The following is a 56121-nucleotide window of genomic DNA, read 5'->3' as shown; positions in this document are numbered from 1 at the left end:
GCGACATGATCGACATCGAGATTGAGCCCCATGCCGATGGCATCGGTCGCGACGAGATAATCGACGTCGCCGGACTGGTAGAGCGCCACCTGGGCGTTGCGGGTGCGGGGGGAAAGCGCGCCCATCACCACCGCCGCGCCGCCGCGCTGGCGGCGGATGAGTTCGGCGATGGCGTAGACCTCGTCGGTGGAGAAGGCGACGATGGCGGTGCGCCGCGGCAGGCGGGTGATCTTCTTCTCACCGGAGAAGGTGAGGTTCGACAGGCGCGGGCGCACCAGCACATTCACGCCCGGCAGCAGCTTTTCCACCAGCGGGCGCATGGTGGCGGCGCCAAGCAGCAGCGTCTCCTCCCGTCCGCGCCGGTTCAGCAGCCGGTCGGTGAAGACGTGGCCGCGGTCGAGATCGGCGGCGATCTGGATTTCGTCCAGCGCCACGAAGGCGACGTCGAGGTCGCGCGGCATCGCCTCGACCGTTGCCACCCAGTAGCGCGGATTCTTGGGCTTGATGCGTTCCTCGCCGGTGATGAGGGCGACCTGGTCGGCGCCTGCACGCTCGACCAGGCGCTGATAGACCTCGCGCGCCAGCAGGCGCAGCGGCAGGCCGATGAGACCGGAGGAATGGCCCAGCATCCGCTCGATGGCCAGATGCGTCTTGCCCGTATTGGTCGGGCCGAGAACGGCGGTGACGCCGCGGGCTCGTCCGGCGGGGGCGAGGATGCGGCCACCCGCCGGGGATGTGGCAATGTTCATGCGCCGGTCAGTCCATCGGGCCGGAGGGTCCGTCCTGCAAAGCGGGGCCGCCGGGAAGGGCGGTTCCTCACATATAGGACATTTGCCGGCATCCTGCAGCGTGCCTGCGGCAAAGGGGCCGCGAGACGTCTCGGTCGCCGTCTCAGTCGCCCGGCGTGCCGCTCGTGGTGAAGCTAACCGCTTCGAGCTGCGCGGTGCCGATGGCGGTGGCGACGGACGCGCGGAACGGGGCGAGCAGCCGCGTGCCGGGAATCGGCACCAGCCAGACCAGGATGTCCTTGTTCTTCATCATATACTTCACCGCCGCACGGTCGGGCCGGTGGCCGGAGATCGGGCGATAGGCGACGCGGCAGACGAGGCTGGGCCCGCTATAGCCGCCTTCCTCCGCCTTAACGTCCTCGGTGCGGGCATAGGTGAGGGCGAGATCGTAGCGCTGGCGCCCATCGAAGATCGGCACGGTGCGGTTGCAGCTCTCCGGGGTGACGAGGTTGCCTTTGCCGGGTACCAGCATCAACGCCGCGGTCATCGGGTCGAGCACGCCTTTCCGGTCGCCGTCGCTGACCGGAACGCGGTCGTCGCTGTCCTTGACCGGCGGGGTCACCTCCGCGCTCTTCACCGCATTGCCGGCGATGGAGAGGCGGATGGATTCGTCCTTCTTGTCGCTCACCGCCTGCATCGTGAAGGCTTCCGGCGAGAGCCCGTCGCGGGCGAGCGTGCCGCGCGCCCCGGCGGTTCCCTTGCCGGTGGAGATGGCCTGCAGCACCCCGGTGATCCGCGCGCTGCCGGAGGCGACGTAGCTTTTCTGCTTCACCTCGATGAGGAAGGTGGCGCGGCCGAGCTCCAGCCCGGCGATGGAGAGCTTGTAGCGCGCATCGACCCGGCCGTCGGCGCGCACCGGCGCGGCCTCGGCACTGAGGGTGGCGCCGGCCAGCACCGTCGCCAGGATTGCGTGAATGAGCGCGCCGCGCATGGGAGCCGAATATCTGCCTCGCCCGCGCCGGAATCGCGCGGCATGGGATGCCCTCCCACTCGGATCGCGCGGGAAGGCGGCGGAACTGTGACCCGTCCCGCCGCGACGGCGCCTTGTGGAGAGCGGGCGCAACCGCGCGCGCAGGGCCTCGCCGGATGACCGGAGAGCGACGGCCGGCTTGACGGGGCGGGGGCTCTTGCCTATAGGAGCGCACTCTTTTCGATCCATGCCTCGGCGTGATCGCGAGGTCCATGGCGGGCCTCCGGCGCTTCGGCCCATGCAAACTTAAGGAAGTCCACGATGTCCCGTCGGTGCGAACTTACCGGGAAGGCGGTTCTGACCGGCAATCTCGTGAGCCACTCCAACCGCAAGACCCGTCGGCGTTTTCTGCCGAACCTGGTGAATGTGACGCTCACGAGCGATGCCCTCCAGCGGTCGGTGAAGCTGCGCGTGAGCGCCAACGCCCTCAAGTCGGTCGACCATCGCGGTGGTCTCGACGCGTTCCTCATCAAGGCGAGCGTCGACGATCTGTCGCCGAAGGCTGCCGAGCTGAAGCGCGCCGTCCAGAAGGCGACCGCTTCGACCGCGGCTGCGGCCTGAGGCTGACCGCCCTTCGATGAACGTCGCCGGCACCCGCGTCTCGCTCGCAGAACTGGCCCTGCCCATCGCCGCCATGATGGCGGTGGTGGCGGCGTCCAACGTTCTCGTGCAGTACCCGGTGGAGCTGTTCGGCCTCCAGGAGATTCTCACCTGGGGGGCGTTCTCCTATCCGGCAGCGTTCCTCGTCAACGATCTGACCAACCGCCGTTTCGGCCCGGCCGTGACACGGCGGGTGGTCTATGTCGGTTTCGCCCTTGCGGTGGTGCTGTCGGTGTGGCTCGCCACCCCCCGCATCGCACTTGCCTCGGGCACGGCGTTCCTGGTCGGCCAGCTCCTCGACATCGGTGTGTTCAACCGTCTGCGCCGCATGGCGTGGTGGCGCGCGCCGCTGGCCGGCAGCCTGCTCGGCTCGGTGATCGACACCACCATCTTCTTCTCCATGGCCTTTGCCGGGGACGAAGCGATGTCGGGTGCGGTCACCTATGGCCTGTTCGGCTCGTCGGTGACGGTTCCGCTCTGGGTGGGCCTCGCTTTCTTCGACTTCCTCGTGAAGGTGAGCTGCGCCCTTCTCGCTTTGCTGCCCTATGGCGCGGTGATGGGCCGGATGCGGCCCTGGCAGGACGCTGCGCCTCGGGACGCTGTAGCTTAGGATCGGGCGCCCAGGCGCGCTGACGCTCAACCGTCTCGAGAGTCATGTGAAGGCCGCCCCCGGGGCGGCCTTTTTGCTAGATCCCTCCATCGTTTCCCGGAATCGATGAAGGGATCTGACTTATCGACGGATCGCATTTTCTTCACGCGAACCGGTATCCACTTCGCTCGAAAATGCTCTAGCGGGCCGCCTTCTCGTCCTCAGCCACCGCGAAGCGCAGCAGCAGCGTGCGCTGGAGGCCGCGGTTGAAATTGTCGTCGGAGACCAGCGTCAGGACGATCGCCCCGGCCGGGCTCCGGGTCACCGCGAGCCCCTCCATATTGTCGATCGCATTGGCGTTGGTCGCGGTCAGCAGCACCTCGCCCTCGATGCGGGCATCGGGCCGAACCTCGGCCAGCGGGAAGCGACGCAGCCGCATTGCGACGCCGCTCAGCCAGTTGAAGCGCCGCTCCAGCAGATAGACCATGCCGTCCGGCCCGAGCGCGGCGTCGGTGGCGTCGAACCCGTCGGAACGGGTGATGGCGAAGGTGCCGGCGGGCGTCAGGGCGCGGCTGTCGCGGGCGAAGAGGAAACCGGGCAGCCGTCCGGCATCCGCCGCGTCCTTTTCGCCGATGGCGACCAGTACCGGGGTCTTCAGCTCCGGCAGGTCGGCGGCGAAAAGCGCCTCGATCCCCTGATTGGAGCCGAGCTCCTTCAGCGCTTCTCCGGTCGGCCATTCGCGCCCGCGCGCCGTGGCGAGGTCCGGCCCCGGAAACCGCCAGATCTCCTGCACCCGCTCGATCCCGACGGCAAAGCCGTCGGGCAGGCGGGTCAGGGATTCGGTATCGCCGCGCCCGAAGCTGGCGAGCGTGCGCCCCGTCGCATCGCGCAGCCGGCCGGAGGCGACATCCGCCATCCCCACGGGCCGCTCGCCCTCGGTGCGGAGCGTACCGGCAAACCAGGTGCCGCGGTCGGACAGCGTGATGAAATGCTGGCCCTCGGCATCGAGCAGCAGCGAGGACAGCCCGCCGAAGGCCGGATCGGTGGAGGTGAGCGCAACTCCGCCCAGGAAGACCAGCCGCCCGTAGCGCCGGCCCGGCGCCTCGATGGCGGCGAAGCTTGCGATGGGCGTCGCGGTCACCGAAACCGCCGCAGCAGCCGGGCGTGACGCCGATGCCCGGGCGCTCGCCGGGGGCGCCGCGAGCACGGCGAGCAGGAGCACGGCAAGCAGGAGCGCGGCGCCGGCGGCGAGCGAGGGCAGATGTTCCGGCAGTGTGCGTGCCGGCAGTGTCTGTCCCGGCTCTCTCGCTCTCCGTCGTTTCGTGTGGGGCATCATATTCCTTTCGGCGGGGCATCCGTCGGGATCGCCTCATCGCGTCGCCTTATCGTGAAAGCGCGGCAGCCCGGCAAGCCCGGCCGCCGCATGGACAGTGCCGTGCCCGGCGTCTAGAGCATGTCTCGCGAGCCTGCGCCGACCGGGTCCTCCCCTTGTGCGAAGAGCCCGCGGCCGGAGACGGATGGAGAGGCACGATGGCGGCGAATGCAGCGACGGGTCGGGGGCTGGACTTTCATCCGGCGGCGACGCCGGGTTCCGGCCGGCTGACGACCGCGGCGCTGGTCGTGGCGCTGGGCGGGGCCGCGACGCTGGCGGGCGCCTGGTTCTTCCAGCTCGTCATTGGCCTTGCCCCCTGTCCGCTCTGCCTCGAGCAACGCATTCCCTATTACATCGCGGTGCCGGTCGCGCTGCTCGCCGCCCTGCTGGCGCGCCGCAGCCTCATGCCCGCGCGGCTGCTGCTGATCGTCGCCGGGCTGCTGCTGGCGGGCGGCGCGGCGCTGGCGCTCTATCATGCCGGCGTCGAGTGGAAGTGGTGGGCCGGCCCCACCGAGTGCTCGGGCACCGGCCCGGTGACCTCCACCAACATCCTGCAGGATCTCCAGACCGCGCATGTCGTGCGCTGCGACGAGGCGGCGTGGCGGCTCTTCGGCCTGTCGCTGGCAGGCTACAATGTGCTGATCGCTTCCGCGCTGGCGCTGGTCGCGCTGTGGGGCGGGCTGACCGCCCGCCGCTGAGGCGCGCCACGGGGCCAGCGCGTTACGGGTCCAGCTCGGTGTCCCAGTAGAGATAATCCATCCAGCTGTCGTGCAGGTAGTTCGGCGGGAAGTGCCGGCCGTTCTGGTGCAGATCGTGCACGCTGGGCTGGAACGGCGTCTGCCGCGGCCACATGCGGGCATCGTTCGGCATCGCCCCGCCCTTGCGCAGATTGCAGGGCGAGCAGGCTGCGACCACGTTCTCCCACGTCGTCTGCCCTCCCTGCGAGCGCGGGATGACGTGGTCGAAGGTCAGTTCCTCACGCGAATCGCAGTACTGGCAGGTGAAACGGTCGCGCAGGAACACGTTGAACCGGGTGAAGGCCGGATGCCGCGCCGGGCGGATGAAGGTCTTGAGCGAGACGACGCTCGGCAGCCGCATCTGGAAGGACGCGCTGGAGACCTGGCGTTCGTAATATTCGACGATGTTCACCCGATCGAGGAACACGGCCTTAATGGCGTCCTGCCACGACCAGACCGAGAGCGGGTAATAGCTCAACGGGCGGTAATCCGCATTGAGCACGAGGGCAGGCCAAGAACCTGGAGACAAAGGCGCCGACACGCAATGCTCCCCGACCAGAAGCGATCGTTGCGGCGACGGCGCCGAACGACGCACGGCGGATAGTCTACAGGGAGCGTGTCAGTCTTGTGAAGCGCCGCGAAGCCACACTGGCCCGGCTCACGCGCATGCCTGGGGCTTCAGCACCCGGGCGAGGAAGCGGCCGGCAAGGTCCAGCCCATCTGCGTCGATGCCATGGCCGAGGCCGCGGGCGATATGGGTTTCGGGGGTGATTCCCGCACCCGCCAGCGTCACCCTCGCGCGGGTGAGGGCACTCACAGGGATCACCGGGTCCTGATCGCCATGCACCAGCAGCACCGGCGGGCGGCTTGCGACACGGGCACGGGCGGTGTCGTCCTCGCGAGAGGAAGGCTGCACATGGATGCCGGAAAAGCCGACGATTCCCGCCAATGGCTGCGCACGCCGCAGCCCGGTGTGCAGCGCCATCATCGTGCCCTGGCTGAAGCCGACCAGCGCTAGGCGGGAGGCGGGCAGCCCGTACCGGGCGAGCTCGGCAGCGATGAAGGCGTCGAGCGCGGGATGGGCGGCCTCGACGCCGGCCCAGCGCTCGCGGTCGTTTCGCTCGACATAGCCGAACCACTGCCGGCCGACCGGGGCCATCGCACAGGGCTCGGGCGCGTGGGGTGAGACGAAGGCGGTGCCCGGCAGAAGCGGGGCCCAGATCTCGCCGAGCTCGATGAGGTCGCGCCCGTCAGCGCCATAGCCGTGCAGGAGGATCACCAGCGAATCAGGTGCGCCGCCGGAGCGGGGCGGCAGGCGCGGGCCGTCGAGCATGGGTGAGGTTCTCCGGTTGGTACGGGTCGCCTGCACCGCTACCGGCTGGCGCCGGCAATGTCCATGGCCGGCCGAATCACGCAGGCACCGCCTGCCGGCCGCGCGGCGCCGCATAGGCTGCCCATAGCATCTGCGCCGCGACCCCGCGCAGAGGGCGCCAGCCTTCGGCAAGCGCAGTGAGTTCAAGGGCGGAACAACGCCCGCGAAGGCCGAACGCCTCCGCGGCCGCGACCTGCAAAGCGAGGTCGCCGGCTGGAAAGGCATCGGCCCGGCCGAGCGCGAACAGCAGGTACACCTCCGCCGTCCAGGGCCCGACGCCGGGCAGGCGCATCAACTCGATCGCCGCGGCGGCGGAGGGCAGGACGTCGATCGCGGCGAGATCGGCCTCGCCGGCCGCGAGGCGCGCGGCGATGCCGAGGGTGGAGCGGATCTTCGGACGGGACAATCCGACCGCCGCCAGACCCTCCTCGCGCAGGGCCAGCACCGTTTCGGGCGTGATCGCACCCCCGCATGCGGACTCCAGCCGCGCGGTGATGGCGCGGGCGGAGGCTGTCGAGACCTGCTGGGCGAGGATGATGGCGGCGAGGCCGGGAAAGCCGCCAGGACGGCGGCGCAGGGCGGGCACGCCGCAGGCTTCGCGGATGGCGCCGAAGCGGGCATCGAGACCGACGAGCCGATCGACCGCGGCGAGGAAGGCCGGCTGGTCTGCAAGCGTCTCCTCCGTCTCCCGGGCGCCCATCTCAGCCTCAATCGTCGTCGAGGCGGACCGCATTTCCGGCTACCTTCGGCGCCGAGGTGTGGTTGAGCAGGCTGTCGATGCGGCCGCGATTGTCGCTGAAATCGGCCAGCAGCTTGCCGTCGAGCGCCCGACCGCGCGGCAGGCGGATGCGCATGGGATCGACGAATCGTCCGTTCACCAGCACCTCGTAATGCAGATGCGGCCCGGTGGAGAGGCCGGAAGTGCCGATATAGCCGATGAGCTGGCCCTGCCGGACCCGCACGCCCTCGCGGATGCCCTTGGCGAAGCTCGACTGGTGCGAATAGGTCGTCACATAGCCGTTGGCGTGCTCGATCTCGGTATGGCGGCCATAGCCGGAGCTCCACGCCGCCTTGCGCACGATGCCATTGCCGGCGGCATAAATCGGCGTGCCGACCGGGCCGGCCCAGTCGACGCCGGTATGCATGCGGGTGAAGCCGAGAATCGGGTGGCGGCGCATGCCGAAGCCGGAGCGCAAAGTGCCGTTCGTCACCGGCTTGCGTACGAGGAACTTCTTCGCGCTCTTGCCCGATTCGTCATAGAAATCGACCACCCCGTCATCGGGGGTCTGGTAGCGGTAATAGCGCCGTTCGTCGCCGCCCACAGTGAGGCCGGCATACAGCACCCCGCCCGCGCCGCCCGCCTCGTCCGGCTCGAACAGCAGTTCCATCGAATCGCCTGCACGCACGGTACGCTGCAGGTCGACGTCGAAGGAGTAGACGCGAATGAGGCTCTGGATCACGTCGCGCGGCACTTCATAGCGCAGGCATGTTTCCCAGAGGCTGTCATAGAGAGTGATCCCACCCCCGCGCCCGCTCCCGCCGTCATCGTCGGAATCGTCCGGCGCAAGGTCGGCCACCTGCGTCTCCGGCGCGTCCTGCACCGGCAGATAGCGCCCGGCATCGGAGAGCGCCACCGTGCCGAGATGGCCGGAATCATTGAACAACGAAACGCGAAGCGGGATCGGCGCATTGCCGCTCTGGTCGAGCAGCACCTTCAGGCGCACGCCCTCATCCAGTTTCTGGTCTGCCGAGCGGCCGGGGAAGGCGGCGGCGGCGGCACGGGCCGAGACCTCGGGCACCGACAGCCCCTTGAGCAGGCTGACGACGGTGTCGGTCTTCTTCGCCACGACGGCGCGCTCGCTCCAGTCATTGCCGCCGTTCGCATCGTCGTCGGTCTTGAGCATGGAGGAGACGTTGTCCGGTGCGGACAGGGCGTTGACCGGATCGTTGGCCCCCGAGGGCGCATAGGCCAGCACGCCGCCGATGGAGGCCAGCGTCGGTGCCCGGCTGTCGGCAGCGGGCTCGCTGAACTCGGCGACCTCGCGCACCTTCATCAGCACCTCTTCCATCGGCAGCTCGGCGGCGAGCTTGGTGCTGGGAGGCATCTGGACGAGATCGCGCACCACGATGGTGACCTCGCCGGTCGGCTCGGTCTGCGGGGAACTGTCGTCGCTGTTGTCGGTGGAATCGGTGATCAGCTTCGCCGGGTTGAATTTCGGCACGTCGACCGAGGCGGAGGTGACGGAGAGCGCGAGATTGGCCGCAACCTTGGTGACGGCGCGGACCTTGATGATCTCGCGGTCGCCCGACTTGCTGGTCGAGGTGAGCCTCAGGGTCTGCTTGGCGCTGAAGCTTTCCGTCAGCATCGACATGCGGTCGCCCTTGCGGGCGGCGTTAGAAGGCCGCTCGCCGGCCGCGAGCGCGCCGCGCAGCGCGGAGCGCACCGTCTCCGGCAATTGAGCGAAGCGATATTCGCCGTCGAGCGCGGCATAGACCGCCCCGCCCATCAGCGCCGCCCCGCAAATTCCGGTGAGCAGGGTCGCCATGAGCCAGCGTATCGAGATGCGGCGGCGATCGATCGGCTCCTCGGCGTCGCCGTCGACACCGAGCGGGGGCTCGTCACCGAGATCGATGGCTGTGGCGCCGTGACGCCGCATGCCGTTCGCTCCGCGCCGATTCTCCAACGAGCTAACCCCATATTCGCGGTGCCGGAGCTCTCTCGCCCGGGCGACACCGTACTCCGACCCGTGCCGTGGCGCGGCACCTGAAATCCTATCCCACCCGAAAAGGCGGCAGACGATGCCGTCGTCCCGTGGCGGCGTCAACCCGCGCACAGCGCCCCGGGGGCATCCTCTCCGGCGCCGGGATACCGGCGGCCGGAAAGCCGCGCCGATTCGAGGGAGCCGGGAGAATGGCGAGCCGGATGTAAACGCTGCCGAGGCGGCGAAACCAAGGCAACGGGACGGGCCGGGCTTCCTCTAATTGCCGGGCGCCGCCGCCCTCAGGGGGGAAGGCGGCGGCAGCGGCACGGCGCCCGCCCGCAGCGGCGGCAGCGCAGCGGCCGGCAGGCCACCCGCCTGCGGAAGGCCCGATGGATCGAAGGGAGCGGGCTGGGCGGCCGGGGGCAGGGTGAACGCCCTGAAGAACGACCAGATCTCGTCCGGCGCATCGAGCCCGGAGCGCCGCGGTCCCAATACCAGCGATGCCAGCGCATCCATCGGCCCGACCGACCCGGCCGGGGGCTGGTGGCCGCCCTGGATCTCGTAGAACGCCACTTCGCTGCCCTGTGCGCAGGGCGACCAGCGGGTGATGCGGGCGCCGCCGCGCTGGCTGCCCTGCGGCGGCTCGCAGCCATTGAGGCGTGCGAAGAGCTGGGCGGTGTCGCGGGCCGACAGCAGCTCGGCACCGGGCGTCGGCCGGCCGAAGGTGGGTACGATGGGGTCGTAGGTCCCGTTCATCAGCAGGATCGGCACCGGACGGGAAGGCCGGCAGCTCTGCGCATAACCCTCGGGCACCGTCATCATCATGGTGGCGAAGGCGGCGAAGCGGTCGGCATAGCGGCACGCCATGTAGGCGGTGAGGAACCCGCCATTGGAAAAGCCCATCAGATAGGCGCGCGACGGATCGGCGATGCCCTGGCCGACAAGCGCGTCGAGCACGTCGAGCACGAAGGCGCCGTCGTCGCGCTTCTGCACGATCGGCATGATGCCGGCGACCGAGCCGCGGCCGTCGTTCCACAGCAGGTTGATCCCCTTGGGATAGGCGACGACGAAACCCTCGCGATCGGCGATGGTGTCGAGGTCGAGATAGGACTGGAACACGCCTGCCGGCTGCCACGCCCCATGCAGCGCGATGACGAGTGGCCGCGGCCCCGCGGCTGGAGAGCCTGCCGGCACCCGCAGGATGAACTCGCGCCGGCGTCCGCCCGAGAGGATGGTGAAGGTCTGGCCCGAACCCCCGGGCCGAAAATCGCGGTCGCCGAACGGCGAGACCGGGGTCGGCAGATTGGCGGGACCCTGAAGGGGAATCGGGGAGGAGAGCTCCACATCGCCCGCGCCCCCTCCCGCACCGCCGGGCGAAACGGGAAGCGGTTGCGCGGTGGCGCCGAGGCCCGTCAGCAGCAGCGCGATCAATGCAAAGAGGGTGGAACTGGGCTTCGTGCCTTGCATAAGTCGGCGGCCTTCCGGCAGGACGTGATATTTGGAATAAGACCAGTGCGAAGCGGTGCCGGTCCGCGCGGCGCCACGTTTAGCGCCCCCTTCCGCGAAGCGCGAGGGGGTGCGGGGGGTGCAACGCCGCGCCGCTTTGTGCGATACGAGGTCCGCTGCGCCGCAGCGAAGAGTGATAGATACCGCCTTTGGAATGATTGCGAACAGCGATCGTTTACTTTAGGCACTCTCAAGTGATTGAAGGGCAACACAATGTCCCAGACGCCCGGCTCGGCTCAGCGGCCCCTTTCGCCGCATCTCCAGATCTACCGCCCGATGCTCACGATGACGATGTCCATCGTGCACCGCATCACGGGGTGCGCTCTGTATTTCGGCACGTTCCTGCTGGTGGCCTTCCTCGTCGCCACCGCGATCTCGCCGCGGGCCTATGAGACGGCGAGCTGGCTCGCCGGCAGCATCGTCGGCAAGCTGGTGATGTTCGGTTACACCTGGGCACTGATCCACCACATGCTCGGCGGCATCCGGCACTTCATCTGGGACACCGGTGCCGGATTCGGGGCGGTCGCCCGGGAGCGGCTGGCGCAATTCACCATCGGCGGCTCGGTGGTGCTGACCATCGTGCTCTGGGCCGCCATCCTGCTGGTGAAGTGAGGAGCTTTCGATGAGCAACCACTCCGGCACCTCCATGCGCACCACCCGCAGCCGCGTCCAGGGCCTCGGCTCGGCGCGCTCGGGCACCGGCCATTTCTGGTGGCAGCGCGTCACCGCGCTGGCCAACATCCCACTGGTGCTGGCAGCGCTTGCCATCCTCATTTGCGTGGCGGGCAAGCCGCACGCGGAGGCGGTCGCGGTCCTCGGCCATCCGCTGGCGGCGATCGTGCTCATCCTGGCGCTGTTCTCGGTCACCACCCACATGCGCATCGGCATGCAGGTCGTCATCGAGGACTATGTCCACGCCGAAGGAGCCAAGGTGCTGGCGCTGGTGGGCAACATCTTCTTCTGCACGGCGGTCGCGCTCGCCGGCATCTTCGCGATCCTCAAGATCAGCTTCGGAGTCTGAGCGTCATGGCCGAACTCAACACGGGCAACGGCGCCGCCAAGCCGGCAGCTTCGAAGGCTGGCCTTTCCGGGACGACCTACCCCATCACCGACCACACCTATGACGTCGTGGTCGTCGGCGCCGGCGGTGCCGGGCTTCGCGCGGTGGTCGGCTGTTCCGAGGCGGGACTGCGCACCGCCTGCATCTCGAAAGTGTTCCCCACCCGCTCGCACACCGTGGCGGCGCAGGGTGGCATCGCCGCCTCGCTCGGCAATATGGGCGTCGATGACTGGCGCTTCCACATGTACGACACCGTGAAGGGGTCGGACTGGCTGGGCGATCAGGACGCCATCGAATATCTGGTCCGCCATGCGCCTGACGCGGTCTATGAGCTGGAGCACTGGGGCGTGCCGTTCTCGCGCACCGAGGCCGGCCAGATCTACCAGCGCCCCTTCGGCGGCATGACCGTCGACTACGGCAAGAGCCCGGCCCAGCGCACCTGCGCCGCCGCCGACCGCACCGGCCACGCCATCCTGCACACGCTCTATGGCGCGGCGCTGAAGCACAATGCCGAGTTCTACATCGAGTATTTCGCCCTCGACCTGATCATGGACGAGGATGGCCGCTGCCGCGGCATCGTCGCGCTCAAGATGGACGACGGCACCCTGCACCGCTTCCGCGCGCAGACCACCATCCTCGCCACCGGCGGCTATGGCCGGGCCTATTTCTCCGCCACCTCCGCCCATACCTGCACCGGCGACGGCAACGCCATGGTGCTGCGCGCCGGCCTGCCGCTGCAGGACATGGAGTTCGTGCAGTTCCACCCGACCGGCATCTACGGCTCGGGCTGCCTCATCACCGAAGGCGCGCGCGGCGAGGGCGGCTACCTCACCAATTCCGAGGGCGAGCGCTTCATGGAGCGCTATGCGCCCTCCGCGAAGGACCTTGCCTCGCGCGACGTGGTCTCCCGCTCCATGACCATGGAGATCCGCGAGGGCCGCGGCGTCGGCAAGAACAAGGATCACATCTACCTGCACCTCGACCACCTCGACCCGGCGATCCTGCATGAGCGCCTGCCCGGCATCTCGGAGAGCGCGCGCATCTTCTCGGGCGTCGACGTGACCAAGGAGCCCATCCCGGTGCTACCGACGGTGCACTACAACATGGGCGGCATCCCGACCAACTTCCACGGCGAGGTCGTCACCAAGAAGGACGGCAACCCGGACCATGTGGTGCCCGGCCTGATGGCGGTGGGCGAATGCGCCTGCGTGTCGATCCACGGCGCCAACCGGCTGGGCTCCAACTCGCTCACCGATCTCGTGGTGTTCGGCCGCGCCGCCGCTTTGCGCTGCGCCGAGATCCTGACCCCCGGCGAGAAGCAGCGCGACCTGCCGGCCGATTCGGCCGAGCCCGCGCTGGCCCGGCTCGACCGCTTCCGCAACGCCGCGGGCGGCACCGCGACCGCCGAGCTGCGCCTCTCCATGCAGAAGGTGATGCAGAACAACTGCGCCGTCTACCGCACCGGCGAGGTGCTGGAGGAGGGCCGCAAGCTGATCGCCGATGTGTTCGCCGGCACCGACGACATCCGCGTCTCCGACCGCTCGCTGGTGTGGAACTCGGATCTCATCGAAACGCTGGAATACGACAACCTCATCTGCCTCGCAGCGGTGACCATGGAAGGCGCGGCGAGCCGCACCGAGAGCCGCGGCGCCCATGCGCGCGAGGACTACCCCGACCGCAATGACGTGGACTGGATGAAGCACACCCTTGCCTTCGTCGATTTCGACCGCCGCAAGGTCACGCTCGATGACCGCCCGGTGCACACCTACACCATGACCAACGACATCCAGTATATCGAGCCGCGCAAGCGCGTGTACTGAGCCGGTTTTTGAGCGGCGCGCGCCCGGCGCGCGAGAGGACGACAGATGGTCCAGCTAACCCTGCCGAAGAACTCCCAGATCAGCGACGGCGTCCAGTGGCCGAAGCCGCCGGGGGCCAACCGCCTGACCGAGTACCGCATCTATCGCTGGAACCCGGACGACGGCAGGAATCCGCGCATCGACACCTATTACGTCGACCGCGACGATTGCGGGCCGATGGTTCTCGACGGCCTCATCTACATCAAGAACACCATCGACCCGACGCTGACCTTCCGCCGCTCCTGCCGCGAGGGCATCTGCGGCTCCTGCGCCATGAACATCGACGGCACCAACACGCTGGCCTGCCTCAAGAGCATGGACGACGTGCGCGGCGGCTGCGTGAAGATCTACCCGCTGCCCCATATGCCGGTGGTGAAGGACCTCATCCCGGACCTTACCCAGTTCTACGCCCAGCACGCCTCGATCGAGCCCTGGCTGCACACCGAGACGCCGGCGCCCGAGAAGGAATGGCCGCAGTCGCGCAACGATCGCGAGAAGCTGGACGGGCTGTATGAGTGCATCCTGTGCGCCTGCTGCTCGACCTCCTGCCCGAGCTACTGGTGGAACGGCGATCGCTATCTCGGCCCCGCGGCGCTGCTCGGCGCCTATCGCTGGCTGATCGACAGCCGCGACGAGGCGACCGGCGAACGGCTGGACAATCTGGAAGACCCGTTCCGGCTCTATCGCTGCCATACCATCATGAACTGCGCCAAGGCCTGCCCGAAGGGACTGAACCCGGCCAAGGCGATCGCCGAAATCAAGAAGATGATGGTGACCCGCCAGTTCTGAGCGGGCGTCACGCTGGGAGCTGGCTCGTCGGGCGCCGCCCGCCGCCTCTCGACAGTGCAGGCCGGCCCATGTCTTCTGCAGCGATGCCTGCCGCGTCATCCCTCCGCCCCGTCTTCCGCTTCGCGCCCTCGCCGAATGGCCGGCTTCATCTCGGCCATGTGCGCTCCGCCCTGCTGAATGCCGAGGCAGCGCGCGCAGCCGGTGGCCGGTTCCTGCTACGGATCGAGGACATCGACCCGGCCCGCTGCCGGCCCGACTATGAGGTGATGATCTTCGACGATCTCGCCTGGCTCGGCCTCGACTGGGAACGGCCGGTGCGTCGCCAGTCCGAGCATATGGCCGATTATGGCGAAGCCCTTGCCCGGCTCGAGGCGATGGGGCTCGTCTATCCCAGCTTCGAGACCCGCGCCGAGATCGCCCGCGCGGGCGCCGATCGCCCGGATCATCCGAAAGACCCCGACGGCGCACCGGTCTTTCCCTTCGCTCGCGCTGATATGAGCGCGGCCGAGCGCTACCGTCGTCGCGCGGCCGGCGAGCCCTTCGCATTGCGGTTGGATATGGCGGCGGCGCTCGCTCAGATCGGCCGTCCGCTCTTCTGGCAGGAGGAGGGGGAAGGCAGGCTCGCCGTCGATGCCTCGCTTTGGGGCGACGTGGTGCTGGCCCGCAAGGAGGCGCCGACCAGCTATCACCTCTCGGTCGTGGTGGACGATGCCCTGCAGGGCGTCACCCATGTCATCCGCGGAACCGATCTCAAGGCTGCGACCGCCATCCACCGCGTGTTGCAGCAGCTTCTCGGCCTGCCGGCGCCGGTGTACCGACACCACCCGCTCATCCTCGATGCTGACGGTCGAAAGCTCGCCAAGAGCCGCGGCTCCCCGACGATTGCCGATCTGCGGGCAGCGGGCGTGGCGCCTGAAGAGGTGCGGCGACGGGCTCTGGAAGGGTTGCCGCTGGCCCCTAACGCACGCCGAGAATCAGGAACCACACCGTGACTGTGATGAGACTGAGGCCGGTGGAGAGCGAGACCGCGCTGGCGCTGGCGGCGACGCCGGCCTTGTAGCGCTGGGCCAGCAGATAGGCGTTCACCCCGCACGGCATGGCGGCGAAGGCGACCGCGACATCGGCCCAGACCGGCGGCATCGGCAGCAGGTGGACGAGAATGTAGACGATCAGCGGATGCAGGATCAGCTTCAACGCGGTGATGACGACCGCAGGCTTGAAGTCGCCCTGGATCGGGTAACGGTGCAGCGCGAGGCCGAGAGAGATCAGCGCGCAGGGCACCGCCGAGGCGGCCAGCATGTCCAGCGTCTGCTTCAGCACGCCGCCGGGCACGTAGCCGGCAAGCTTGGCGATGCCGCCGGCATAGATGCCGAGCAGGATCGGGTTCAACGCCAGCGTGCGCGCCAGCTTGGCGAGGCCGGGACCGGAGAGCCCGGTCTTCGCCCCTTCGGTCGCAATGGTGGCGACCACCATCATGATCGGCAGATGCACCGCAATCAGCAGGAACAGGGGCACCGCGCCTTCCGGCCCGAAGGCCTGCAGGATCAGCGGCACGCCGACGAAGACGGTGTTGGCCTGGCCGGAGGCGAAGCCGTGCACCACCGCCTCGGTATGGCTGCGGCCGAACAGCCGTCGCGCGGCCATCATGCCGAGGCCGAAGGCGATGAAGGCGCCGGTGAAATAGGCGATCCAGTAGCCCCAGGGCTGGCCCGCCTCGGGCAGGCGGGCCTCGGCCAGCGTCTTAAAGATGAGCACCGGCACGGCGAGGCCGAACACATATTCCGATAGTCCGTCGGCGGCGCGCTCGGTCAGGTGGCCGGTGCGGCTCGTCACATAACCGAGGCCGACAAGGCCGAAGACCGGGGCGACGATGGTGGCGATGGCCGCGAGCTGGGACAGCATCGAAAGGAACTCAGGCCGCCTCGCTCACGGGCACATCCATCGCTGCCGAGAGCAGCCGCGCCTCCCGCACCGCGGGCATCACGCCGATCCGCGCGCACAGCCGCTCGGCGACTGCCATGGAGGCGTGGAAGGCGATTTCGGCATGGAAGGTGGGGCAGTCGGTCAGCACCGGCGGGCCCTCCGGCGCATCAAGGCGCATGCGCAACGGCATCACCTCGTGGATGGCGAAAGGCTCCAGCACGCGCAGCAGCGCGTTCGGATGTGCATCCGCCTCGACGACGAGGCGATGGCAGGAACGATCGGCGGACATGGCATGAATCCGGAAAAATCGAGACAGGCAGGCGAGATCAGCACTCCCGGCCGAACGTATCGGCCGGGCGGAGAATTCGCCGGATCGCGCAAAGGCGCGACATCCTGTGAAACCGGAGCGTCATGGTGCGTGCACGCTAGCCTCGCCGCCCCTTCGCGTCAATCGCGCGCAGCCGCGCAGCGGGCCTGCATGCGGCGCGGTTCTCACACGAAGCTCTGCGGGTCGATGTCGATCTCGACCTTGATGGTGCTGCCGGCCCGCGGCGCCCCCTCCATCCAGGCCCGGACATAGGCCGACAGGTCGAAGCCGCGGGCAGAGCGGGCGAGGAGGCGGAAGCGGTGCCGGCCGCGCACCATGGCGAGCGGCGCCTCGGCCGGGCCCAGCACCCGCACATCCGGCGTGAACGGCGAGCACGCCGCGAGCGCGCGGGCATAGGCCTGTGCCGCATGGGGATCGGGACCGGATACGATCAGCGCGCAGAACCGGGCGAAGGGCGGGAGCCGGGCTTCCTCGCGCTCGGCGATCTCGCGGTCGTAGAAGGCGTCGCGGTCGCCGGCGACCAGGGCCTGCATCACCGGATGCTCGGGCATGTAGGTCTGCAGATAGGCGCGCCCGGCGATGTGGGCGCGCCCGGCACGGCCGGCCACCTGATGCAGCAGCTGGAAGGTGCGTTCCGCCGCGCGGGGGTCGCCATAGCCGAGCCCGACATCGGCATCCACCACGCCGACCATGGCAAGGCCGGGAAAATTGTGCCCCTTGGCGACGAGCTGGGTGCCGATCACGACATCCACCTCGCCCTGCGTCACTGCGTCGAGCTCGGCGCGCAGCCGTTCCACCCCGCCGGCGAGGTCGCTGGAGAGCACCTGCGTGCGGGCGGTAGGCAGCAGCGCCTGCACCTCCTCCTGCAGCCGCTCGACGCCCGGCCCGCAGGGAATGAGGCTATTCGGCTCGTGGCAGCTCGGGCATTCGGATGGCACCGGCATGGCATAGCCGCACTGGTGGCATTCGAGACGGCGGCGGAAACGGTGCTCCACCAGCCAGGACGAGCAGGACGGGCAGCGGATGCGATGGCCGCAGGCCCGGCAAAGAGTGAGCGGGGCATAGCCGCGGCGGTTGAGGAAAAGCAGCGCCTGCCCGCCGGATTCGAGCGTCTTTCCCATCTCTTCCGCGAGGCGCGGGGCGATCCAGCGGCCCTTGGCCGGCCCTTCGCGGCGCAGGTCGATCGGCTCCAGCCGCGGAACCAGGGCGCCGGAAAAGCGGGTGGGCAGCGAGAGCCGCTGATAGCGCCCGCGCCGTGCGTTCACCTCGGTTTCCAGCGAGGGTGTCGCAGAGGCCAGCACCACCGGAGCGTTGCAGAACCGCCCGCGCACCACCGCCATGTCGCGGGCGTGGTAGTGCACGCCATCCTCCTGCTTGTAGGCGGTGTCGTGCTCCTCGTCGACGATGACGAGGCCGAGGTCGCGGAAGGGAAGGAACAGCGCCGAGCGAGCCCCGGCGACCACGCGAACCTCGCCGTCGGCGACGGCGCGGAACAGCCGGGCGCGGCGGCGGCTCGATACTGCCGAGTGCCATTCCGCCGGCCGCACGCCGAAGCGCGAGGCGAAACGGTCGAGGAAGGCCTGCGTCAGCGCGATTTCCGGCATCAGGATCAGCGTCTGTCGGCCTTGCCGGATCGCCTCCGCCACCGCCTCGAAATAGGTCTCCGTCTTGCCGGAGCCGGTCACGCCGTCGAGCAGGTGGACGCGGAAGGTCCGGGCCGACACGGCTGCGCGCAACACGTGCGCCGCCTCCGCCTGCGCCGGGGCGAGGTCGGGCGCGGCATGAGCCGGGTCCGGCACGCCGGCGGCGGGTTCGGGTGGAATCACAAGGGTTTCCAGCACGCCCTCGTCGACCAGCCCGTCGACCACCGACGCCGACACCCCGGCATCCTTCGCCGCCTCCGCCTTGGCCCGCAGCAGGCCGTCCGACAGCGCCGTGATGACCCGCTGCCGGGCGGCAGTGGCCCGGGCCGGGCGTTTCTCGGTCAGGCGCACGCCGGTGCGCTCCCGCCCGAGATGGGCCGTCTCGTCGTGGCGCAAGGCGAGGCGCAGCACCATGCCGGGCGGGGTGACGGTGTAATCCGCAATCCACTGGATCAGCGCCATCAGGTCGGGCTGGAGCGGCCGCACATCGTAGCGGCGGATGATGGCCTTGAGCCGCGCCTCATCGATCGTCTTGCGCTCCCCCGGCGCACCCGGATCCGGCCACACGCAGCCCAGCATGTTGCGCGGTCCGAGCGGCACCACCACGATGTCGCCTGGCGCCACCTCAAGCCCTTCCGGCACACGGTAGGAATAGGCGGTGCCGACGGCGAGCGGCAGCAGCACGTCGACCACGCGGGACGCGGGCGGCGTCATCTCCGGGAAAAACGTCGAGATGTCAGTGGTTTCGCTCATTAAGGTCCGGGGAAGGGGTTTGCGGGCAAGATAGGCCGGCGTTGGGGGCCGCGGCCGGCGGGACGCGCGCTTCATGCGCGCCATCCGGGCCCTTCTGTCAAGGCGGCTGAGGAATTCGGGACGTTCCGGGCATGGCGAGCACCGATGTCGAGAAGGCGGCGCGGGCCGAGATCGCGCTGATGGCGGCCGCCGGCGAGGCTCTGGCCCCGCTGCTGCGCGGCTGGCTCGACCGGCTCGCCCATGAGCGCCGGCTGTCGCCGAAGACCCGCGAGGCCTATGCCCGCGACATGGCCGCTTTCCTTCACCTGCTTGGCCGCCATCTCGGCGGGCCGGTAGGCCTCGAAGCGTTGGCAACACTGGCTCCGCGCGATGTGCGAGCCGTCATTGCCGCGCGCCGTGCCGATGGCGCGGAGCCGCGCACGCTCGTGCGTTTCCTCGCCGCCGCCCGCTCCTTCGCGCGCCATCTGGAACGCGAGGGGATCGGCAAGGTGGGGGCGCTGGCGGCCGTGAAGGCGCCGAAACTGGTCAGGAGCCTGCCGCGCCCGGTCACGGTGGAGGCGGCGCGGGCGCTGGCCGATCCGGCAACCCGCGCCGGGGAGGACCGGGACAACTGGGTGCTGGCCCGCGATGCCGCCGTCATCGCCCTGCTCTACGGTTCTGGCCTGCGAATCTCCGAGGCCCTGAGCCTCACCGCCGGCGAAGTGCCGCTGCCGGGACAGGGTGACCAAGTGACGGTGACCGGCAAGGGCGGGCGCATGCGGATGGTGCCGGTTCTTCAGCAAGTTCTTGAAGCCGTTTCAGAATATCGAACGCTCTGCCCCTATCAGCTCGACCCGGATGCCCCGCTGTTCCGCGGCGCGAAGGGCGGGCCGCTCTCGCCCCGCGTGGTGCAGCAGGCGGTGGAGCGGATGCGCGGAGCGCTCGGCCTGCCGGACAGCGCGACGCCTCATGCGCTGCGCCATTCTTTCGCGACCCATCTTCTGGCGGGGGGAGGGGATCTGCGCTCGATCCAGGAACTGCTCGGCCATGCCTCGCTCTCGACCACGCAGGTCTATACCGCTGTCGACGCGGCGGCGCTGATGGCGAGCTGGCGTTCCGCCCATCCCCGCGCGAGGCTGCCGGAAAAGACAGGCCAGTGAGTCCGATGAGGTGGACAGTGAGTCCCATCCGTCCGGTGCGTCCGGTCATCGAGCATATGTCGTTGGGCTGCCGCGACCTCGCTCGATCGGCGGGGTTCTATGATGCCGTGCTCGCCCCTCTCGGGCTGGTACGCGTCGCCGCTTTCCCCGAACCGGGCGGCCCGTCCGCCTGCTGGGGGCCGCCGGGGGAGATCCCCGCGCCGGAGGGGGTGGCGGGGGCCGCGCCGTTCTGGCTGGAGCAGCGCGCGGGCGAGGACATCGCCTGCCCGCCCGGCTTCCATCTGGCCTTCCTCGCCCCGGATGTCGCGGTGGTTCACGCGTTCCACGCCGCCGGCCTCGCCGTGGGTGGACATGACAATGGCCCGCCGGGGCCGCGGCCGCATTATGGCGCCGGCTATTACGCCGCCTTCCTCATCGACCCCGATGGTTGGAGGATCGAGGCGGTGACCTATACCGGCGCGTCCGATCCGGCCTGATCGCGTGGCTGTGACCGGGTGTGGGCATTTTCCGCTTTCCTTTGCGGAAGCATGCCGTAGCCTTGGACCGGTACACCGACAGCGAAGGAGAGAGCCTATGACGCGTCTCGCCACTGCCCTGTGCGCCTTGACCTTTACCGTGGCCCTCGCGGGCGCGGCTCTGGCGGATTGCCCTGGTCATGCCTCGGCGCAGCCGCATCCCACCAGCACGGACAGCAAGGGGACCTGACCCCGCTTCCTGCCCTGTTCGGGCCGGGCGTCGTTCCCCCACACCCCGGCCTGTTTCCGGCCTGCGAAGCGACGGCCCGGCGGAGCGATCCGTCCGGGTCGTTTTGCATTTCCATCTGGTCAAATGCCGGGCACTGGTTACTCTCGTGGCATGCCTGATCGGCAGGCCCGGGAGTGTGCCATGGCCAGATCTTCGAAAGCGGCGGTTTCCGCAGCGGGTGCGCGCGTCATCGCGATGCGTGGGGCCGGCTATTACAGCTCCAATACGGCAGGGGCGAAGCAGGTTATCGATTCGGCCGCCGAACTGGCGCTCTCCGCCATCGCCGGCATGGCGCTTCCCGCCGACGGACGGCCGTTCGCGATCGCCGATTACGGCGCGGCCGATGGCGGTACTTCCCTCGACATGATGCGTCGGCTGGTCGGTGCGGTGCGGGCTCGCGATGGCGGGCTGCCGGTCTCGCTCACCTATACCGACCTGCCGAGCAATGATTTCTCCGCTTTGTTCAGCCTGCTCCAGGCCGAGGGCGGGGAGGGGCGCGAAGGCGGGTTGGGGCGCGAGCCGGGCGTGTTCGTGTTCGGCAGCGGCACCAGCTTCTACCGGCAGATCCTGCCCGACGCGACGCTCCATCTCGGCTTCTCGGCCACCGCCATGCACTGGCTCAGCCGTTCGCCGGGCCCGATCGCCGGCCACACCCACGCGGTGGGCGCAGCGCCGGAGGAACGGGCGGCCTATCGCGCGCAGTCGCTGGCCGACTGGGACACCATCCTGCTCGCCCGGGCCCGCGAACTGGTGCCGGGCGGCGTGCTGGTGATGGCGAATTTCTGTGTCGACGAGAACGGCCACTATCTCGGCTGGACCGGCGGGGTGAACATGCATGACCGCTTCGCCGCCCATTGGCGCGCCCTGCAGGACGAAGGCACGATCACCGAGGCCGAACACCGTGCCGCCGCCCTGCAGCAATATTACAAGACGGCGGAGGAGTTCGCCGCGCCGTTCCGCGACCCCGCTTCGGCGGTGAGCCTGGCCGGGCTGCGGCTGGAGCGCGTGTTCACGCGCGTGACGCCCTGCCCCTACCGCGCCGCGTTCGAGCAGCATGGCGATGCGGCGTCCTTCGCCCGTTCCTACATTCCGACCCTGCGGTCCTGGACCGAAAGCACCTTCCTGAGCGCCCTCGATCCGGCGCGCGGCCCGGAGCGCCGCCGCGCCATCGTCGATCGCTTCTACGACCTTTATGAAGCCGAGGTGGCGGCCAGTCCCGCGGGGCATGCGATGGACTATGTGCACTGCTTCATGGTGATCCGGAAGGTATGAGGGCGCGGCGGCAGGCTCTCCGGCTGCCCCTTCGCCGTCCCGGACACGTCCTCGCTCCACGCAGGATGTAGCGGTCTTCCCGACCCGGAGAGGTGGATGCCGGGCCTTCCGCCGGGCAGGACGGCGTGCGGGACCGCGTGGGCGCCGACCCTGCACCGCGAATGCAAAGAGCGGCCTTCCGGCCGCCCTCGCATCGTTCCGCAAACCTGCACCCGGCGGTCGCCTCACATGTGGATGGCGCGGCCTTCCACGGCCATGGCGGCTTCCTTCACCGCCTCGGAGCGGGTGGGGTGGGCGTGGCAGGTGCGGGCGAGGTCTTCGGAGGAGCCGCCGAATTCCATCAGCACAGCGCATTCGTGGATCAGCTCGCCGGCCTCGACGCCGATGATGTGAACGCCCAGCACCCGGTCGGTCGCGGCGTCGGCCAGCACCTTCACGAAGCCCTCGGTCTGGTTGTTCGCCTTGGCCCGGCCATTGGCGAGGAAGGGGAACTTGCCGACCTTGTAGGCGACGCCGGCGGCCTTCAGCTCCTCTTCGGTGCGACCCACCGCGGCGACCTCCGGCGAGGTGTAGACCACGCCGGGGATGACCTCGTAATTCACATGGCCGGCCTGCCCGGCGAGCTGCTCGGCCAGCGCCACGCCTTCATCTTCGGCCTTATGGGCGAGCATCGGGCCGACAATGGCGTCGCCGATGGCGAAGATGCCGGGCACGCTGGTCTGGTAATGGCCGTTGGTGACCACGCGGCCGCGCCGGTCGAGCTCAACGCCCAGCGCCTCCAGTCCGAGGCCGGCGGTGTAGGGCACGCGGCCGATGGCGACCAGCACCACGTCGGCCTCCAGCGTCTCGGTCTCGCCGCCGGCTGCGGGTTCGATCGACACCTTGAGAAGCGGGCCGGAGGCATCCACGCCGGTGACCTTGGCGCCGAGCTTGAAGCCGAACTTCTGCTTTTCGAGGATGCGCTGGAACGACTTGGCGACCTCGCCATCCATGCCCGGCAGGATGCGGTCGAGATATTCCACCACGGTCACCTGCGCGCCGAGGCGGCGCCACACGCTGCCGAGTTCCAGCCCGATAACGCCGGCACCCACCACGATGAGCCGGCCCGGCACCCGGTCCAGCGTCAGCGCGCCGGTGGAGGAGACGATGCGCTGCTCGTCGATCTCGATGCCCGGCAGGCGGGCGACGTCCGAGCCGGTGGCGATGACGATGGCCTTGGCTTCGGGCGTCTCGATGCCGCCATTGGCCAGCTCGACGGTGACGTGGCCCGGCGCGGTGATGGTCGCGGTGCCGTGGAACACCTCGATCTTGTTCTTCTTCATCAGGAAGGCGACGCCCTTGGTGTTGCCGTCCACCGCCTTGTCCTTGAAGCCCATCAGGCCCGGCAGGTCGAGCTCGGGGGCCGGCACGCGGATGCCCATCTCGGCGAAGGAATGGCCGGCTTCCTCGAACAGCTCGGAGGCGTGCAGCAGCGCCTTGGAAGGGATGCAGCCGACATTCAGGCAGGTGCCGCCGAGCGTCGCCCGCTTTTCCACGATCGCGACCTTCAGCCCGAGCTGGGCGGCGCGGATGGCGCAGACATAACCGCCGGGGCCGGCGCCGATGACGATCAGGTCGTAGGACATGGAGGAGAGCCTTCCTGGGAAATGAGCGGAACGGTCAGCCGGCCCTCTGGGCGGCGAGGCGCAGGCCGAGCAGCACGAAGGCCGCCCCGGTGATGCGGTTGAACCAGCGCCCGCAGGCGGTGAAGCGGGCCCGCACGCGCGGATGGGTGAAGAACAGCGTGACGCCGACGAACCACGCGAACAGCGCGCCGGCCATGCCGATTCCATAGAGGAAGGTGATGGCGACGGGCGTCGCCGGGCTCACCAGCGTCGAGAACAGCGAGAGGAAGAACAGCACCGGCTTCGGGTTCAGGGCATTGGTGAGGAAGCCCATGGCGAAGCACCGCGCCGCCGAAAGCGGCGCGGTGCGGGTCGGCGGCCGATCCGCGTCGGGCTCCTCGAACCGCATGGCGGGCTCGAAGAACGCCCGCACGCCGAGATAGATCAGATAGGCGACGCCGCACCACTTGATGAAGGCGAACAGCGCCAGCGACTTCGACACGATGAGGCCGAGGCCGAGGATGGTGTAGGTGATGTGGAACAGCAGCGAGGCGGAAATGCCGAGGCTGGTGACCAGCGCGGCGCGGCGGCCATGCACCACGCATTGCCGGGTGACGAGGGCGAAATCCGCCCCCGGCGCCACGATCACCACGGAGAAGACGGCCATCAACGCCAGAAATTCGCTCAGATACGTCATGGCCGTCTCGCTCTCAGGGCTGCGTCACAGGTCCAGCACGAGCCGGGTCGGGTCTTCGAGGGCTTCCTTCACGCGGACCAGGAAGGTGACCGCGCCTTTGCCGTCGACGATGCGGTGGTCGTAGGAGAGCGCCAGATACATCATCGGGCGAGCGACGATCTGGCCCTTCACCACGACCGGCCGCTCCTCGATGCGGTGCATGCCCAGAATGCCGGACTGCGGCGCGTTGAGGATGGGGGTCGACATCAGCGAGCCGTAGATGCCGCCATTGGTGATGGTGAAGGTGCCACCCTGCATGTCCTCGATGCCGAGCTTGCCGTCGCGCGCCTTGCGGCCATAGCCCGAGATCGCCTTTTCGATGCCGGCGATGGAGAGCTGGTCGGCGTCGCGCACCACCGGGACCACGAGGCCCTTGTCGGTGCCCACCGCGATGCCGATGTTGTAGTAGTTCTTGTAGATGAGGTCCTGTCCGTCGATCTCGGCATTGACCTCGGGCACGTCCTTCAGGGCCTGGATCACCGCCTTGGTGAAGAAGCCCATGAAGCCCAGCTTCACGCCGTGCTTCTTCTCGAACACGTCCTTGTACTGGGAGCGCAGGCTCATCACCGCGCTCATGTCGACGTCGTTGAACGTCGTGAGCATGGCGGCGCTGTTCTGCGCGTCCTTCAGGCGCCGCGCGATGGTCTGGCGCAGCTTGGTCATCTTCACCCGCTCCTCGCGGGCGGCATCGTCCGGTACCGAGGGCGCGCGGACGGCGACCGGGGCAGCGGGAGCCGGAGACGCAGGCGCGGCGGGCGCCGTGGCGATGGCGGCGAGCATGTCGCCCTTGGTCACCCGGCCGTCCTTGCCGGAGCCGGCGAGGCTCGCGGGATCGACGCCGCTCTCGGCGGCGAGCTTGGCAACCGCGGGCCCGTTGGTGCCGGCGGACCCTGCCTTGGCGGGAGCCGGAGCCGGGGCGGCAGCCTTGGGCGCTTCGGCCTTCGGGGCTTCGGCCTTCGGGGCTTCTGCCTTGGGCGCGGCAGCTGCGGCTGCCCCGCCTGCGCCGATCGAGCCGAGCAGGGCGCCGACGCCCACGGTCTCGCCATCCTTGGCGATGATCTCGGAGAGCACGCCCGCGGCCGGGGCCGGCACCTCGATCGTCACCTTGTCGGTTTCGAGCTCCACGATCGGCTCGTCGGCGGCGACCGCGTCGCCCGCCTTCTTGAACCACTTGCCGATGGTCGCTTCCGTGACCGATTCGCCCAGCGTCGGAACGCGGATCTCGGTGGCCATACTCTCTCGTCCCTCACCTTTGCCGACCCGCCGCCCGGGGGCGAGCCGGAGTCCTCTTCCATGTCAGCCGAGCGCGTCCTGAAGGAACGCCTTGAGCTGCGCGAGATGCTTCGACATCAGGCCGGTGGCGGTGGCGGCCGACGCCGGCCGGCCGGCATAGCGCGGCCGCGCCGAGGCGGAGCCGACCTGCTCCAGCACCCATTCCAGATAAGGCTGCACGAAGGCCCAGGCGCCCTGGTTCTTCGGCTCTTCCTGGCACCACACGATCTCGGCCTGCTTGAAGCGCGAGAGCTCCTGCACCATCGACTTGAGCGGGAACGGGAAGAGCTGTTCCACGCGCAGCAGGTAGATGTCGTCGATGCCGCGGCGCTCGCGCTCCTCATAGAGGTCGTAATAGACCTTGCCCGAGCAGAGCACGACGCGGCGGATCTCGGCGTCCGGCTTCAGGGCGATGGCCTCGCCCCCGGCGTTCTTCTGCGCGTCGTCCCACAGCAGGCGGTGGAACGAGGTGCCGGCGCCGAACTCCTCCAGCGTCGAGACGGCGCGCTTGTGGCGCAGCAGGCTCTTCGGCGTCATCAGGATCAGCGGCTTGCGGAAGTCGCGCTTCAGCTGGCGGCGCAGGGCGTGGAACAGGTTCGCCGGCGTCGTCAGGTTGGCGACCTGCATGTTGTCCTCGGCGCACATCTGCAGATAGCGCTCCAGACGGGCGGAGGAGTGTTCGGGCCCCTGGCCCTCATAGCCGTGCGGCAGCAGGCAGACGAGGCCGGACATGCGCAGCCACTTGCGTTCGCCGGAGGAGAGGAACTGGTCGAACACCACCTGCGCGCCATTGGCGAAGTCGCCGAACTGCGCTTCCCACAGGGTCAGCGCGTTGGGCTCGGCGAGCGAGTAGCCATATTCGAAGCCGAGCACGGCCTCTTCCGAGAGCATCGAGTTGATGACCTCGTAGCGGGCCTGGCCCTCGCGCATATGGTTGAACGGGGTGTAGCGCTCCTCGTTCTCCTGGTCGATCAGCACCGAATGGCGCTGGGAGAAGGTGCCGCGCTCGCAATCCTGCCCGGAAAGACGGACCGGGTGGCCCTCCTCCAGCAGCGAGCAGAAGGCGAGTGCCTCGCCGGTCGACCAGTCGATCCCGGCGCCGTCCTCCACCACGCTCTTGGCGCGGGCGTCGAGGAAGCGCTGGATGGTGCGGTGGACGTGGAAGTCCGCCGGCACGGTGGTGATCTTCCTGGCGATGTCCTGGAGCGTGGCGACCGGAATGCCGGTGTCGCCGCGGCGGCGGGCGTCCTCGTCGTCCTCGGCGGTGCGCAGGCCGGCCCAGCGGCCGTCCAGCCAGTCCGCCTTGTTCGGCTTGTAGGCTTGTCCGGCCTCGTACTCGGTATCGAGCCGGGCGCGCCAGTCGGCCTTCATCTTGTCGAACTCGGCGGCATCCACCACGCCTTCCGCCTCGAGCTTGCGGAAATAGATCTCCAGCGTCGAGGGGTGCTGCTTGATGAGCTTGTACATCAAGGGCTGGGTGAAGGCCGGCTCGTCGCCCTCATTGTGGCCGAAGCGCCGGTAGCAGAACATGTCGATGACGACCGGCTTGCGGAAGCGCTGGCGGAACTCGGTCGCGATCTTGGCGGCGAACACCACGGCTTCCGGGTCGTCGCCATTCACGTGGAAGATCGGCGCCTCGATGGTCTTGGCGACGTCCGACGGATAGGGCGATGAGCGCGAGAAGCGCGGATAGGTGGTGAAGCCGATCTGGTTGTTGATGATGAAATGCACCGAGCCGCCGGTGCGGTGGCCCTTCAGGCCCGACAGGCCGAAGCACTCCGCCACCACGCCCTGGCCGGCGAAGGCGGCGTCGCCGTGGATCAGCAGCGGCATGATGCTGGTGCGCTCGGCGTCCTGACGCTGATCCTGCTTGGCGCGCGCCTTGCCGAGCACCACCGGGTCGACGATCTCAAGATGCGAGGGGTTGGCGGTGAGCGAGAGATGCACCTGGTTGCCGTCGAACTCGCGGTCCGAGGAGGCGCCGAGGTGGTACTTCACGTCGCCGGAGCCCTCCACCTCGTCGGGGGCCCAGGAGCCGCCCTTGAACTCGTGGAACAGCGCGCGGTGCGGCTTGCCCATCACCTGGGTGAGCACGTTCAGGCGGCCGCGATGGGCCATGCCGAACACGATCTCCTGCACCCCAAGATTGCCGCCGCGCTTGATGATCTGCTCGAGGGCGGGGATCAGGCTCTCGCTGCCGTCGAGGCCGAAGCGCTTGGTGCCGGTGTAGCGGATGTCGATGAACTTCTCGAAGCCTTCGGCCTCGACCAGCTTGTTGAGGATCGCCTTCTTGCCCTCGCGGGTGAAGGTGATCTCCTTGTCCGGGCCTTCGATGCGCTCCTGGATCCAGGCCTTCTCCTCGGGCGAGGAGATGTGCATGAACTCGACGCCCAGCGTGGCGCAATAGGTGCGCTGCAGGATGCTCACCATCTGCCGGACGGTGGCGAATTCCATGCCGAGAACGTGGTCGATGAAGATCGGGCGGTCGAGATCGGCCTCGCGGAAGCCGTAGGAGATCGGGTCGAGCTCCGGGGCGGAGCGCTGCGGCTCGATGCCCAGCGGGTCGAGATTGGCGTGGAGATGGCCGCGCATCCGGTAGGCGCGGATCATCATCAGCGCCTTGACGGAATCGCGGGTGGCCTGCTGCACGTCGGCGGAGGTCAGCTCGACGCCGGTCTTCTGCGCCTTCTCGGCGGCCTTGGCCTCGACCTTCCGGCCGACCGCCTTCTCGACCTCGATCCAGTTGCCGTCCATGGCCGAGACCAGCTCGCCATTGGCGTGGATCGGCCAGTTGTCCTTCTTCCAGGAGGCGCCGCGGGCGCTCTTCTCGACATCGGCGGCGTTGTCCTTCAGCGCGCCGAAGAAGTCCTGCCATTGCGCGTCGACCGAGGCCGGGTCGGCCTCGTAGCGGGCATAGAGGTCTTCGATCCAGGCGGCGTTGGCGCCGTAGAGGAAGGAGGTGTTGAGGAGGGTTTCGTTCGCAGCAGCGCGTGACATCCAAGACTCCCGAAGGGTCGTCGCCGGCCCGGTGGAGGCGCTTTCTCATCCGGAAAGGAGGCGCCGACGCGACGGCAGAGCCTCGGTCATTCCTTGCCGGACCCCCAGGAGCGGGGGAAAGCGTAACCTACCTCTATCTAGATCGTTCATTCATGACAGGTAGAGTCGTTTGTGCGCCCCTGACCTGCAGATTTGCTTAACGCGGCGGTGCGGGCGGGAGCGGCCGGCGCCATTCCCGCCCGTAACGTCAGGCTGCCAGCGACGGCAGGATCTTCTTGCACTCGCCGACCAGCTCCTGGACGGAGGCGATCGACTTGTCGAGCATGGCCTTCTCGTCGGCGTTCAGCTCGATCTCGACCACGCGCTCCACCCCGCCGGCGCCGATGATGACCGGCACGCCGAGATAGAGGTCGCTCTGGCCGTATTCGCCCGAGAGATAGGCCGCGCAGGGCAGCAGGCGCTTCTTGTCGCGCAGATAGGAGGTCGCCATCTCGATGGCCGAAGCCGCCGGGGCGTAGAAGGCCGAGCCGGTCTTGAGCAGGTTGACGATCTCGCCGCCGCCCTTGCGGGTGCGATCCACGATGGCGTCCACCTTCTCCTGCGTGGCCCAGCCCATCTTGACGAGGTCCGGCAGCGGGATGCCGGCGACGCCCGAATAGCGCACCAGCGGCACCATGTCGTCGCCATGGCCGCCGAGCACGAAGGCGGTGACGTCCTCGACCGAGACGTTGAACGCATCGGCCAGGAAATAGCGGAAGCGCGCCGAATCCAGCACGCCGGCCATGCCCACCACCTTGTTGGCCGGCAGGCCGGAGGCCTTCTGCAGCGCCCACACCATGGCGTCGAGCGGGTTGGTGATGCAGATCACGAAGGCGTCGGGCGCATGGGCCTTGATGCCCGCGCCGACCTGCTCCATGACCTTGAGGTTGATGCCGATCAGGTCGGAGCGGCTCATGCCGGGCTTGCGCGGCACGCCGGCGGTGACGATCACCACATCGGCGCCGGCGATCGCCTCATAGCTGTTGGTGCCGGCATATTTGGCGTCGAAGCCCAGCACCGGGGTCGCTTCGGCGATGTCCAGGCTCTTGCCCTGGGGAACGCCCTCGACCACGTCGAACAGGACGACGTCGCCGAGCTCCCTGAGGCCAGCCAGAAGAGCGAGCGTGCCGCCGATCTGGCCGGCGCCAACGAGTGCAATCTTTGCTCGAGCCATGAGAATATCCGTATCAATCCGAGGTGCGGCGGGGCGCCGCGCCGGCTTCCGATAGCCCGTCTCGGCGGAGCGTTCAAGAAAAGACCAGCCATGCAGTAAGGTCTTGGCTCTACGACTTTTCGTGAATGCTCTGGTATACTGAATACTCTCACCCGGATTCTTGACGGAATCCGGGTGACGTCGCGCCTTGCGATCAGCTGCGGCGACGGGCGAGATCCTCCATCAGTTCGAGCTGGATCGCCTGGATCTCGGCCAGCCGCTCCCACTGCCGGTTGAGCATGTGGTCGATCTTCTCGTGCAGATGGCGGATTTCCAGCTCCGCCTTGAGATTGACCCGGTAGTCGTTCTCCGAGCGGCTGCGGTCCTTCGTCTCCTGCCGCCTCTGGCTCATCATGATGATGGGCGCCTGCAGCGCGGCGATGCAGGACAGCACGAGGTTCAGCAGGATGTAGGGGTAGGGGTCGAACGCGGCGATCCGCAGGCTCACCGCGTTCAGCGCCATCCACACCACGAGGAAGCCGCCGAAGCACAGGATGAAGGTCCAGCTCCCGCCGAAGCGCGCGATCAGGTCGGCGGCCCGCTCGCCGAAGCTGCGGTTCTGTTCGAACTCGGCCTCGACATTCTGCGTCAGCAGGTCGTTCTGGGCGAGGCTGGTGATGACGTCGCGCTCCAGAGCGCCGAGATCGCCGCGCTCGGCCTGCAACGTCTCGGCGACGTAGCGCGCCCGCTCGCGCGCCAACGCCTCGTGGGAGAGGAACGCATCCGGGGCGATGCCGGGATGGGCGGCACGGATGCTGTCCTGCAGAGCCGGTCGCAGCAGGTCGAGATGGGTGCCGTCGCGCTCGGGCAGCCGGCGCCCCGTCAGCGCGCACAGATGGGTCGGCTCGGCGATGTGCGGGGAATGCGGCGGGCGGGTGCGGGCCATGGATCGTTTCCGGCACAGGGCGCGCGGGCAGGCCCGCCGCGCCGGGAGGGGGTTACGGGGAAGTGAGGCGGAAACGGTGGCGCCGTCATGGCCGCAGCCGTCCCGTGTGCCGGATTGGCGGTGATCGCGGCGGCAGGCGCGGGGTCGTCCGACGTCGCTCAGGCCGCCGGCCGGCCTCCGCGCCGGAAGGCCATGCGGTTTACGGGCGCGCCGACAGCGGCCGCCCCTCAGGTCTCGACCAGCCCCGTGGTCGCGCCGCTCGCCTGCGAGTCGCCACGGCCGTGGGGGCGGGCGAGGTAGTCGCTGGAGCGCATCTCGCGCAGGCGCGAGACGGTGCGCGCCCATTCGAAGGCCTCCGCGCCCTCGGTGCCGACATAGGTGTCCTCCGGGTCGGCGGCGGCGGAGGCGACCAGCTTGACGCCATTGTCGTAGAGTTCGTCGATCAGGGTGATGAAGCGCTTGGCCTCGTTGCGCCGGTCCTGCTCCAGCACCGGAATATGCTCGATGACGAGGGTGTGGAAGGCGCGGGCGAGGCGCAGATAGTCGCTCGCGCCGAGCGGGGCCTCGCACAGATCGGCAAAGCTGAAGCGCGCCGCGCCGCCGCCGGCCGCGGGAACCTTCAGCCGGCGCCCCTGCATCTCGATCACCTGCGGCCCGCCGCCGTCCCGCCCGGCGATGCGGCGCCAGATCTTGTCGATCTCGCGGTCGATGTCGGACAGGCTCTCGCCGGGGCCGGGCACGTACCAGCTCCGCACGCCGTCCAGCTTCTCCATGCGGTAGTCGGTCGGCGAATCGATGTGCACGACCTCCATGTGCTTCTGGATCATGTCGATGAAGGGCAGGAACAGCGCGCGGTTGAGGCCGCCCTCATAGAGATCCTTCGGCGCGACGTTGGAGGTCGCGACCACCACCACGCCCTCCGCGAACAGCTTCTCGAACAGCCGGCCGAGGATCATGGCATCGGCGATGTCGGTGACGTGGAACTCGTCGAAGCACAGCAGCCACGCTTCCTGCGCCAGCGCGTGGGCGACGATCGCGATGGGATCGCCATCCTTTAATTTGCCGGCCTTCATCTCGTTGCGCACCTGGAAGATGCGGGCGTGCACGTCGGCCATGAATTCGTGGAAATGGGCGCGCCGCTTGCGTTTGCGCACCGCCACGCATTCGTAGAACAGGTCGACCAGCATGGTCTTGCCGCGGCCGACCGAGCCGTAGATGTAGAGCCCGCGCAAGGGCGGGGCCTCGGTTTCGCGGCGGGCGAACAGCCAGCCAAGCGCCGAGGTCTTGCGGGCCAGCCGGCGCGAGGCGATGCGCTGCTCGAGCTTGGCCAGCGCCGAGACGATGCGCGCCTGGCCGGGATCGGGGAGAATGTCGCCGGCGGCCATGCGCGCCACATAACGCGCCGCCAGAACCGAGCCGCCCGCTTCCGCTGCAAGCTCCATATCGGCCACTCCTCAATATCTTGCGCTGCACGCTTCGAGGACACGCTCCGAACGGGCGCGGACGTCCGACCGGCGGGAAAGCGCTCTCGATTCAACAGGCTGGAGCATTTTCAAACGGGAAGACCGAGCGGCCTTCGCGGCAATCCTCTAGCCGCGCCATCCGCTGGCAGCAAGACGGCTGATGGTAGGAGGTGCGCGATCTTGTTGCAGCAAACATTGCCAAGTTGCAATGTTAATAACGATACGTAATGCTGTCATTGCGTAACTGCACGTCTTCGTGAGCCCACGAACCGTCGTGACGGCACCGCGTTGTGGGAATGCGCAATGGGACGCAAGGCCGTGACGCCAGCACCCCGGAGCGCGCCCAGGGGGGCACTTTCCGGTTCGCTTCAGGAGACGTGTCATGAAACACCTCGTTGCCACGGCGCTCACCGCCGGCCTTCTCGCCGTTACCGCCATCACCGCCGCGGAAGCCAAGCGCGATGACCACGAGCGCAATGCGTGGAACCAGACCATGCAGAACGAGACAGCGATGCCCAACGTCGTCGCCCCGGCCCATCCGGCCCTGGTCGAAGGCCGCAACGCGACCCTCGTCGTGACGCCCTATGCCGATCCGCAGGCCGCGGCCAATGGCGATGCCGCCATCCGGCAGGCCGAGCAGCAATATCGGTGAGCGGGCGCATTTCGGGCAAGGATTGCTTAACCCGGCACCGCTAGACCCGATTGCCACGCAAAAGCCCGCGGTGGATCGCCGATCCGCCGCGGTCTTGTCTTGACGTCGTCACGCCGGGCCCGCAACGTTCAGCCTTCCTTCTCTCCGGGGAGCGCAAGCGACATGGCGCGTGGCGGTGTTTCGAAGTTCGGTCGTCTCGTCCGTCCCGCCTGCGCGGTGATTGCCGTGATGGGGCTCTCAGCCGGCCCGGCACTGGCCTATGATCCCGCTCCAAGGAAGCCGACAAAGGGGGGCGATCTCGCCCCGTCCGCCATCATCATCGGGCAGGACGGCCGGCTTTCCATGGACGACTATGCCCGGACCTACCAGATGTCCCCCGCCACGGTGAAGAGCCGCTTCGGCGCCACCGGCATCGTGCGCTGCGGCACTGCGGTCGGCACCGGGCAGCTCGTGGGGTCGAGCGGCGTGCTGGTGACGGCCGCCCATGTCATCTTCGAGCCGGGCGGTCGGCCGCGCGGCACGGGCGCCAATTGCACGTTCCAGATTGATGCCGGCGGCCGCCGGCAGGTGGTGCCGATCAATGTCGCCGGCGTCGTCTGCGGGTCCACCGAACCCTACGCCACCCCCGCGGTGCGCGACTGGGCGGTGCTGCCGCTGGAACATGCGGTGATCGGCGCCCAGCCCTATCGTCTCGCCGGCTCCATGCCGGTGCCGGGCAAGCTCGTGCTGGCCGCCGCCGCCCGTTCCGGCGGGGTGGAGAACCATTCGCTGGAACAGTGCAACGCCCGCACGGTGACCGAGCGCAGCCCGAGCGGCACGCGCGAGGTGGCGATCGACTGCAATGCCGAGGGCGGAACATCCGGCGCGGCGCTGCTGACGCCCGCGGGCGGATTTCTCGGCGTCTATGTCGGCTTCCGCTCCGCCCATCCCGGCGAGCCGGGACCGTTCTCGACGAGCCATTATAATTTCGGCGTGACTGCGGATGGTGCGATGCAGCGCGCCATCGCGGAGGTCAGCGGCGGCGCACAGGCGGTCGCGACCGCGCATTGATGAGTGCCGGCGGCTGCCGACCGGCGCCGGCCATTGGCAATATTCGTCGGCAACGCGTGCGGCGTTGCCGCTTTCTTTCGTCTCTTCTGCTGTTCTCCGCATGAGAGCCATGCAGGAGCGAGGCTTGTTCCGCGCGGTCATCGGCGTATCTGTGCTGCGACGCAAAAGATGCGGGTGCATCGCAATGCGTCGATGTCGAGAGAGATAGTCCGCTCCATGCCCAGCGTCGCCCTCGCAAGAAATGCCCGCCCGGCGACCCGCCAGCCCCTGCCGCGCGTGTCGCTGCTGCCGGGGCAGGTCCGCCCGGTGCTTTCCGGCGAGTTCCACCAATATGTCGAGCACATGCTGCGGCTTGATGCGCAGAGCCGGCTGACGCGCTTCGGCGGCCCGACATCCGACGAGGTGGTGCGCCGCCATGGCGAGCGGATGCGTGCAGGCGGCGTCGAGCTGATCGGATACTTCGTCGAGGGCGTGCTGCGCGGCGTTGGCGAGCTGCACATGCTCGATGTGCCCGCCGGCCAGCCGGTCTCCGCCGAGGCGGCCTTCAGCGTCGAGCGCGAATGGCAGGGCAAGGGCATCGGTTCCCTGCTGATGGACCGCATCGTCTCTCTGGCGCAGGATCGCGGCGTCGAGGATCTCGCGATCATTTTCCTCGCCACCAATGGCCGGATGCAGCGCATCGTGGTGAACCACTACGGTGAACTGACCCGCGCCGAGGACGAGATGATCGGCCATGTCCATCTGCCCCGCCGGCAGAGCGCGATGTCCTTCATCCGCCACCTCGTCACCGCGTCGCTCGCGGTGGTAGACAGCGCCATCGACCTGCAGTCCCGCATGCTGCCGCCCGCCGAACGCGGCAACTGAACCCCCGGCTGTTTTCGGCGAAGCCGCCGCCGGCCCGGCATGCCGTAGCGGCCGGATGGCTGTTCTGCCATGAGTCTGCCGTGTTCGGGCGGGAGACAGGGCGACCCGCCCCTGGAATCCGTGGACGATGCCGGCACGACTGACGACCGATGCGCGCGGCGACGCCGCGCCTGCGACTTCGCTTCCGTCCACCGCCCCGCTTTCCCGCCGGCCGGTCGCCCTGTTCTGGCGCCGGCTGCTGCCGGTGCTCGCGATGCTGGTCATGGTGCTGGGTGCCGGCCTGTCGGCAGGCTTCGCCCAGGATGCCGACCTCGCGACCTTCAAGGACAAGCTGGAAGGTCAGCGCGCCATCGTCGATGGGGTGGAGGCCGGGCTCGGCCGGGAGAGCCTGCGGCCCATTGATCTCGACGAATTGCGCAACCGGCTCGACCCCGCGCGCGAGATGCTGGCGGCGGGCATCGCGCAGTTCGATCCGCGCGCCGCCGACATGAGGAAGCGCATCGACGAGATCGGGCCCAAACCCGCCGCCGATGCGCCCCCCGAAGACGCCTCGATCACCCAGGAGCGCGACCAGCTCAACGCCCGCGCCGCCGAACTCGACGGCGTGCTGAAGCAGGCGAAGCTGCTGAAGGTGCGGGCCGACCAGCTTTCCGACCGCATAACCGGCAAGCGGCGCTCCCTCTTCACCGACACGTTGTTCGCGCGCTCCTATTCCGTGCTCGACCCCCAGCTCTGGATCGCCGCGGCGCAGGGAATTCCGGTCGAGTTCCGCGGCATCGGCTATCTGATGAGCGACTGGGCCGCCTATGCCGGCACGCGGATGCCGGTGCTGGGCCAGGTCGCGGTGCTGGCCGGCGTGGCGCTCATCATCCTCGTGACGGTGCTGCTGACGCGAATGTTCGCCCGCCCGCTGCGCCGGTTCAATCGCGAGACGGCCGAACAGCCGGTGTCGCGGCTGCGCGCTTCGCTGCTGTCGGTGCTGGCGGCGGCAATCTATGCGATACCGGCCCCGGTGGCCTTGCTGGCCGTTCTCGCGCTCGGAAATGCCTTCGATCTGCTGCCCCCCCGGGTGAGCGAGCTGTCCGCCTCGCTGATGCTGGCGGTGGTGGTATTCTCGGTCGGGCGCGGGCTGATGCAGGCCGCGCTCGCCCCCGATGCGCCGCGCCGGCGCGTATTGTCCGCCTCCGGCCTGATGACCGACGCCTCCGGCCAGCCGGCACCCACGATGTCGGACGAGACGGCGCGCCTGCTCTATCGCAGCGGCATCGTCGCGGTGACGGTGCTGGCGGCCACCGCCTTCCTCGGCGGGCTCCACCGCACTCTCGTCGTGCCGCTTCAACTCACGGTCGCGACGTCGGCGCTGATGTCGCTGCTGCTCAGCATCATCGCCGCCCGCACGCTGAACGCGCTGGGCGGCGGCGAGGATGACGACGACGCGCCATCGGCCAAGCCTGACGACGCGCCGGGCGGCATGGTCGCGGCGGCGATGCGCTGGGTGCGCCTGCCGTTCTGGATCCTCACCCTGGGCGTCGCCATCGCGCTGGTGACCGGCTATGTCGCCTTCGCCGCCTTCCTCACCTCCCGCGCGCTGACCGCCGCGATCCTCGCCGGCGCGCTCTATGTCGTCATCGGCCTGATCAACGCCTTCTTCATCGAGAACCTGCAATCGGGCCATCGCACCCGCGCCGTGGCCAAGACGCTGGGCGTGCGGCCGGCCAGCGTCGAACTGCTCGGGGTGCTGACCGCCGGCGTGCTGAAGGTGATCGCGCTGGTCGCCGTCGTCGTGATCGTGGTCGGTACCTGGGGCACCTCGACCGCGGATCTGCGCGACCTCGTCAGCCGCGTCAGCTTCGGCTTCACCATCGGGGCTTCGACCATCACCATCGGCGACGTGGCCGGTGCCGTCATCTTCCTCGTCATCGGCATCATCGTCGCCCGCGCCATCCAGCGCTGGTTCGCCGCCGCCATCCTGCCGCGCACCGGGCTGGAGCCGGGGCTCCAGAACTCGATCGCCACCATCATCGGCTATGTCGGCTCGATCACGGTGGTGGCGATCTCGATGGGCCAGCTCGGGCTGAACCTGCAGAACATCGCCCTCGTCGCCGGTGCGCTGTCGGTCGGTATCGGTTTCGGCCTGCAGTCCATCGTGTCGAACTTCGTGTCCGGCCTCATCCTGCTGGCGGAGCGGCCGATCCGGGTCGGGGACATGATCCAGGTGAAGGGCGAGGAAGGCTATGTGCGCCGGATCAGCGTGCGCGCCACCGAGATCGAGACCTTCGACCGGGCCATGGTGCTGATCCCCAATTCCGACCTCATCACCGGCATGGTGAAGAACTTCACCCACGCCAACACCACCGGCCGGGTGATCGTGCAGGTGAACGTCGCCTATGACGCCGATGTCGACCAGGTCCGCGACTTGCTGATCGACTGCGCCTGCGATCATCCGCAGGTGCTGCGCTCGCCGCCGCCGCGGGTGTTCCTGATGAACTTCGCCGACAGCTATCTCCAGTTCGAGCTGCGCTGCGTGGTGGCGAATGTCGATTACGCGCTCACCGTGAAAAGCGACCTGCACTTCTCGGTCTTCGACCGGCTGAAGAAGAACAGGATCGGCATTCCCTTCACCACCTGGAGCATCTATCGCGGCGAGCCGATCAAGGGCGCGTGAGCGGGCGGGCTTCGCCTGCGCTTCGTTCGCCCGCGCCTCGTGCGCCCGCCACATGACTAACGCTTGCCTAACGATTGCCGGGCTAGACACGGCGATCCGGTTTCAGCCCCAAGAGGCCTTCCGCATGCGCATCTCCCGTTTCGTCCGTGCCGGCGGCCTCGCCTCGGTCGTCCTCGCCGGCGCCCTGGCGCTGGCCGGCTGCGCCGGTGCGCCGCCCGCCCCGGACATTCCGCAGAACCCGGCCTTCTACCAGAACCTCGCCAAGGGCGGGCAGGTGGATGGCGAGGCAGCGGCCTTGCTGCTCTCCGACTATCGCAAGGGCCGCGGCCTCAGCGCCGTGACCGTCGATCCCGTGCTCACCGACATGGCTCGCAAGCAGGCCCAGCTCATGGCGTCGAAGGACGAGCTGTCCCACGCCGTGGGCGGGCGCACCTTCAACATGCGCCTGAAGGCGGCCGGCTTCGACGGGCTCAAGGCGGTGGAGAATGTCGGGGCCGGCTACCATACTCTGGCCGAGGCGTTCTCCGGCTGGCGGGATTCGCCCGCGCACAACAAGAACATGCTGCTGCCCGGCGCGACCCGCATCGGCATCGCCACCGCGCTGGCGCCGAAAAGCAAGTACAAGGTCTATTGGGCGCTGGTGCTCGCGGTGCCGGATCCCCGCGCCGGCCAGCCGACACAGGGCGCCGCGCTGCCGCCGGGCGGCGGCCCGAACTTCGTCGACGCCGGCCCGCCGGGCAGCACGTCGGTGACGCTCAATGGCGCGCCGCTGCCGCAGGGCCAATAGGTCCGGCCGCGCGACGGGCGGCGCCCTCAGCGCCGCAGCGTCGCCGGGGCCAGCGGGTTGTCGTGCACCACCAGCGGATCGGGCGTGTCCGGCCGCGGCAGGCCCATGAAGGCGTCGAACAGCCGGCGGATCACCGCCGGCTCGACATCGCGCACGATCATCACGAGCCGGGTGCGCCGGTCCTCGTCCGGCCAGGCGGGAAGCTGGCTCGGCGGGTGCAGCACATGCTGCACGCCATGCAGCACCAGCGGCCGCTCCGGGTCTTCCATCAGCTTCACGATGCCCTTGAGCCGAAGCAGCTTGGAGCCATGGGTGCCGCGCACGAGTTCCAGGAACAGGTCGAGCGCCACCGCTCCAACCGGCGCGTCGGTCGCCAGCGTGAAGGCGCGGATGCGGTCGTCATGCCGGTTCGGATCGTGCCCGATCCCGGTTTCGGCGGCGGCGACCTTCTCTTCCGCCAGCCAGCGCGCGACATCGGCAATCTTGCTCGCCGGATCATAAAGGCCGGCATCGAGCAGCGCCTGCGCCGTTGCCTCGCCCTTTGCAACGTCGAGCACCGGCGCGGCCGGCGCCAGCGCGGCGAGACGGGCACGCAGGGCGGCGAGGGCGGCGCGCCGCGGCTCGCTGTCCACGAGGTCGGTCTTCGAAAGCGCGATGCGGTCGGAAATCGCCACCTGCCGCACGCTTTCGGAATGGGCGTCCAGCGTCTCCATGCCGTTCACCGCGTCGACGAGCGTCACCACCCCGTCGAGCCGCAGCCGCAGCAGCAGATAGGGGTGCATCATCAGCACATGGAGGATGGGCGCTGGGTCGGCGAGGCCGGTGGTCTCGATCACGATGCGGCGGAAGGGCGGGATCTCGCCATTGTCCATGCGCCGCAGCAGCGCTTCCAGTCCCTCCACCAGATCGCCGCGCACCGTGCAGCACAGGCAGCCGGAGGAGAGCAGCACGGTGGCGTCGTCGAAATGCTGCACGAGAAGGTGGTCGAGCCCGATCTCGCCGAACTCGTTGATCAGCACCGCGGTGTCGACAAGGCCGGGGTCTGACAGCAGCCGGTTCAGCAGCGTGGTCTTGCCGGCGCCGAGGAAGCCGGTGAGCAGTGTCACGGGAATCGGCGCAGGCGGGCCGGAGCGGGCGGATGTCGGGGTGGAGGTGTCGGCAGGCGTGTCGGCGGTCATCGGGCTCGCTCGGCTGATCCACGCCGGCAGCGGTGCCGCCGGGGAAGGCCAGAGATAGGCCCCGCGCCGGCCGTGCGCCAGAGGGGGTGGTGGTTCGCTGGTGCGGGGCCGGACCGTTTCGGCCGAGGCGAAGCGCCCTCAGTTCGCGTCGCTGGTCGCTGTCGCCGCGGCCGCCGGGGCCTGCGTGGTCACGGGCTTCGGCGCCGGCTTGGGCTTCGCCGCCGTCGCGGCGGGCTTCGGCGCGGGTTTCTTCGCCACGGGTTTGGCGGCCGGCTTCTTCGTCGCTTCGCCGTCGACCGAAGCGGTCGTCTCCGGCTTGGCCGGCGGCTTCACCGCGGTCTTGGTCGGCTTCACCGGCTTCTTGGCGGCGGGTGCCGGCGGGGTGTCATAGGCCGCGGCCAGGGCTGCGGCGTCCGGCACCGGGCCGACCCACACCGGCTCCGGCGGGCGGGAGGGCGGCAGGTCCTGCAGCAGGCTGGCGCCGGTGACCCCTGCGCCGAGGCTGCCCATGCCGGCGGCCATATAGGCGTTCGGGGCCGGGCTGTCGTCGTCCTCGGAGGCGACGGTCTTGCGCTTGGCTCCGCAGACCAGAGCCTTCATGTCGGTGGGGGGGCCGCCCTCGTTGCGCAGCGAGGTCAGGCTGGGCGCCATCTTCTCGAAGATCGAGGCCTGCTGCTGGAAACCGCGCTCCATCAGCAGGGCCGCAGCCTCTGTGCGGGCCTTGCCGGAGGGCGTGCCCAGCACCACCGCGAGCACATGGCGGTCGCCGCGCTTGGCGCTGGCCACGAGGTTGAAGCCCGACGCGCAGATGAAGCCGGTCTTCATGCCGTCGGCGCCGGGATACCGGTCGATCAGCTTGTTGTAGTTGCGGATCACCCGGGTGCCGATCTGGATGCCCGGCAGCCGGAACAGCTCCGCATGCTCGGGATACTGGGTCAGCAGCGCGCGGGCCAGGATGGCGAGATCGCGCGCGGTGGTCACATTGTCCGGGTCGGGCAGGCCGTTGGGATTGGCGAAATGGGTGCCGTCCATGCCCAGGTCGCGGGCGGCGGCGTTCATGCGGTCGACGAAGGCCGGCACGCTGCCGCCGACGCCTTCCGCCAGAACCACGGCCATGTCGTTGGCCGACTTCACCAGCATCATCTTCAGCGTGTTGTCGACGGTGAGCTGGGTGCCGGGCTTGAAGCCCATCTTGGACGGCGCCTGCGACGCGGCGACGGGCGAGACGGTGATCAGCGTCTGCGGCGTGAGCTGGCCGGCCCTCAGCGCCTCGAAGGTGACATAGGCGGTCATCAGCTTGGTGACGGAGGCGGGATACCACGGCTTGGTGGCGTCCTCGGCCATCAGCACCTTGCCGGTGTCGACGTCGATCAGCAGAGAGGGCGTCGCCGCCGCCGATCCGGCATGCAGGGGGGCGGTGAGCACCGATCCGGCCCCTCCGAGCACGAAGGCGGCAAGGGCAAGCCAGAGGGTGCGGCGAAAGGAGTTCTTGCTGCTCGACACGCGATATCCGTTCTCGGCGGGATGCGGGCGGAGGGCCTGCGGGGCACCTTTTGGATAGTGCTACACCCTTCGGCGTCCGGGATCAAAAACCAATGCCGCCGCAGATGGGCGGAAGTGTGGAACGGGCCGCGCGCGTCGTCAGGTTTCCACCGGCGGCGCCTCGCCGCTCGCCGGGCCGCCGACCATGAACTGGGCGCGGGCCAGCGCCGCGAAGCGCCCGCCGAGGCGCACCAGCTCGTCGAAGGTGCCGGCCTCGACGATGCGCCCGCCCTCGAACAGCAGGATGCGGTCGGCGTTGCGGATGGTGGCGAGCCGGTGGGCGATGACGAAGGTTGTGCGCCCCTTCATCACCTCGTCGAGCGCCTCCTGCACCTTCGCTTCCGTGCCGGCGTCGAGCGCGCTGGTCGCCTCGTCGAGAATGAGGATCGGCGGATCCTTGAGCAGCGCGCGGGCGATGGCGAGACGCTGGCGCTCGCCGCCTGAAAGCGAGCGGCCGCGCTCGCCGACGATGGTGGCGAGGCCCTCGCTTTGCCGGGCGACGAACTCGGCCGCCTGCGCCCGCTCCAGCGCGACGCGGACCTCTTCCGCGGTCGCCTCCGGGCGGCCGACGCGCAGGTTTTCCTCGATCGAGCGGTTGAACAGCATCGCCTCCTGGAACACTACGCCGATCGCCCGGCGCAGCGAGGCGAGCGTCACCGCGCGGATGTCGTGCCCGTCTATGGTGATGCGTCCCGATTGCGGGTCGAAGGCGCGATGCAGCAGCGCGAGCGCGGTGGACTTGCCCGCTCCGGTCGGTCCCACCAGCGCGATGGTCTCGCCCGGAGCGGCGCGGAAGGAGACGTCCGCCAGCGCGGTCCGCTTGCCGTCATAGGAGAAGGACACGTCCTCGAACGCCACCGCCCCGGTCACCGGGCCGAGCGGTACCGCATCCGGCCGGTCGCGGACATTGGCGACGGTGTCCAGCACGGTGAAGAATTCGGACAGGCGCGGGGCATCCATCACCAGCGTGTTGCAGAAGGCGACGAGCTGGTCGAGCCGGCCCACCAGCATGGTGGCGAAGCCAACGAAGGTGACGATCTCGCCGATGCTCGCCACCCCGCTGAGATGCAGCGCGGTGCCGACCAGGAAGATGGCCAGGATGGTGAGCGTGGTCGCCGCCCGTGTCGCGATGGAGACCATCGCCCACCAGGACAGCACCGGGATCTGCACCGCCAGCACCTCCTCCATGGTGCGGCGCAGCCCGCGCACCTCGGCCTCGATGCGGGTGAAGCTCTGGATCACCGCGACATTGCCCAGCGCGTCAGCGCTCCGCTCGGCGAGATCGGACTGAAGGCGCTCGACATTCTGCTGGAGATGCTGGGTGCGGTTCAGCACGTAGAAGGTGAAGCCGGCGAAGATGGCGAGCAGGACGACCAGCAGAAGGCCGAGCCGCCAGTTCACCCACACCGCCACCGGCAGCAGCACGACGAGCGCGACCATGCCCGCGCAATGCTCGCGAAAGAAGGCGAGCCACAATCCCCACAGCCCGTCCGCGCCCTGCAGCATGATCTTGAGCAGCCGGCCGGAATGGACCTCGCTGTGGAAGCCGAGCGGCAATTGCAGCACATGCTCGAAATATAGGCTCATGATGCCGAGCCGCCGGCGATGGGCGAGGCGGTCGGCGTGGAGCGAGATCAGCACCCCGGCGAGGATGGTGAACAGCCCGAACCCCGCCCAGGCGCCGAGCTGGGGAATGAGCTCGCCCCATCCCGGGGTGCGGTCCGCCGCCTGCGCGCGCACCAGCGTGTCGACGATGCGGCCGAACAGGATCGGCTCGGCGAACAAGGCGAGGGCGAGCGCGGTGTTGAGCAGCGCCAGCAGCCAGCCGAGCCGGCGTTCCGGGCCGAGCGCGGCGAGCACGCGGCCATAAAGGCGCAGGAACGACATGCGAGAGCCCCCCGGCGGTGACGCGAACCGGCCAAGCATGGCGCGATGCACGCGCCAAGGCCAGCGCCCGCCGATGCACCCGCCAGGGTTATCCGGCAGCCGGCTCGCATGTTCCGCTCGGCTGGCCGCCAGCTTGCATAAGGGAAGGCGCCGGCCCGCCGGCAGCAGCTTGCCATAGCACCTTCACGTTGGTGGTCTTAATCTCGTCGCATGGTCGATTCGGTCTCTCGTCTCTATCAAGCCGTGCTCGCGACGCGCGAGGGTCGCAACCCTTCGCCGCGGACCGGGCGTCTGTTCGACAAGGGGCGGGCCTTCATCGCCAAGAAGCTGGCCGAGGAAGCGGTCGAGGTCGCCCTCGAGGCCGCGCTCGACGACCGCCGCGCCGCCGTGCGGGAAAGCGCCGACCTCATCTACAATCTTGCCGTTCTCTGGGTGGATATGGACATCCGGCCCGAGGATGTGTGGGCGGAGATGCGACGGCGCGAACAGTTGCTCGGCATGGCCGAGAAGCTGCCGAAGCGCGGCGAGAAGCCGGATGCCGCGAAAGCCGGCAGCAGCGGGTTGCGCCATGAGCGCGACGGGCTCGACGTGGCGCTCGCCGATGCGGGGCCCGAGATCGTCGGCGAGCCGCGCGAGCTGCCGCCGGCCCGGCCGCGTCGCTGACCCGCATCCTTCTGTTTTGCCCGGTCTTTGCCCGGCCGCCCCTTTCGACCCGCCGCGAGCGCCAGCGCCCGGCGGAGCTGCCACGGAGTTTTCATGCTGCGCCGACTCTATGACTGGGTGATCGACCTCTCCGAGCGCCCTTCCGCGACCTGGGCGCTGGCCGGCGTCTCCTTCGCCGAAAGCTCGTTCTTTCCGGTGCCGCCCGACATCATGCTCGTTCCGATGTGCGTCGCCCGGCCGGAGCGGGCGTGGTGGTATGCCTTCGTGTGCACCATCGCCTCGGTGCTGGGCGGCCTGCTCGGCTATGCTATCGGCGCGCTGCTCTATGACAGCGTCGGCCTGTTCCTGATCCAGCTCTATGGCTATGGCGAGAAGGTCGACGCCTTCACCGCGGCCTACAACCAATACGGCCATTGGATCATCCTGCTGAAAGGGCTGACGCCGATCCCCTTCAAGGTGGTGACGATCACCTCGGGCTTCGCCCATTACAGCCTGTTCTGGTTCATCGTGCTGTCGATCATCACCCGCGGCCTGCGCTTCTTTCTCGTCGCCGGCCTGCTCTACTGGATCGGGCCGAGCGCGCGCGACTTCATCGAGAAGCGGCTCGGCCTCGTCACCGCGATCTTCGCGGCGCTGGTGATCGGTGGTTTCGTCGCCGCGCTCTATCTGGCCTGACGCGGGAGAGGGCAGCCGGCCCTCTCAATGCCCATGGCGGCGGCCGATCCGGGCTTCCAGCGCCGTCTTGGCCAGCAGCGTCACCACGGCGAGCAGGGCCAGCAGGGAGGCGACCGCGAAGGACGCCTGGAACTGATACTCGTTGTAGAGGATTTCGATGTGCAGCGGCATGGTGTTGGTTTCGCCGCGCACATGGCCGGAGACCACCGAGACCGCGCCGAATTCGCCCATGGAGCGGGCATTGCAGAGCAGAACGCCGTAGAGCAGCGCCCATTTCACATTTGGCAGCGTCACCCGCAGGAAGGTGCGCAGCCCGGAGGCGCCGAGCGTCACCGCCGCTTCCTCTTCCTGCGTGCCCTGCTCCTGCATCAGCGGGATCAGTTCGCGCGCGACGAAGGGGAAGGTGACGAAGATGGTGGCGAGCGCGATGCCGGGCCAGGCGAACACGATCTTCCAGCCATGGTCGATGAGCCAGGGGCCGAAAGTGCCCTGCGCCCCGAACAGCAGCACGAAGACCAGACCCGCGATCACCGGCGAGACCGAGAACGGCAGGTCCACCAGCGTGATCAGCAGGCTCTTGCCGCGGAATTCGAACTTGGTGAGCGTCCACGCCATGACGAGGCCCATCACCGTGTTCGCGCCCACCGAGATCGCGGCGACGATGAGGGTCAGCTCGATCGCCGCCAGCGCGTCGGCGTCAACCAGCGCCGCGCCATAGGCCGCCCATCCCTTGGAGAAGGCCTGTGTGAACACGTTGACCAGCGGCAGCATGATGAACAGGCCGAGGAACAACGTGGCGAGGCCGATGACCACCCAGCGCACCGCCCGCGGCTCGGAGCGGATGTCCTCGGGCAGGGCCGGCGTTTCGATGCCGGCCGGCATCGCCGCGACCTCGGCGGGAACGCTCATGCTCATCAAAGCCTCCCGGTGCGGTTCTGCGACCAGCGCTGCAGCGCGTTGATGACGAAGAGCAGCGCGAACGACGCCACAAGCATGGCGCAGGCGATGGTGGTGGCGTCGGCGTAGCGAAACTCCTCCAGCCGGATCACGATGAGCAGCGGTGCGATCTCGGAGACGTTCGGCAGGTTGCCGGCGATGAAGATGACCGAGCCATATTCTCCGACCCCACGGGCGAAGGCGAGGGCGAAGCCGGTGAGGAAGGCCGGCAGCACGGCCGGCAGCACCACGCGGCGAATGGTGGTCCAGCGCCCGGCGCCCAGGGTGGCGGCGGCCTCCTCCAGATCGGCGTCGAGATCCTCCAGCACCGGCTGCACCGTGCGCACCACGAAGGGCAGGCCGATGAACACCATGGCGATGAAGATGCCGAGCGGGGTGAACGCCACCGTGATCCCGAGCGGGGCGAGCAGCCGGCCGATCCAGCCATTGGCGGCGTAAAGGTCGGTCAGCGCGATGCCGGCGACCGCGGTGGGCAGGGCGAAGGGAATGTCGACGAGCGCGTCCAGCACGCGCCGGCCGGGAAATTCATAGCGCACCAGCGCCCACACGATCACCGCGCCGAAGACGAGATTGGTCGCGGCGGCGGCGAGCGAGAGGCCGAAGGAGATCTTCAGCGCGTGCAGCGTGCGCGGCGCGGTGAGGATGGCGAGGATGCGGTCCGGCGTCAGCTCGGCCGTCTTGAGGAACAGCGCGGCGAGCGGGATCAGCACGATCAGCGACACCCACAGCACTGTCAGGCCGAAGGTGATGCCGAAGCCCGGCACGGCGCTGCGCTGCCGGGGCGCGGCGGCGGTGAGGATGGCGGAGGCCATGTCGTGCGTCTCCGGGCGGGAGGGGGCGATCTTGGCAGGGCGATGTTGCGAAAAGAGCGCCGGACCCGAAAGGGACCGGCGCCGAGTGTGCCGCATGCGGCCGTCCTGCCAGGGGACCGTTGCAGCTCGGGAGGAAACGTCGGAAGGCGGGCAGGAAACTCAGTTCGTGTAGATGCTGTCGAACACGCCGCCGTCGGAGAAGTGCGTCTTCTGGGCGTTGCGCCAGCCGCCGAAGGCCGGGTCGTCGATAGTCACGAGATCGACCTTCGGGAACACGTTCTCGTATTTCTTCGCCACCTCGGGGTCGCGCGGGCGGTAGAAGTTCTGCGCCGCGATATCCTGGCCCTCCTTGGTGTAGAGGAACTTCAGGTATTCCTCGGCGACGGCGCGCGTGCCCTTGCGGTCCACCACCTTGTCGACCACCGCGACCGGGGGCTCGGCGAGGATGGAAATGCTGGGCACCACGATGTCGAACTTGTCGTCGCCGAATTCCTTCTTGGACAGGAAGGCTTCGTTCTCCCAGGCCAGCAGCACGTCGCCGACGCCGCGCTCGGTGAAGGTGACGGTGGAGCCGCGGGCGCCGGTATCGAGCACGGGCACGTTCTTGTAGAGGTTGCCGACGAAGGCCTTGGCCGTCTCCGGCGAGCCGCCCGGCTGCTTCAGGGCCCATGCCCAGGCCGCGAGGTAGTTCCAGCGCGCACCGCCCGAGGTTTTGGGGTTGGGGGTGATGACCTGGACGCCCGGCTTCACCAGATCGCCCCAGTCCTTGATGCCCTTGGGGTTGCCCTTGCGCACCAGGAACACGATGGTCGAGGTGTAGGGCGAAGCATTCTGCGGCAGGCGCTTCTGCCAGTCGGCTGCGATCAGGCCCTTGTCGGCGATCGCGTCGATGTCATAGGCGAGCGCCAGCGTCACCACGTCGGCGTCGAGCCCGTCGATCACCGAGCGGGCCTGCTTGCCCGAGCCGCCATGCGACTGCTTGAAGGCGACGGTCTTGCCGGTCTCGGCCTTGTACTTTTCCGCGAAGGCCTTGTTGATCGCGACATAGAGCTCGCGGGTCGGATCATACGACACGTTGAGGATGTCGACATCCGCCGCCCGGCTCGGCTGCGGCGCGGCGACGGGGGCGGCGAGGGCCGCGATGAGGGCGGCAAAGGCCAGCCGGCGGAAACTGAAGGACATCGTGCTCTCCCTGCGCCGCATGCGGCGGCGGTCTGTCAGGAGGAGTTTTCACGGCGCCAAGTCGGGTGTCAATCTAAAAAACATAAAATCACTAGACAATATGATTTAACCGATCAATCTATGTGAAATGCTGGAATGCGCCCATGCGCACGCTCCTGCCGGCCCGCGCATGGCGTTCCCGCACCCTCGATCCGTCAGGGATGGCGTCAGGGGATTCAGGCCTTCAGCGACAGGGTGTGGATGCCGCATTCGGTCTTGGCGCGACCGCGCCAGCGCCCGTCGCGCACCCCTTCGCCCGCGGCGGCGCGGCTGGTGCAGGGCATGCAGCCGACCGAGGCGAAGCCCTTCGCCACCAGCGGGTGACGCGGCAGGCCGAGGCGCTCATACACCCCCTCGACCTCGTCCTGCGGGGCATTGGCCAGCGGGTTGAACTTCAGCCGCTCGCCATCCGGCTCCACCACCGGGATCGCGGCGCGGGTGCCGCCGTGATAGCGCTTGCGGCCGTTCAGCCAGGCATCGAAGCCGGTCAGCGCGCGCGCCAGCGGCTCCACCTTGCGGACGCGGCAGCAGGCATCGGGATCGGTGAACCAGAGGTCGCGTTCGGGATCCTGCGCGGCGAGCGAGGGTGCGTCCGGCAGGATGGAGCGGACATCGGTGAGGCCGAGCCGGGCCGCCAGCTCGTCGCGATAGGCCAGCGTCTCCTCGAACAGCCAGCCGGTGTCGAGGAACACCACCGGGATCGCGGGATCGACCTCTGCCACATAGGCCAGCAGCGCCGCCGATTCCGTACCGAAGGACGAGACCACGCAAAGCCGCCCGGCCGGCACCGTGGCGGCCGCGGCACGGATGATCGCCTGAGGGGAGGCGTGCTCCAGCTCGGCGGCCAGCCGGTCCAGCGGTGAGGCGGCGGGGCGGGTGATCTCGGGCGTCTCGATCATGTCAGTTGGTGGTCCCATGCGCGGCGACGCGGCCGAGCCGGGCACGCAGGATGCTCGGCCGCCCGTCGCCGGTCGGCTGGTAGAACACGGAATGGCTGCCCACTTCCTCGGCGAAATGGGCGGCATCGTCCTCCTTTGCGGCGTCGAGCTGGTCGAAGCCGGCGCGCAGCATGAAGATGAACTGGTCGCGCAGCACATTCCCCGTGGCTCGCAGTGGACCGCGCCAGCCGAGCCGCTCGCGCAGCAGCCGCGCCTGGCTATAGGCGCGCCCGTCGCGGAAGCTGGGGAACTGCAGGGCGATGAGCGAAAGCTGGCCGAGATAGGGCTCGATCTCCTCGATCCGGCGATTGTTCGGCCACAGCACGGCGACCGGCGCCTGCCGCCCCTTCAGCGCTTCGGCCTCCTTCAGGAACCGTTCGGCCGGGATGAGCAGCGGCACGCCGTCCGGCAGCGCATCCTCGTCGGCCGGCACGACGTAGCGGTCCTCGATCAGGCGACCATTCTCAATGAGCGGCATAGACGCGCTCCTTGAAGGGCTCGACGCCGAGGCGCGCCACGGTGTCGACGAAGAGTTCGCGCGGGCTGGCACGCAGTTCCATATAGGCATCCACGATGTCTTCGATCAGGCCCGGGACCTGATCATAGGGCACGGCCGGTCCGAGCAGGGTGCCGAGCTGGGCATGCTCGTCGGCGCGGCCGCCAATGGTGATCTGGTAGAATTCCTCGCCGGCCTTATCGACGCCGAGAATGCCGATATGCCCCACATGGTGGTGGCCGCAGGCATTGATGCAGCCGGAAATGTTGATGTGCAGCCGACCGACGCCGCGGGCACGGTCGAGGTCGGCGAAGCGCTTGGCGATCTCCTGCGCCACCGGAATGGCGCGGGCATTGGCCAGCGCGCAGTAGTCGAGCCCCGGGCAGGCGATGATGTCGTTGACGAGATTGACGTTCGGCGTCGCCAGGCCGATCGCCTCAAGCCGGCGCCACAGCTCCGGCAGGTCCTTCTGGGCGATGTTGGGCAGGCAGAGATTCTGCTCGTGGCCGACCCGAATCTCGCCGAAGCCATAGGTATCGGCAAGGTCGGCGACCACCTCCATCTGCTCGCCGGTGGCATCGCCCGGAGGGGCGCCGACGGCCTTCAGCGAGATGGTCACGATGGAATAGCCGGGCACCTTGTGCGCGTGCACCGAATTGCGGTGCCAGGTCGCGAAGGCCGGATTCTCCAGCGCGCCGGTCAGCTCCGCCGGATGGTCCGGGAGCTGGGCGAAATCGGGCGTGATGAAGCGCGAGCGGATATCCTCGACCACCGGCGCATCGAGATGCAGCGCGCCCTCGCGGATCGCCTCCCATTCCTTTTCCACCTCGGCGGAAAAGGCCTCGGCGCCGATCTCGTGCACCAGAATCTTGATGCGCGCCTTGTAGATATTGTCGCGGCGGCCGAAGCGGTTATAGACCCGCATGATCGCCTCGACATAGCTCAGCAGGTGCTCGGCCGGCAGGAAGTCGCGAATCTTCTTGCCGATGAAGGGCGTGCGGCCGAGACCGCCGCCCACCAGCACCTCGAAGCCCATCTCGCCCTGCGCGTTGCGGTGCAGGCGCAGCCCGACATCGTGCACCTTCACCGCCGCGCGGTCATGGTCGGCCGCGGTGATGGCGATCTTGAACTTGCGCGGCAGGTAGGAAAATTCCGGGTGCGCGGTGGAATATTGCCGCAGGATCTCCGCCCAGAGCCGGGGGTCGTCCACCTCCTCGGGCGTCGCGCCGGCCCACTGGTCGGTGGTCACGTTGCGGATGCAGTTGCCCGAGGTCTGGATACCGTGCACGCCCACCTCGGCCAGCGCCGCCATCGCCGCCGGCAGGTCTTCCAGCTTGATCCAGTTGAACTGGATGTTCTGCCGGGTGGTGAAATGGCCGTAGCCCTTGTCATAGGTGCGCGCCACATGCGCGAGCTTGCGCATCTGCGCGCCCGACAGCGTGCCATAGGGAATGGCGACGCGCAGCATATAGGCGTGGAGCTGCAGATAGACGCCGTTCATCAGCCGCAATGGCTTGAACTCGTCCTCGCTCAGCGCGCCGCTCAGCCGCCGTTCCACCTGGTCGCGGAATTCCGCGACACGTTCGGCGAGGAAGGAGCGGTCGAACTCGTCATAGACGTACATTATGGGCTCTCGGGTCTTTCATGTGCCGGGGCGTTCCGGGCAAATCGCGTGCCGCGCAGGATCAGGCGGGCAGGGGGTCGGTCGGCGGCGTATCGGAGGGCAGGGCGAAGGTCGGCCCCTCGACGCGGATCCGCTCGCGCCGGTTGCCCGGCTCGATGCGCCCGTCCGCCCCCTTCACCACAGGCGCAATATAGGGACCGACCGCATCGGTGTCGCGCTCATGGGCGCCTTCCAGCAAGGCGAGCGCATCCGGCGCGGTGGTGACGACGGCGGCGTCGGCGAGGGCCGTGGACCATGTGCCCGCAGCCGTCCGCCACACCACGGCGCCGTCGGCCAGACGGTTCGCGGTGACAACGACGGGGCCGGTCACCTTGATCTTCTGCTGCAGGGGCGAGGTCATTCGGCGAACCAATTTCCTGTTGACGGCATGGGCTTTCCTACATAACACCATTTTAGAACGTGCAAAATGAATAATTGCACGAAATTGACGTGTAATTATCCGAGGCGCCGGAACGGTTCTAAAAAGCACCGACGATGCCTCTATAAACCAGGTCCTGCCATGCCGACAGCCGATCAGCGCCTCGACGAGCTCGAGGCCCAGAGCATCTACATCCTGCGCGAAGCCTTTGCCCGAATGAAGCGCCTCGCGCTTCTGTGGTCGCTCGGCAAGGATTCCAACGTCATGATCTGGCTGGCGCGCAAGGCCTTCTTCGGCCATGTGCCCTTCCCGGTGCTTCATGTCGATACCGGCAAGAAGTTCAAGGAAATGTATGATTTTCGGGACCATTACGCCGGCGAATGGGGCCTCGACCTGCGCGTCGACCCGTGCCCGCCGCTGGAGCAGATGGACCCGACCCTCCCTCCCGCCACCCGCTCGGCCGCCCGCAAGACGGAAGGCCTCAAGCTGGCGCTGGAGAAATACGGCTTCGACGGCCTGATCGCCGGCATTCGCCGCGACGAGGAAGCGACCCGCGCCAAGGAGCGCGTCTTCTCGCCGCGTGGCCTGGAAGGCGACTGGAACGTGCGCGAGCAGCCGGCCGAGTTCTGGGATCACTTCAACGCGACCCTGCCGCAGGGCGCGCATCTGCGCGTGCACCCGATCCTGCACTGGACCGAGCTGGACATCTGGGCCTACACCCAGCGCGAGGGCATCCCGGTCATCCCGCTCTATTTCGCCAGGGACGGCAAGCGCTACCGCTCGCTCGGCGACCAGGACATCACCTTCCCGGTGAAGTCTGACGCGGCGACCATCCCCGAGATCCTCGAAGAGCTTGCCACCACCAAGGTTCCGGAGCGGTCCGGCCGCGCGATGGACCACGAATCCGAAGATTCCTTCGAGCGACTGCGCGTCGCGGGCTATCTGTGAGCCGCACCATGTCCGCCACCGTCACCACCCTCGCCACTCCCCTCGCGACGCCCGCCACCCCCCTCGAAGAGGGGCGCCCGCTGGTGCGCATCGTCATCGTCGGCCATGTCGACCACGGCAAGTCGACCCTCATCGGCCGCCTCCTGCATGAAACCGGCGGCATTCCGCCGGAGAAGCTCGAAAGCCTGAAGGCGATCTCTGCCCGCCGCGGGATGCCGTTCGAATGGTCGTTCCTGCTCGACAGCCTGCAGGCCGAGCGCGACCAGGGCATCACCATCGACACCAGCCAGATCCGCTTCCGCACCGCCTCGCGCGACATCATCCTGATCGACGCGCCCGGCCATGCCGAATTCCTGCGCAACATGATCACCGGCGCGGCGCAGGCCGATGCCGCGCTGCTGCTGATCGACGCCGCGGAAGGCGTGCGCGACCAGACCCGGCGCCACGGCTACCTGCTGCATCTGCTCGGCGTGAAGCAGGTGGCGGTGGTGGTGAACAAGATGGACCGCATCGGCTTCGCCGAAGCCGGATTCCGCGCCATCGAGAACGAGATCACCTCCTATCTCGGCGATCTCGGCCTCAGGGTCTCGACCGTCATCCCGATCTCGGCCCGCGAGGGCGACGGCGTTTCCGCCAATACCGCCCGCACGCCGTGGTACACCGGCCCAACCGTGCTCGCTGCGCTGGACGGCTTCGACGCCGCCCGGGCCGCGCAGGACCTCCCTCTGCGCATGCCGGTGCAGGCGGTCTACAAGTTCGACGACCGACGTATCGTGGCCGGCCGTATCGAGACCGGCAGCCTCTCCGTCGGCGACGACGTGGTGTTCCAGCCCTCGGGCAAGGCGGCGCAGGTGCGCTCCATCGAGGTCTGGCCGGCGCCAGCTCCCGCCGACGCCCCCCGCGTCCTCCACGCGGGCCAGCCCGCGGGCATCACGCTCGACCGGGAGATCTTCGTCGAGCGCGGCGAGGTGCTCTCCACCCCGGCGAACCGGCCGCATGCCGCCCGCCAGATCCGCGTGCGCCTGTTCTGGCTGGCCGACGAGCCCCTGGAGATCGGCTCGCAGGTGATCGCCCGGCTCGCGACGTCCGAGGTGCGCGCCACCGTCTCCGCGATCCACGATGTCATTGATCCGGGGCATCTTTCCGCCTTCGAGGCGCGCAGCATCGGGCGCAACCAGGTCGGCGAGATCGAGCTGACTCTGGCCCGGCCGATCGCGGCCGACCCCTATGGGGTCAACCCGCGCACCGGCCGTGTCGCGCTGGAATTCGGCGGGCGCATCGCCGGCGGCGGGCTGGTCATCTCCATCGTCGAGCGCGAGTTGGCGGCGACGCCCTCCACCCGCAACGTCACGCCCGTCGCCTCCGCGGTGTCGGCGACGGAGCGCGCCAACCGCTATGGCCATGGCGGCGCGGTGGTGTGGCTCACCGGGCTGTCGGGTTCGGGCAAGTCGACCATCGCCAAGGTGCTGGAACGCCGGCTGTTCGAGCGCGGCGGCCTGCCGACCCTGCTCGACGGCGACACGCTGCGCACCGGGCTGAATGCCGATCTCGGCTTCTCCGATGCTGATCGAGCGGAAAATAACCGCCGCCTCGCCGAGATTGCCAACTTCCTGAAACATCAGGGTAATATCGTCCTCGTCGCCGCCGTTTCGCCATCGGCCACGGCGCGTGCGCGGGTGCGGGAGATCGTCGGCGACGCCTTCTTCGAGGTGCATGTTTCGGCCCCGCTCGATGTCTGCGAGGCGCGTGACCCGAAGGGCCTCTACGCCAAGGCGCGCGCCGGCGAGCTGAAGGGCTTCACCGGCATCGATGCGCCTTACGAGGCGCCTGCGGCGGCGGAGCTCGTCATCGAGACCGACCGCGTCGGGATCGAGGCGGCTGCGGATCGGGTGGAGCAAGTGCTCGCCCATGCCGGCATCCTCCGCCCGCGCGGGGAGAGCGCCGACGATGCGGTGATCTGAAGATCAACGATCCGGTATATAAAGACTTTCCGATGCCCGGCCCTGTGCCGGGCATCGGCGTTCCTAAACCCAGATCGCGATCGGCAGCCCGTATGCGTCGCGCTCGGGCGGGGAGGGGTAGCTCTCCGCTTCCCCGCGCGCGATGCGTCCCGCCGCCCAGGCTGTCGCAGCGGCGTCGACGAGATCGTCCGGCCCCACCTTGAGCGCCCGCGCTCGCTCCGCGCTGATCGCGTCGTCCGGAAAACCTTGCTCGATCAGAAGCTTGCGGCGGAAGGCGAGGCCTTCCTCATGGGGCCGGCCCTTCACCTTCTTTGCCAACGGCACGGCGCGGCATCCGTTCATCGCCCAGAAGCACAGTTCAGGATGACTCTCGAAGACACGCGGCACCAGATCGGGGCGGGCGCGCAGCAGGGCATCGATCTCCATGATCTTCGGGAAGATATGAAAGCCTTGCTTTGCAACGGCTTTTCCGGTGTCCGAGGTTGCCCTTGCGAGCGCGCAGGCCGCCCGGTAGCGCGCCGCCTCGTCCATCCCCTCCGCGACTCCGTCCTGCATCACCCCCGCCTCGACCGCGGCCCGCGCGGGGATCGAGAACACGCTCGACTGCCGCATGCCGAGCAACGGTCGCACCAGCCGCTCCGGCGCCCGCCCCTTCGCCCCGGTCCGGGCCGGCAGGCCGATCGGCATGTCGATGGCGATCACGGCAGGCGCATCCGGGCGGTCGGTCAGTGCAGTGAGGTGGGTGATGCGTCCAGTGTGAACGACCCGGCCTTCCTCCCGCACCACCACGACCCAGCCGCCCGGACAGCCATCGACCCCCGCCACCCGCATCTCTAATTACGTCCCCGTCGTGTTGAATGGCGAATCCCACGGCGCGGCGGGGTGCCGCTCTGGCGAGGGAGGCACGGTCCCGCTACGCTGCCCCGGCCGAAGGCTTCGGCCATCCGTCCGTCCGAGAGTTTCATGCCTGCCACGAGTTCCATGCCCGCCACGAGTGCCATGCCCGCTCACACTGCCGTCTGGCCCCCCGTTCCGCTCCGTCCCCGCCGCAGCGCGCTCTTCATGCCGGGCTCGAACCCCCGAGTCATCGAGAAGGCGCCGACGCTGCCCGCCGATTGCATCATCCTCGACCTCGAGGACGCCGTCGCCCCCGAACAGAAGGCGCAGGCCCGCGACCGGGTGGCGGCGGCGATCCGGGGCGGCGGTTTCGGCTATCGCGAGATGGTCATGCGGCTCAACGGCCCCGATACGCCCTGGTTCGAGGCCGACCTCGCCGCCGCCGCCGCGGCCCGCCCCGATGCCGTGCTCGTTCCGAAGGTCTCCGATCCCGAGTTGCCCGGTCTCATCGGGCGCAAGCTCGCCGCGCTCGGCGCGCCGCCCACGGTCCGGCTGTGGGCGATGATCGAGAGCCCCGCCGCGGTGCTGAAGGCGGAAGCCATCGCCGCCACGGCGCGCGACCCCGCTTCGCGGCTGTCGCTGCTCATGCTCGGCACCAATGATCTCGCCAAGGAGACCGGGGCCCGAATCGTGCCCGGCCGCGCGCCCATGCTGCCCTGGATCGCCCATTGCGTCCTGGCGGCGCGGGCGGCCGGCATCGGCATCATCGACGCGGTGTGGAACGATTTCCGCGACATCGAAGGCTTCGCCGCCGAATGCGCGCAGGCGGCGGATATGGGCTTTGCCGGCAAGAGCTGCATCCATCCCGGCCAGCTCGCGCCCTGCAACGCCGCCTTCACCCCGCCCGCCGCCGAGGTGGAGGAGGCGCGCGCGGTGATCGCGGTCTTCGAGCGCCCGGAGAATGCCGGCAGGGGCGTGGTGCAGATGGAGGGGCGGATGGTCGAGCGCATGCATGCCGACATCGCCCGGCAGGTCGTGGCGCTGTCGGACGCCATTGCCGCGCAGCAGGAGGACTGACCCCATGAAGCTCTATCGCTACCTCACCGGCCCGGACGACAACGCCTTCTGCAAGCGGGTCTCCGCCGCGCTCAACAAGGGCTGGCAGCTCCAGGGCGACCCGACCCTGACCTTCGATCCAGTGAAGGGACGGGTGATCTGCGGACAGGCGGTGGTCAAGGAGGTGGAGGGCGAGTGGCACGAGGATGTGGTGCTGTCGGATTACTGAGGCACCACCCGCGCCTTCTGCCGCCGCGCGGCCTCACGGCGCTTCGGGCATGGTCCGGAGCGCCGTCTTTTTTTCCGCCCCGCCATCCGCGCAAGGCGGCCGCCAGGCCGTTGAATCCGCTCAAATGATTGGTAAGACAGCCTTTCTTACCCGTCGTCGAAACTTATCCCCAGCGTCGTGAAGCTGTCACGCGACCTCGAACATGGGTGTTGACACGGAAAATGCCCTCCCCTATAAAGCGGCCATCGACGACGGGTTGCCGCCGGTTGGCGGGCGCCTTGGTGTTGCTCTTTCAGGACAGGCGG

Annotated in this window: 51 protein-coding genes (1 of these 51 only partly in view); 22 read left to right on the top strand and 29 right to left on the bottom strand. The window is 68.7% G+C overall.

Annotated elements, in window-relative coordinates; translation table 11 throughout:
- Nucleotides 1–749: the beginning of a helicase-related protein gene (locus MWN34_RS14315; RefSeq protein WP_247029987.1), read on the bottom strand. 2566 nt of this gene lie to the left of the window's left edge; only the first 749 of its 3315 coding nucleotides appear in the window; it begins with the start codon at nt 747–749; its stop codon lies beyond the left edge, outside the window.
- A gap of 142 nt (nt 750–891) precedes the next feature.
- Complete coding sequence (locus tag MWN34_RS14310) at nt 892–1719, bottom strand: DUF3108 domain-containing protein (RefSeq protein ID WP_247029986.1); 828 nt, start codon at nt 1717–1719, stop codon at nt 892–894.
- Between the two features lie 300 nt (nt 1720–2019).
- Here MWN34_RS14310 and rpmB point away from each other — a divergent pair, with 300 nt between their 5' ends.
- Nucleotides 2020–2319 carry a 50S ribosomal protein L28 gene (gene rpmB, locus MWN34_RS14305; RefSeq protein ID WP_247029985.1) on the top strand — a complete coding sequence of 100 codons (300 nt, stop codon included), beginning with the start codon at nt 2020–2022 and terminating at the stop codon, nt 2317–2319.
- 16 nt (nt 2320–2335) lie between these two features.
- A complete protein-coding gene (locus MWN34_RS14300) occupies nt 2336–2968 on the top strand; it encodes a queuosine precursor transporter (RefSeq protein WP_425532120.1) in 633 nt (210 codons plus the stop codon).
- A gap of 178 nt (nt 2969–3146) precedes the next feature.
- Here MWN34_RS14300 and MWN34_RS14295 read toward each other — a convergent pair whose 3' ends face one another.
- Nucleotides 3147–4283 (bottom strand): esterase-like activity of phytase family protein, encoded by a 1137-nt coding sequence (locus MWN34_RS14295; RefSeq protein ID WP_247029984.1) that lies wholly within the window; start codon nt 4281–4283, stop codon nt 3147–3149.
- A gap of 194 nt (nt 4284–4477) precedes the next feature.
- Here MWN34_RS14295 and MWN34_RS14290 point away from each other — a divergent pair, with 194 nt between their 5' ends.
- Nucleotides 4478–5017 (top strand): disulfide bond formation protein B, encoded by a 540-nt coding sequence (locus MWN34_RS14290; RefSeq protein ID WP_247029983.1) that lies wholly within the window; start codon nt 4478–4480, stop codon nt 5015–5017.
- Between the two features lie 22 nt (nt 5018–5039).
- On the opposite strand, the gene MWN34_RS14285 is transcribed toward MWN34_RS14290, so the two are convergent.
- The 5 genes from MWN34_RS14285 to MWN34_RS14265 all read right to left on the bottom strand — a co-directional run bounded on the left by MWN34_RS14285 (nt 5040) and on the right by MWN34_RS14265 (nt 10597).
- On the bottom strand, nt 5040–5597 hold the full coding sequence (locus tag MWN34_RS14285; RefSeq protein WP_247029982.1) for an HNH endonuclease: 558 nt from the start codon (nt 5595–5597) through the stop codon (nt 5040–5042).
- A 117-nt stretch (nt 5598–5714) separates the two neighbouring features.
- Nucleotides 5715–6389: an alpha/beta hydrolase gene (locus tag MWN34_RS14280; RefSeq protein ID WP_247029981.1), complete on the bottom strand. Its 675-nt coding sequence runs from the start codon at nt 6387–6389 to the stop codon at nt 5715–5717.
- 76 nt (nt 6390–6465) lie between these two features.
- The gene (locus MWN34_RS14275; RefSeq protein ID WP_247029980.1) at nt 6466–7128 is read right to left on the bottom strand and encodes a DNA-3-methyladenine glycosylase family protein; all 663 of its coding nucleotides are present in this window, start codon (nt 7126–7128) and stop codon (nt 6466–6468) included.
- 7 nt (nt 7129–7135) lie between these two features.
- Nucleotides 7136–9085: a M23 family metallopeptidase gene (locus tag MWN34_RS14270; protein ID WP_247029979.1), complete on the bottom strand. Its 1950-nt coding sequence runs from the start codon at nt 9083–9085 to the stop codon at nt 7136–7138.
- Between the two features lie 321 nt (nt 9086–9406).
- A complete protein-coding gene (locus MWN34_RS14265; RefSeq protein WP_247029978.1) occupies nt 9407–10597 on the bottom strand; it encodes a CE1 family esterase in 1191 nt (396 codons plus the stop codon).
- Between the two features lie 252 nt (nt 10598–10849).
- Here MWN34_RS14265 and sdhC point away from each other — a divergent pair, with 252 nt between their 5' ends.
- The 5 genes from sdhC to gluQRS all read left to right on the top strand — a co-directional run bounded on the left by sdhC (nt 10850) and on the right by gluQRS (nt 15336).
- Complete coding sequence (gene sdhC / locus MWN34_RS14260) at nt 10850–11248, top strand: succinate dehydrogenase, cytochrome b556 subunit (RefSeq protein ID WP_247029977.1); 399 nt, start codon at nt 10850–10852, stop codon at nt 11246–11248.
- A 10-nt stretch (nt 11249–11258) separates the two neighbouring features.
- Complete coding sequence (gene sdhD, locus MWN34_RS14255; RefSeq protein WP_247029976.1) at nt 11259–11657, top strand: succinate dehydrogenase, hydrophobic membrane anchor protein; 399 nt, start codon at nt 11259–11261, stop codon at nt 11655–11657.
- 5 nt (nt 11658–11662) lie between these two features.
- Nucleotides 11663–13516 (top strand): succinate dehydrogenase flavoprotein subunit, encoded by a 1854-nt coding sequence (sdhA, locus tag MWN34_RS14250; protein ID WP_247029975.1) that lies wholly within the window; start codon nt 11663–11665, stop codon nt 13514–13516.
- Nucleotides 13517–13561: 45 nt separating this feature from the next.
- Entirely contained in the window at nt 13562–14344 is a 783-nt protein-coding gene (locus tag MWN34_RS14245; protein WP_247029974.1) for a succinate dehydrogenase iron-sulfur subunit, read from the top strand.
- 68 nt (nt 14345–14412) lie between these two features.
- Complete coding sequence (gene gluQRS, locus MWN34_RS14240; protein ID WP_247029973.1) at nt 14413–15336, top strand: tRNA glutamyl-Q(34) synthetase GluQRS; 924 nt, start codon at nt 14413–14415, stop codon at nt 15334–15336.
- Here the strand turns inward: gluQRS and MWN34_RS14235 are convergent.
- From MWN34_RS14235 to MWN34_RS14225, 3 genes are all read right to left on the bottom strand, one after another.
- Complete coding sequence (locus MWN34_RS14235) at nt 15302–16246, bottom strand: AEC family transporter (RefSeq protein ID WP_247029972.1); 945 nt, start codon at nt 16244–16246, stop codon at nt 15302–15304. The genes gluQRS and MWN34_RS14235 overlap by 35 nt on opposite strands.
- A 10-nt stretch (nt 16247–16256) precedes the next feature.
- Nucleotides 16257–16556, bottom strand: coding sequence for a hypothetical protein (locus MWN34_RS14230; RefSeq protein ID WP_247029971.1), 300 nt, complete (start codon nt 16554–16556; stop codon nt 16257–16259).
- 203 nt (nt 16557–16759) lie between these two features.
- Nucleotides 16760–18991 (bottom strand): primosomal protein N', encoded by a 2232-nt coding sequence (locus MWN34_RS14225; RefSeq protein WP_247029970.1) that lies wholly within the window; start codon nt 18989–18991, stop codon nt 16760–16762.
- Nucleotides 18992–19122: 131 nt separating this feature from the next.
- Here MWN34_RS14225 and MWN34_RS14220 point away from each other — a divergent pair, with 131 nt between their 5' ends.
- The 3 genes from MWN34_RS14220 to MWN34_RS14210 all read left to right on the top strand — a co-directional run bounded on the left by MWN34_RS14220 (nt 19123) and on the right by MWN34_RS14210 (nt 22146).
- Nucleotides 19123–20130, top strand: a complete 1008-nt coding sequence (locus tag MWN34_RS14220; protein WP_247029969.1) for a tyrosine recombinase XerC — start codon at nt 19123–19125, stop codon at nt 20128–20130.
- Between the two features lie 56 nt (nt 20131–20186).
- Entirely contained in the window at nt 20187–20606 is a 420-nt protein-coding gene (locus MWN34_RS14215) for a VOC family protein (protein ID WP_281503028.1), read from the top strand.
- A gap of 409 nt (nt 20607–21015) precedes the next feature.
- Nucleotides 21016–22146: a class I SAM-dependent methyltransferase gene (locus MWN34_RS14210; RefSeq protein ID WP_247029968.1), complete on the top strand. Its 1131-nt coding sequence runs from the start codon at nt 21016–21018 to the stop codon at nt 22144–22146.
- Nucleotides 22147–22370: 224 nt separating this feature from the next.
- Here MWN34_RS14210 and lpdA read toward each other — a convergent pair whose 3' ends face one another.
- The 7 genes from lpdA to zapE all read right to left on the bottom strand — a co-directional run bounded on the left by lpdA (nt 22371) and on the right by zapE (nt 32335).
- Complete coding sequence (lpdA, locus tag MWN34_RS14205; protein ID WP_247029967.1) at nt 22371–23771, bottom strand: dihydrolipoyl dehydrogenase; 1401 nt, start codon at nt 23769–23771, stop codon at nt 22371–22373.
- Between the two features lie 34 nt (nt 23772–23805).
- Nucleotides 23806–24447, bottom strand: coding sequence for a LysE family translocator (locus tag MWN34_RS14200; protein WP_247029966.1), 642 nt, complete (start codon nt 24445–24447; stop codon nt 23806–23808).
- 24 nt (nt 24448–24471) lie between these two features.
- Entirely contained in the window at nt 24472–25719 is a 1248-nt protein-coding gene (gene odhB, locus MWN34_RS14195) for a 2-oxoglutarate dehydrogenase complex dihydrolipoyllysine-residue succinyltransferase (protein WP_247029965.1), read from the bottom strand.
- A 63-nt stretch (nt 25720–25782) separates the two neighbouring features.
- A complete protein-coding gene (locus MWN34_RS14190; RefSeq protein ID WP_247029964.1) occupies nt 25783–28755 on the bottom strand; it encodes a 2-oxoglutarate dehydrogenase E1 component in 2973 nt (990 codons plus the stop codon).
- A 247-nt stretch (nt 28756–29002) separates the two neighbouring features.
- Entirely contained in the window at nt 29003–29968 is a 966-nt protein-coding gene (gene mdh, locus MWN34_RS14185; RefSeq protein WP_247029963.1) for a malate dehydrogenase, read from the bottom strand.
- A gap of 193 nt (nt 29969–30161) precedes the next feature.
- Nucleotides 30162–30893 (bottom strand): DUF1003 domain-containing protein, encoded by a 732-nt coding sequence (locus MWN34_RS14180; protein ID WP_247029962.1) that lies wholly within the window; start codon nt 30891–30893, stop codon nt 30162–30164.
- 227 nt (nt 30894–31120) lie between these two features.
- A complete protein-coding gene (gene zapE / locus MWN34_RS14175; protein WP_247029961.1) occupies nt 31121–32335 on the bottom strand; it encodes a cell division protein ZapE in 1215 nt (404 codons plus the stop codon).
- Between the two features lie 403 nt (nt 32336–32738).
- On the opposite strand from zapE, the gene MWN34_RS14170 reads away from it, so the two are divergent.
- The 5 genes from MWN34_RS14170 to MWN34_RS14150 all read left to right on the top strand — a co-directional run bounded on the left by MWN34_RS14170 (nt 32739) and on the right by MWN34_RS14150 (nt 38374).
- A complete protein-coding gene (locus MWN34_RS14170; protein ID WP_247029960.1) occupies nt 32739–33008 on the top strand; it encodes a hypothetical protein in 270 nt (89 codons plus the stop codon).
- A 162-nt stretch (nt 33009–33170) separates the two neighbouring features.
- A complete protein-coding gene (locus MWN34_RS14165; RefSeq protein ID WP_247029959.1) occupies nt 33171–34058 on the top strand; it encodes a S1 family peptidase in 888 nt (295 codons plus the stop codon).
- Nucleotides 34059–34274: 216 nt separating this feature from the next.
- Nucleotides 34275–34922: a GNAT family N-acetyltransferase gene (locus MWN34_RS14160; RefSeq protein ID WP_247029958.1), complete on the top strand. Its 648-nt coding sequence runs from the start codon at nt 34275–34277 to the stop codon at nt 34920–34922.
- A gap of 127 nt (nt 34923–35049) precedes the next feature.
- Nucleotides 35050–37587 (top strand): DUF3772 domain-containing protein, encoded by a 2538-nt coding sequence (locus MWN34_RS14155; RefSeq protein ID WP_247029957.1) that lies wholly within the window; start codon nt 35050–35052, stop codon nt 37585–37587.
- 124 nt (nt 37588–37711) lie between these two features.
- Nucleotides 37712–38374, top strand: a complete 663-nt coding sequence (locus MWN34_RS14150; protein WP_247029956.1) for a CAP domain-containing protein — start codon at nt 37712–37714, stop codon at nt 38372–38374.
- 26 nt (nt 38375–38400) lie between these two features.
- Here the strand turns inward: MWN34_RS14150 and MWN34_RS14145 are convergent, their stop codons facing one another.
- From MWN34_RS14145 to MWN34_RS14135, 3 genes are all read right to left on the bottom strand, one after another.
- Entirely contained in the window at nt 38401–39552 is a 1152-nt protein-coding gene (locus MWN34_RS14145) for a CobW family GTP-binding protein (RefSeq protein ID WP_247029955.1), read from the bottom strand.
- A 138-nt stretch (nt 39553–39690) separates the two neighbouring features.
- Entirely contained in the window at nt 39691–41055 is a 1365-nt protein-coding gene (locus MWN34_RS14140; protein ID WP_247029954.1) for a D-alanyl-D-alanine carboxypeptidase family protein, read from the bottom strand.
- A gap of 138 nt (nt 41056–41193) precedes the next feature.
- On the bottom strand, nt 41194–42981 hold the full coding sequence (locus MWN34_RS14135; protein ID WP_247029953.1) for a glucan ABC transporter ATP-binding protein/ permease: 1788 nt from the start codon (nt 42979–42981) through the stop codon (nt 41194–41196).
- A 210-nt stretch (nt 42982–43191) separates the two neighbouring features.
- Between MWN34_RS14135 and hisE the strand changes: the two genes are divergently transcribed.
- On the top strand, nt 43192–43644 hold the full coding sequence (gene hisE / locus MWN34_RS14130; RefSeq protein ID WP_247029952.1) for a phosphoribosyl-ATP diphosphatase: 453 nt from the start codon (nt 43192–43194) through the stop codon (nt 43642–43644).
- A gap of 93 nt (nt 43645–43737) precedes the next feature.
- Nucleotides 43738–44319 carry a YqaA family protein gene (locus MWN34_RS14125; protein WP_247029951.1) on the top strand — a complete coding sequence of 194 codons (582 nt, stop codon included), beginning with the start codon at nt 43738–43740 and terminating at the stop codon, nt 44317–44319.
- Between the two features lie 24 nt (nt 44320–44343).
- Here MWN34_RS14125 and cysW read toward each other — a convergent pair whose 3' ends face one another.
- The 7 genes from cysW to MWN34_RS14090 form a co-directional block, all read right to left on the bottom strand.
- Nucleotides 44344–45201, bottom strand: coding sequence for a sulfate ABC transporter permease subunit CysW (cysW, locus tag MWN34_RS14120; protein WP_247030105.1), 858 nt, complete (start codon nt 45199–45201; stop codon nt 44344–44346).
- A gap of 32 nt (nt 45202–45233) precedes the next feature.
- Nucleotides 45234–46088, bottom strand: coding sequence for a sulfate ABC transporter permease subunit CysT (gene cysT, locus MWN34_RS14115; RefSeq protein WP_247029950.1), 855 nt, complete (start codon nt 46086–46088; stop codon nt 45234–45236).
- Between the two features lie 159 nt (nt 46089–46247).
- Nucleotides 46248–47270, bottom strand: coding sequence for a sulfate ABC transporter substrate-binding protein (locus tag MWN34_RS14110; protein WP_247029949.1), 1023 nt, complete (start codon nt 47268–47270; stop codon nt 46248–46250).
- 215 nt (nt 47271–47485) lie between these two features.
- Nucleotides 47486–48208, bottom strand: coding sequence for a phosphoadenylyl-sulfate reductase (locus MWN34_RS14105; protein WP_247029948.1), 723 nt, complete (start codon nt 48206–48208; stop codon nt 47486–47488).
- Nucleotide 48209: 1 nt separating this feature from the next.
- Nucleotides 48210–48725 carry a DUF934 domain-containing protein gene (locus tag MWN34_RS14100; protein WP_247029947.1) on the bottom strand — a complete coding sequence of 172 codons (516 nt, stop codon included), beginning with the start codon at nt 48723–48725 and terminating at the stop codon, nt 48210–48212.
- The gene (locus tag MWN34_RS14095) at nt 48712–50367 is read right to left on the bottom strand and encodes a nitrite/sulfite reductase (RefSeq protein ID WP_247029946.1); all 1656 of its coding nucleotides are present in this window, start codon (nt 50365–50367) and stop codon (nt 48712–48714) included. Before MWN34_RS14095 ends, MWN34_RS14100 begins: the two co-directional genes overlap by 14 nt.
- A gap of 61 nt (nt 50368–50428) precedes the next feature.
- Nucleotides 50429–50767: a DUF2849 domain-containing protein gene (locus MWN34_RS14090; protein WP_247029945.1), complete on the bottom strand. Its 339-nt coding sequence runs from the start codon at nt 50765–50767 to the stop codon at nt 50429–50431.
- Between the two features lie 159 nt (nt 50768–50926).
- On the opposite strand from MWN34_RS14090, the gene cysD reads away from it, so the two are divergent.
- Nucleotides 50927–51733: a sulfate adenylyltransferase subunit CysD gene (gene cysD / locus MWN34_RS14085; protein ID WP_247029944.1), complete on the top strand. Its 807-nt coding sequence runs from the start codon at nt 50927–50929 to the stop codon at nt 51731–51733.
- Between the two features lie 8 nt (nt 51734–51741).
- Nucleotides 51742–53694, top strand: a complete 1953-nt coding sequence (gene cysC / locus MWN34_RS14080) for an adenylyl-sulfate kinase (protein WP_247029943.1) — start codon at nt 51742–51744, stop codon at nt 53692–53694.
- 63 nt (nt 53695–53757) lie between these two features.
- On the opposite strand, the gene MWN34_RS14075 is transcribed toward cysC, so the two are convergent.
- Nucleotides 53758–54525, bottom strand: coding sequence for a DUF429 domain-containing protein (locus MWN34_RS14075; RefSeq protein ID WP_247029942.1), 768 nt, complete (start codon nt 54523–54525; stop codon nt 53758–53760).
- Nucleotides 54526–54693: 168 nt separating this feature from the next.
- Here MWN34_RS14075 and MWN34_RS14070 point away from each other — a divergent pair, with 168 nt between their 5' ends.
- Entirely contained in the window at nt 54694–55608 is a 915-nt protein-coding gene (locus MWN34_RS14070; RefSeq protein ID WP_247029941.1) for an HpcH/HpaI aldolase/citrate lyase family protein, read from the top strand.
- A 4-nt stretch (nt 55609–55612) separates the two neighbouring features.
- Nucleotides 55613–55816 carry a DUF1737 domain-containing protein gene (locus tag MWN34_RS14065; RefSeq protein ID WP_247029940.1) on the top strand — a complete coding sequence of 68 codons (204 nt, stop codon included), beginning with the start codon at nt 55613–55615 and terminating at the stop codon, nt 55814–55816.
- Nucleotides 55817–56121 lie beyond the last annotated feature (305 nt).

Source organism: Ancylobacter crimeensis (assembly GCF_023016805.1).
GTDB classification, from domain to species: Bacteria; Pseudomonadota; Alphaproteobacteria; order Rhizobiales; family Xanthobacteraceae; genus Ancylobacter; species Ancylobacter crimeensis.
This window is presented reverse-complemented; position numbering and strand designations above follow the sequence as displayed.

Excerpts from the sequence above, each read along its gene's own strand:
- MWN34_RS14125 (WP_247029951.1), top strand. The coding sequence starts at position 43,738 with ATGCTGCGCCGACTCTATGACTGGGTGATCGACCTCTCCGAGCGCCCT.
- zapE (WP_247029961.1), bottom strand. The coding sequence starts at position 32,335 with ATGGAGCTTGCAGCGGAAGCGGGCGGCTCGGTTCTGGCGGCGCGTTAT.
- MWN34_RS14100 (WP_247029947.1), bottom strand. The coding sequence starts at position 48,725 with ATGCCGCTCATTGAGAATGGTCGCCTGATCGAGGACCGCTACGTCGTG.
- MWN34_RS14070 (WP_247029941.1), top strand. The coding sequence starts at position 54,694 with ATGCCCGCTCACACTGCCGTCTGGCCCCCCGTTCCGCTCCGTCCCCGC.
- MWN34_RS14170 (WP_247029960.1), top strand. The coding sequence starts at position 32,739 with ATGAAACACCTCGTTGCCACGGCGCTCACCGCCGGCCTTCTCGCCGTT.
- hisE (WP_247029952.1), top strand. The coding sequence starts at position 43,192 with ATGGTCGATTCGGTCTCTCGTCTCTATCAAGCCGTGCTCGCGACGCGC.
- MWN34_RS14135 (WP_247029953.1), bottom strand. The coding sequence starts at position 42,981 with ATGTCGTTCCTGCGCCTTTATGGCCGCGTGCTCGCCGCGCTCGGCCCG.
- rpmB (WP_247029985.1), top strand. The coding sequence starts at position 2,020 with ATGTCCCGTCGGTGCGAACTTACCGGGAAGGCGGTTCTGACCGGCAAT.
- MWN34_RS14295 (WP_247029984.1), bottom strand. The coding sequence starts at position 4,283 with ATGATGCCCCACACGAAACGACGGAGAGCGAGAGAGCCGGGACAGACA.
- cysC (WP_247029943.1), top strand. The coding sequence starts at position 51,742 with ATGTCCGCCACCGTCACCACCCTCGCCACTCCCCTCGCGACGCCCGCC.
- MWN34_RS14230 (WP_247029971.1), bottom strand. The coding sequence starts at position 16,556 with ATGTCCGCCGATCGTTCCTGCCATCGCCTCGTCGTCGAGGCGGATGCA.
- MWN34_RS14225 (WP_247029970.1), bottom strand. The coding sequence starts at position 18,991 with ATGAGCGAAACCACTGACATCTCGACGTTTTTCCCGGAGATGACGCCG.
- MWN34_RS14180 (WP_247029962.1), bottom strand. The coding sequence starts at position 30,893 with ATGGCCCGCACCCGCCCGCCGCATTCCCCGCACATCGCCGAGCCGACC.
- MWN34_RS14150 (WP_247029956.1), top strand. The coding sequence starts at position 37,712 with ATGCGCATCTCCCGTTTCGTCCGTGCCGGCGGCCTCGCCTCGGTCGTC.
- MWN34_RS14095 (WP_247029946.1), bottom strand. The coding sequence starts at position 50,367 with ATGTACGTCTATGACGAGTTCGACCGCTCCTTCCTCGCCGAACGTGTC.
- MWN34_RS14110 (WP_247029949.1), bottom strand. The coding sequence starts at position 47,270 with ATGTCCTTCAGTTTCCGCCGGCTGGCCTTTGCCGCCCTCATCGCGGCC.
- mdh (WP_247029963.1), bottom strand. The coding sequence starts at position 29,968 with ATGGCTCGAGCAAAGATTGCACTCGTTGGCGCCGGCCAGATCGGCGGC.
- MWN34_RS14280 (WP_247029981.1), bottom strand. The coding sequence starts at position 6,389 with ATGCTCGACGGCCCGCGCCTGCCGCCCCGCTCCGGCGGCGCACCTGAT.
- MWN34_RS14210 (WP_247029968.1), top strand. The coding sequence starts at position 21,016 with ATGGCCAGATCTTCGAAAGCGGCGGTTTCCGCAGCGGGTGCGCGCGTC.
- sdhA (WP_247029975.1), top strand. The coding sequence starts at position 11,663 with ATGGCCGAACTCAACACGGGCAACGGCGCCGCCAAGCCGGCAGCTTCG.
- MWN34_RS14275 (WP_247029980.1), bottom strand. The coding sequence starts at position 7,128 with ATGGGCGCCCGGGAGACGGAGGAGACGCTTGCAGACCAGCCGGCCTTC.
- MWN34_RS14075 (WP_247029942.1), bottom strand. The coding sequence starts at position 54,525 with ATGCGGGTGGCGGGGGTCGATGGCTGTCCGGGCGGCTGGGTCGTGGTG.
- MWN34_RS14310 (WP_247029986.1), bottom strand. The coding sequence starts at position 1,719 with ATGCGCGGCGCGCTCATTCACGCAATCCTGGCGACGGTGCTGGCCGGC.
- MWN34_RS14220 (WP_247029969.1), top strand. The coding sequence starts at position 19,123 with ATGGCGAGCACCGATGTCGAGAAGGCGGCGCGGGCCGAGATCGCGCTG.
- MWN34_RS14215 (WP_281503028.1), top strand. The coding sequence starts at position 20,187 with ATGTCGTTGGGCTGCCGCGACCTCGCTCGATCGGCGGGGTTCTATGAT.
- sdhD (WP_247029976.1), top strand. The coding sequence starts at position 11,259 with ATGAGCAACCACTCCGGCACCTCCATGCGCACCACCCGCAGCCGCGTC.
- MWN34_RS14065 (WP_247029940.1), top strand. The coding sequence starts at position 55,613 with ATGAAGCTCTATCGCTACCTCACCGGCCCGGACGACAACGCCTTCTGC.
- MWN34_RS14090 (WP_247029945.1), bottom strand. The coding sequence starts at position 50,767 with ATGACCTCGCCCCTGCAGCAGAAGATCAAGGTGACCGGCCCCGTCGTT.
- MWN34_RS14105 (WP_247029948.1), bottom strand. The coding sequence starts at position 48,208 with ATGATCGAGACGCCCGAGATCACCCGCCCCGCCGCCTCACCGCTGGAC.
- lpdA (WP_247029967.1), bottom strand. The coding sequence starts at position 23,771 with ATGTCCTACGACCTGATCGTCATCGGCGCCGGCCCCGGCGGTTATGTC.
- MWN34_RS14200 (WP_247029966.1), bottom strand. The coding sequence starts at position 24,447 with ATGACGTATCTGAGCGAATTTCTGGCGTTGATGGCCGTCTTCTCCGTG.
- MWN34_RS14190 (WP_247029964.1), bottom strand. The coding sequence starts at position 28,755 with ATGTCACGCGCTGCTGCGAACGAAACCCTCCTCAACACCTCCTTCCTC.
- MWN34_RS14160 (WP_247029958.1), top strand. The coding sequence starts at position 34,275 with ATGCCCAGCGTCGCCCTCGCAAGAAATGCCCGCCCGGCGACCCGCCAG.
- MWN34_RS14155 (WP_247029957.1), top strand. The coding sequence starts at position 35,050 with ATGCCGGCACGACTGACGACCGATGCGCGCGGCGACGCCGCGCCTGCG.
- MWN34_RS14270 (WP_247029979.1), bottom strand. The coding sequence starts at position 9,085 with ATGCGGCGTCACGGCGCCACAGCCATCGATCTCGGTGACGAGCCCCCG.
- MWN34_RS14265 (WP_247029978.1), bottom strand. The coding sequence starts at position 10,597 with ATGCAAGGCACGAAGCCCAGTTCCACCCTCTTTGCATTGATCGCGCTG.
- MWN34_RS14245 (WP_247029974.1), top strand. The coding sequence starts at position 13,562 with ATGGTCCAGCTAACCCTGCCGAAGAACTCCCAGATCAGCGACGGCGTC.
- odhB (WP_247029965.1), bottom strand. The coding sequence starts at position 25,719 with ATGGCCACCGAGATCCGCGTTCCGACGCTGGGCGAATCGGTCACGGAA.
- MWN34_RS14235 (WP_247029972.1), bottom strand. The coding sequence starts at position 16,246 with ATGCTGTCCCAGCTCGCGGCCATCGCCACCATCGTCGCCCCGGTCTTC.
- cysT (WP_247029950.1), bottom strand. The coding sequence starts at position 46,088 with ATGGCCTCCGCCATCCTCACCGCCGCCGCGCCCCGGCAGCGCAGCGCC.
- cysD (WP_247029944.1), top strand. The coding sequence starts at position 50,927 with ATGCCGACAGCCGATCAGCGCCTCGACGAGCTCGAGGCCCAGAGCATC.
- MWN34_RS14290 (WP_247029983.1), top strand. The coding sequence starts at position 4,478 with ATGGCGGCGAATGCAGCGACGGGTCGGGGGCTGGACTTTCATCCGGCG.
- sdhC (WP_247029977.1), top strand. The coding sequence starts at position 10,850 with ATGTCCCAGACGCCCGGCTCGGCTCAGCGGCCCCTTTCGCCGCATCTC.
- MWN34_RS14165 (WP_247029959.1), top strand. The coding sequence starts at position 33,171 with ATGGCGCGTGGCGGTGTTTCGAAGTTCGGTCGTCTCGTCCGTCCCGCC.
- cysW (WP_247030105.1), bottom strand. The coding sequence starts at position 45,201 with ATGCCGGCCGGCATCGAAACGCCGGCCCTGCCCGAGGACATCCGCTCC.
- MWN34_RS14145 (WP_247029955.1), bottom strand. The coding sequence starts at position 39,552 with ATGACCGCCGACACGCCTGCCGACACCTCCACCCCGACATCCGCCCGC.
- gluQRS (WP_247029973.1), top strand. The coding sequence starts at position 14,413 with ATGTCTTCTGCAGCGATGCCTGCCGCGTCATCCCTCCGCCCCGTCTTC.
- MWN34_RS14300 (WP_425532120.1), top strand. The coding sequence starts at position 2,336 with ATGAACGTCGCCGGCACCCGCGTCTCGCTCGCAGAACTGGCCCTGCCC.